At 71.0% G+C, this 57671-nt stretch carries 48 protein-coding genes and 3 pseudogenes (1 of these 51 running past the window's edge); 30 read left to right on the top strand and 21 right to left on the bottom strand.

The genetic code is table 11. The features are described 5' to 3' along the window. Positions 1-310: the 3' end of a DUF899 domain-containing protein gene (locus ACF073_RS30145; RefSeq protein ID WP_392074567.1), read on the top strand. 335 nt of this gene lie to the left of the window's left edge; the window shows 310 of its 645 coding nt (coding positions 336-645); its start codon lies beyond the left edge, outside the window; it ends in the stop codon at positions 308-310. A gap of 274 nt (positions 311-584) precedes the next feature. After that, complete coding sequence (locus ACF073_RS30140; RefSeq protein ID WP_392074566.1) at positions 585-761, top strand: hypothetical protein; 177 nt, start codon at positions 585-587, stop codon at positions 759-761. 71 nt (positions 762-832) lie between these two features. Here ACF073_RS30140 and ACF073_RS30135 read toward each other — a convergent pair whose 3' ends face one another. The 3 genes and pseudogenes from ACF073_RS30135 to ACF073_RS30125 form a co-directional block, all read right to left on the bottom strand. Next, a complete protein-coding gene (locus ACF073_RS30135; protein WP_392074754.1) occupies positions 833-2923 on the bottom strand; it encodes an ABC transporter ATP-binding protein in 2091 nt (696 codons plus the stop codon). Between the two features lie 258 nt (positions 2924-3181). After that, entirely contained in the window at positions 3182-3634 is a 453-nt protein-coding gene (locus ACF073_RS30130; RefSeq protein ID WP_392074753.1) for a hypothetical protein, read from the bottom strand. A gap of 359 nt (positions 3635-3993) precedes the next feature. Next, positions 3994-4653, bottom strand: a pseudogene (locus ACF073_RS30125) (ATP-binding protein); the annotation flags it as partial. 216 nt (positions 4654-4869) lie between these two features. Here ACF073_RS30125 and ACF073_RS30120 point away from each other — a divergent pair. Further along, positions 4870-5730: a helix-turn-helix domain-containing protein gene (locus ACF073_RS30120; protein ID WP_392074565.1), complete on the top strand. Its 861-nt coding sequence runs from the start codon at positions 4870-4872 to the stop codon at positions 5728-5730. Then, positions 5731-5985 carry a DUF397 domain-containing protein gene (locus ACF073_RS30115; RefSeq protein ID WP_392074564.1) on the top strand — a complete coding sequence of 85 codons (255 nt, stop codon included), beginning with the start codon at positions 5731-5733 and terminating at the stop codon, positions 5983-5985. A gap of 265 nt (positions 5986-6250) precedes the next feature. On the opposite strand, the gene ACF073_RS30110 is transcribed toward ACF073_RS30115, so the two are convergent. Further along, complete coding sequence (locus ACF073_RS30110) at positions 6251-7690, bottom strand: PLP-dependent aminotransferase family protein (protein ID WP_392074563.1); 1440 nt, start codon at positions 7688-7690, stop codon at positions 6251-6253. Between the two features lie 47 nt (positions 7691-7737). On the opposite strand from ACF073_RS30110, the gene ACF073_RS30105 reads away from it, so the two are divergent. Next, positions 7738-8328, top strand: coding sequence for a carboxymuconolactone decarboxylase family protein (locus tag ACF073_RS30105; RefSeq protein ID WP_392074562.1), 591 nt, complete (start codon positions 7738-7740; stop codon positions 8326-8328). A 178-nt stretch (positions 8329-8506) separates the two neighbouring features. On the opposite strand, the gene ACF073_RS30100 is transcribed toward ACF073_RS30105, so the two are convergent. The 3 genes from ACF073_RS30100 to ACF073_RS30090 all read right to left on the bottom strand — a co-directional run bounded on the left by ACF073_RS30100 (position 8507) and on the right by ACF073_RS30090 (position 11881). Further along, a complete protein-coding gene (locus ACF073_RS30100) occupies positions 8507-9994 on the bottom strand; it encodes a glutamate synthase subunit beta (protein WP_392074561.1) in 1488 nt (495 codons plus the stop codon). 378 nt (positions 9995-10372) lie between these two features. Then, a complete protein-coding gene (locus ACF073_RS30095) occupies positions 10373-11068 on the bottom strand; it encodes a DUF2293 domain-containing protein (protein WP_392074560.1) in 696 nt (231 codons plus the stop codon). Between the two features lie 126 nt (positions 11069-11194). Continuing rightward, a complete protein-coding gene (locus tag ACF073_RS30090; protein ID WP_392074559.1) occupies positions 11195-11881 on the bottom strand; it encodes an NAD(P)-dependent oxidoreductase in 687 nt (228 codons plus the stop codon). Positions 11882-11979: 98 nt separating this feature from the next. On the opposite strand from ACF073_RS30090, the gene ACF073_RS30085 reads away from it, so the two are divergent. Beyond that, positions 11980-12372: a winged helix-turn-helix transcriptional regulator gene (locus tag ACF073_RS30085; protein ID WP_392074558.1), complete on the top strand. Its 393-nt coding sequence runs from the start codon at positions 11980-11982 to the stop codon at positions 12370-12372. A gap of 155 nt (positions 12373-12527) precedes the next feature. Continuing rightward, entirely contained in the window at positions 12528-13160 is a 633-nt protein-coding gene (locus ACF073_RS30080) for a uridine kinase (protein ID WP_392074557.1), read from the top strand. A 234-nt stretch (positions 13161-13394) separates the two neighbouring features. Here ACF073_RS30080 and corA read toward each other — a convergent pair whose 3' ends face one another. Continuing rightward, positions 13395-14522, bottom strand: a complete 1128-nt coding sequence (gene corA / locus ACF073_RS30075) for a magnesium/cobalt transporter CorA (protein ID WP_392074556.1) — start codon at positions 14520-14522, stop codon at positions 13395-13397. Positions 14523-14698: 176 nt separating this feature from the next. Here corA and ACF073_RS30070 point away from each other — a divergent pair, with 176 nt between their 5' ends. Continuing rightward, entirely contained in the window at positions 14699-15493 is a 795-nt protein-coding gene (locus ACF073_RS30070; RefSeq protein WP_392074555.1) for a methyltransferase, read from the top strand. A gap of 107 nt (positions 15494-15600) precedes the next feature. On the opposite strand, the gene ACF073_RS30065 is transcribed toward ACF073_RS30070, so the two are convergent. Then, on the bottom strand, positions 15601-16584 hold the full coding sequence (locus tag ACF073_RS30065) for a carbohydrate kinase family protein (protein WP_392074554.1): 984 nt from the start codon (positions 16582-16584) through the stop codon (positions 15601-15603). Beyond that, positions 16569-17477 carry a pseudouridine-5'-phosphate glycosidase gene (locus ACF073_RS30060; protein ID WP_392074553.1) on the bottom strand — a complete coding sequence of 303 codons (909 nt, stop codon included), beginning with the start codon at positions 17475-17477 and terminating at the stop codon, positions 16569-16571. The genes ACF073_RS30065 and ACF073_RS30060 overlap by 16 nt, the downstream gene beginning before the upstream one ends. Positions 17478-17576: 99 nt before the next feature. On the opposite strand from ACF073_RS30060, the gene ACF073_RS30055 reads away from it, so the two are divergent. Then, complete coding sequence (locus ACF073_RS30055; protein WP_392074552.1) at positions 17577-18008, top strand: VOC family protein; 432 nt, start codon at positions 17577-17579, stop codon at positions 18006-18008. Positions 18009-18024: 16 nt separating this feature from the next. On the opposite strand, the gene ACF073_RS30050 is transcribed toward ACF073_RS30055, so the two are convergent. After that, positions 18025-18579: a methylated-DNA--[protein]-cysteine S-methyltransferase gene (locus ACF073_RS30050; RefSeq protein ID WP_392074551.1), complete on the bottom strand. Its 555-nt coding sequence runs from the start codon at positions 18577-18579 to the stop codon at positions 18025-18027. A gap of 41 nt (positions 18580-18620) precedes the next feature. After that, positions 18621-19493, bottom strand: a complete 873-nt coding sequence (locus ACF073_RS30045) for a glycerophosphodiester phosphodiesterase (RefSeq protein WP_392074550.1) — start codon at positions 19491-19493, stop codon at positions 18621-18623. A 278-nt stretch (positions 19494-19771) separates the two neighbouring features. On the opposite strand from ACF073_RS30045, the gene ACF073_RS30040 reads away from it, so the two are divergent. From ACF073_RS30040 to ACF073_RS30015, 6 genes are all read left to right on the top strand, one after another. Next, complete coding sequence (locus ACF073_RS30040; protein WP_392074549.1) at positions 19772-20650, top strand: MHYT domain-containing protein; 879 nt, start codon at positions 19772-19774, stop codon at positions 20648-20650. A 40-nt stretch (positions 20651-20690) separates the two neighbouring features. Beyond that, positions 20691-22829, top strand: a complete 2139-nt coding sequence (gene uvrB / locus ACF073_RS30035) for an excinuclease ABC subunit UvrB (protein WP_392074548.1) — start codon at positions 20691-20693, stop codon at positions 22827-22829. 172 nt (positions 22830-23001) lie between these two features. After that, a complete protein-coding gene (locus ACF073_RS30030; protein ID WP_392074547.1) occupies positions 23002-23580 on the top strand; it encodes a TerD family protein in 579 nt (192 codons plus the stop codon). Between the two features lie 115 nt (positions 23581-23695). Continuing rightward, the gene (locus ACF073_RS30025; protein ID WP_392074546.1) at positions 23696-25750 is read left to right on the top strand and encodes a TerD family protein; all 2055 of its coding nucleotides are present in this window, start codon (positions 23696-23698) and stop codon (positions 25748-25750) included. A 224-nt stretch (positions 25751-25974) separates the two neighbouring features. Then, a complete protein-coding gene (locus tag ACF073_RS30020) occupies positions 25975-26976 on the top strand; it encodes a TerC family protein (protein ID WP_392074545.1) in 1002 nt (333 codons plus the stop codon). Positions 26977-27193: 217 nt separating this feature from the next. Next, positions 27194-28294 carry a calcium:proton antiporter gene (locus ACF073_RS30015; RefSeq protein WP_392074544.1) on the top strand — a complete coding sequence of 367 codons (1101 nt, stop codon included), beginning with the start codon at positions 27194-27196 and terminating at the stop codon, positions 28292-28294. A gap of 42 nt (positions 28295-28336) precedes the next feature. Here the strand turns inward: ACF073_RS30015 and ACF073_RS30010 are convergent, their stop codons facing one another. Further along, a complete protein-coding gene (locus tag ACF073_RS30010) occupies positions 28337-29608 on the bottom strand; it encodes an MFS transporter (RefSeq protein ID WP_392074543.1) in 1272 nt (423 codons plus the stop codon). Between the two features lie 211 nt (positions 29609-29819). Here ACF073_RS30010 and aroQ point away from each other — a divergent pair, with 211 nt between their 5' ends. Continuing rightward, positions 29820-30293 carry a type II 3-dehydroquinate dehydratase gene (gene aroQ, locus ACF073_RS30005; RefSeq protein ID WP_392074542.1) on the top strand — a complete coding sequence of 158 codons (474 nt, stop codon included), beginning with the start codon at positions 29820-29822 and terminating at the stop codon, positions 30291-30293. Between the two features lie 14 nt (positions 30294-30307). Here aroQ and ACF073_RS30000 read toward each other — a convergent pair whose 3' ends face one another. The 5 genes from ACF073_RS30000 to ACF073_RS29980 all read right to left on the bottom strand — a co-directional run bounded on the left by ACF073_RS30000 (position 30308) and on the right by ACF073_RS29980 (position 34817). Beyond that, positions 30308-31036, bottom strand: a complete 729-nt coding sequence (locus ACF073_RS30000) for an amino acid ABC transporter ATP-binding protein (protein WP_392074752.1) — start codon at positions 31034-31036, stop codon at positions 30308-30310. Between the two features lie 67 nt (positions 31037-31103). After that, complete coding sequence (locus ACF073_RS29995) at positions 31104-32033, bottom strand: amino acid ABC transporter permease (RefSeq protein ID WP_392074541.1); 930 nt, start codon at positions 32031-32033, stop codon at positions 31104-31106. Further along, on the bottom strand, positions 32030-32914 hold the full coding sequence (locus ACF073_RS29990) for an ABC transporter substrate-binding protein (protein ID WP_392074540.1): 885 nt from the start codon (positions 32912-32914) through the stop codon (positions 32030-32032). The genes ACF073_RS29995 and ACF073_RS29990 overlap by 4 nt, the downstream gene beginning before the upstream one ends. A 490-nt stretch (positions 32915-33404) precedes the next feature. After that, entirely contained in the window at positions 33405-34061 is a 657-nt protein-coding gene (locus tag ACF073_RS29985) for an MBL fold metallo-hydrolase (protein WP_392074539.1), read from the bottom strand. A 69-nt stretch (positions 34062-34130) separates the two neighbouring features. Next, positions 34131-34817, bottom strand: coding sequence for a maleylpyruvate isomerase family mycothiol-dependent enzyme (locus ACF073_RS29980; RefSeq protein ID WP_392074538.1), 687 nt, complete (start codon positions 34815-34817; stop codon positions 34131-34133). A gap of 223 nt (positions 34818-35040) precedes the next feature. Between ACF073_RS29980 and uvrA the strand changes: the two genes are divergently transcribed. Beyond that, on the top strand, positions 35041-38109 hold the full coding sequence (uvrA, locus tag ACF073_RS29975) for an excinuclease ABC subunit UvrA (protein ID WP_392074537.1): 3069 nt from the start codon (positions 35041-35043) through the stop codon (positions 38107-38109). 194 nt (positions 38110-38303) lie between these two features. Here uvrA and ACF073_RS29970 read toward each other — a convergent pair whose 3' ends face one another. Beyond that, positions 38304-39224 (bottom strand): carbohydrate kinase, encoded by a 921-nt coding sequence (locus tag ACF073_RS29970; protein WP_392074536.1) that lies wholly within the window; start codon positions 39222-39224, stop codon positions 38304-38306. Beyond that, the gene (locus ACF073_RS29965; protein ID WP_392074535.1) at positions 39221-40393 is read right to left on the bottom strand and encodes a LacI family DNA-binding transcriptional regulator; all 1173 of its coding nucleotides are present in this window, start codon (positions 40391-40393) and stop codon (positions 39221-39223) included. The genes ACF073_RS29970 and ACF073_RS29965 overlap by 4 nt, the downstream gene beginning before the upstream one ends. 409 nt (positions 40394-40802) lie before the next feature. On the opposite strand from ACF073_RS29965, the gene ACF073_RS29960 reads away from it, so the two are divergent. Further along, positions 40803-41231, top strand: a complete 429-nt coding sequence (locus ACF073_RS29960; protein ID WP_392074534.1) for a Rieske 2Fe-2S domain-containing protein — start codon at positions 40803-40805, stop codon at positions 41229-41231. A 72-nt stretch (positions 41232-41303) separates the two neighbouring features. On the opposite strand, the gene ACF073_RS29955 is transcribed toward ACF073_RS29960, so the two are convergent. Continuing rightward, complete coding sequence (locus ACF073_RS29955) at positions 41304-42251, bottom strand: hypothetical protein (RefSeq protein ID WP_392074533.1); 948 nt, start codon at positions 42249-42251, stop codon at positions 41304-41306. A 668-nt stretch (positions 42252-42919) separates the two neighbouring features. Here ACF073_RS29955 and uvrC point away from each other — a divergent pair. From uvrC to ACF073_RS29895, 12 genes and pseudogenes are all read left to right on the top strand, one after another. Beyond that, entirely contained in the window at positions 42920-45016 is a 2097-nt protein-coding gene (gene uvrC, locus ACF073_RS29950) for an excinuclease ABC subunit UvrC (protein WP_392074532.1), read from the top strand. Then, on the top strand, positions 45013-46035 hold the full coding sequence (rapZ, locus tag ACF073_RS29945) for an RNase adapter RapZ (protein WP_392074531.1): 1023 nt from the start codon (positions 45013-45015) through the stop codon (positions 46033-46035). Before uvrC ends, rapZ begins: the two co-directional genes overlap by 4 nt. Then, positions 46032-47099 carry a uridine diphosphate-N-acetylglucosamine-binding protein YvcK gene (gene yvcK, locus ACF073_RS29940; protein ID WP_392074530.1) on the top strand — a complete coding sequence of 356 codons (1068 nt, stop codon included), beginning with the start codon at positions 46032-46034 and terminating at the stop codon, positions 47097-47099. The genes rapZ and yvcK overlap by 4 nt, the downstream gene beginning before the upstream one ends. Next, positions 47090-48079, top strand: coding sequence for a DNA-binding protein WhiA (gene whiA, locus ACF073_RS29935; protein WP_392074529.1), 990 nt, complete (start codon positions 47090-47092; stop codon positions 48077-48079). The genes yvcK and whiA overlap by 10 nt, the downstream gene beginning before the upstream one ends. Positions 48080-48251: 172 nt before the next feature. Next, entirely contained in the window at positions 48252-51215 is a 2964-nt protein-coding gene (locus tag ACF073_RS29930; protein ID WP_392074528.1) for a M14 family zinc carboxypeptidase, read from the top strand. Positions 51216-51513: 298 nt separating this feature from the next. Further along, a complete protein-coding gene (gene gap, locus ACF073_RS29925) occupies positions 51514-52524 on the top strand; it encodes a type I glyceraldehyde-3-phosphate dehydrogenase (RefSeq protein ID WP_392074527.1) in 1011 nt (336 codons plus the stop codon). A 131-nt stretch (positions 52525-52655) separates the two neighbouring features. Beyond that, complete coding sequence (locus ACF073_RS29920; RefSeq protein WP_392074526.1) at positions 52656-53867, top strand: phosphoglycerate kinase; 1212 nt, start codon at positions 52656-52658, stop codon at positions 53865-53867. A 3-nt stretch (positions 53868-53870) separates the two neighbouring features. Beyond that, positions 53871-54647, top strand: coding sequence for a triose-phosphate isomerase (tpiA, locus tag ACF073_RS29915; RefSeq protein ID WP_392074525.1), 777 nt, complete (start codon positions 53871-53873; stop codon positions 54645-54647). Positions 54648-54755: 108 nt separating this feature from the next. After that, the gene (gene secG / locus ACF073_RS29910) at positions 54756-54992 is read left to right on the top strand and encodes a preprotein translocase subunit SecG (protein ID WP_392074524.1); all 237 of its coding nucleotides are present in this window, start codon (positions 54756-54758) and stop codon (positions 54990-54992) included. Between the two features lie 244 nt (positions 54993-55236). Then, the gene (locus tag ACF073_RS29905; RefSeq protein WP_003957010.1) at positions 55237-55572 is read left to right on the top strand and encodes an RNA polymerase-binding protein RbpA; all 336 of its coding nucleotides are present in this window, start codon (positions 55237-55239) and stop codon (positions 55570-55572) included. Between the two features lie 198 nt (positions 55573-55770). Then, positions 55771-56965: pseudogene (locus ACF073_RS29900) on the top strand (MFS transporter). A gap of 56 nt (positions 56966-57021) precedes the next feature. Continuing rightward, positions 57022-57671, top strand: a pseudogene (locus tag ACF073_RS29895) (glucose-6-phosphate isomerase); the annotation flags it as partial.

Below are 57671 nucleotides of genomic sequence, written 5' to 3'. Positions count from 1 at the left end.
CCGGGCGCCGTTCACCCGGATCCTGCCGTTCAAGGCACGCATGGGCTGGGCGGTGCCCTGGTACTCCTCGTCGGAGAGCGACTTCAACCGCGATTTCGAGGCCACCGTCGACTCGTGCGGGGACCCGGTCGAGCGCCCGGGCCTCAGCTGCTTCCTGCGCGACCGCGACCAGGTCTTCCACACCTACTCGGTGTACGACGACGGGCTGGACGGTCTGGGCACCACCGCCGCCCTGCTGGACCTGACCGCCCTCGGCCGCAGCCCCGTCGGCAGCGACCGGCTCCGCCTCCACGACGAGTACGACTACTGATACGACTACTGAGACGCTTCGGCATCGAGGCGCGCGGGACCTCCAGGACGGCACGACCAGTGACATGAAATGAACGGACTGACGCACGTACGAGCATGGACGCGCTGTGTGCGCATACGGACACGGAAGGTGCGGTTCGTGTCACAAAGTGAACGGATCCTTACGGTCCGCGCCGACCCGGTGCCGGCAATGTCTCAGTCGCGTCACTGAGCGAGCCGTTTCCCCTCTCCAGGGCGTTAACTCACATCAGTACGACGCTTTCTGGAGGTGCGAGATGGTGAACGGGCGAACGGTGCTCGAGCGCTTTCCCGCCGGGGGACCGCGAGGATCCTGGCCCGCCGAGGAGTTCGCGCACGCGCGGCGGCAGGAGGGTCTGCCCGCCGAGGTCGTCATGGATCTCGCGACGGACACGTTCCTGGTGATCGTCCGCGTGGGCACCGCCGTCGAGTGAATCCGCTCCGACGCTGACGTGAGCGCCGGGGCGGGTGGGTCGGGGCGGGTGGGTCGGGCGGGTGGGTCGGCTCAGGCCGGTTTGGGAGCGGGCACCTTCCGCGGCGCCGGCGGTTCCGGCTCCGATTCCGGTGCAAGTCCCGGTCCCTTCGCCGTGAACTGCCGCGCCTGGAGCGTGTACAGCTCGGCGTAGACACCGCCTCTGGCCAGCAGTTCCTCGGGGGTGCCGGACTCCACGAGGCGCCCGTGCTCCAGCACGTGCACCAGGTCGGCATGGCGGACCGAGGCCAGCCGGTGCGTGATGAGGACGACCGTCTGCCCGCCGCGCGCCAGCGCCCGGATCTTCTCGAACACCTCCAGCTCGGCCCGCGCGTCCAGCGCCGCCGTCGGCTCGTCCACGATCAGGATGTTGCCGCGCCGGTAGGCGGCCCGGGCGATGCCGAGCCGCTGCCACTGGCCGCCGGACAGCTCGTGCCCGCCGCTGAAGTTCCGGGCCAGCAGGGTGTCCAGACCGCGCGGCAGATCCGCGACCACCTCCTCGGCCCCCGCCTCCGCGATCGAGGCGGCCAGGCGCTCCTCGGTCATCGGCGCGGCGGAGCGGCCCACGGCCACATTCACCCGGGCGGTGAACGGCCAGCGCTTGAAGTCCTGGGCCACCATCGCGATCCGCTCGGCGAGCAGCCGCCGGTCGGCCCGCGCGGCATCGACGTCGTCCCACAGGATCCGGCCCCGGTCCGGCGTGTACAGCCCCGCGAGCAGCTTGACCAGCGTGGTCTTGCCCGAACCGTTCTCGCCGACGAGTGCGATGATCCGGCCGAGGGGGAGGGCCAGGGTCACGTCGTCGAGGGCGGGGCGGGGAGCGCGGGGGACAGGGGCGTCCGCGGTCCGCATGTCACCCGAGCGGACGTCGCCTGAGTCCGCGTCACCCAGGCGAGTGTCACCCTGGAGTGTGTCGCCCGAGTGGGTGTCATTCGAGTGGGTGTCATGCGGGTACGCCCCGCCCGGGTGCGAGTCGTGCGAGTCGTGCGAGTCGTGCGGGTCGTGCGGATAGCTGAAGGTGACGTTCTCGAAGCGGATCTCCTTCGGGTCCTCCGGCAACGGCTCCCCGCCCACCGGGATGGCCCGCTCGGCCGCCGCGACGTACAGCCGTTGCAGATCCCCCACGAAGAGGGCCTCCTCGTGCAGCTGGTTGATCTCCAGCACCAGCGTGTCCAGACTCGCCGCACCCGTGCGGATCGCGATCACCGCCGTACCGGCCACCGCCAGGGCCATCGCCCCGGCCAGCAGCAGCCCGCCCAGCGTCGCGTACGTGGCGAGTGTCGCGAGTCCCGTCCAGGACGCCGCGATCAGACCGGTCCTGGCGGCCAGCCGGGACAGCCGGGCCTGCTCCGCCTCCGCGGTCTCCGACATGGAACGGAAATGGCGCAGCAGGAACGGGCCCACCCCGTGCACCCTGATCTCGGGCGCGGCGGCCGGCTCGGTGAGCAGGCCGCTGATCAGCTGGCCGGCCCGGGCGTGCTGGACCCAGGTGTGGAAGGACTCGTAGCGGCGCCGGGCGTTGGTCAGCGCGCTCCAGGCGCTGGGCAGGGTCATGGTGATCAGCAGGGGCAGCAGCGCCGGATGCAGCACGGTGAGCACCCCCGCGGCGGCGACCAGCGAGATCATCGCGTTGATCACCCGGGCGCTGTAGCCGATCATGTGCCGGGCGGACCGGGCACCGTACTGAGCCGTGTCCAGCAGCTTGTGGAAGGCGTGGTCCTCGATCGCGGCCAGCTCGACGTCGGCGGCCCGCTCCAGGTACAGCTCGGTCGCCACCCGCTCCACCTTGGGTTCGAGGCGTCCGGTGGCGTAGACGGACGCGGCCCGCAGCAGCGCGGCGACCAGCGTCACGACGGCCATCACGAGCAGGGCGGGGCCGGCCGAGCGCAGCCGCTGTTCGATGTCCGGGCCGGTGAGCAGCTTGCCGAGCGCGTTGTTCACGGCCAGCAGGCTCACCGCCTGTGCCGCGCCCCGGCCCACCTCGGCGGCCAGCACCACCCGCGCGGCCCGCGCGTCGGCCTGCCGGGCCAGCCGCAGACTGGACGCCAGCATGCCGGGAAGCCGGACCATCATCGACCGGAAGCTCAGCGCAAGGAAGGCGTCGGCGTGCCGGTTCCACCCCATGTCGTAGCGCAGCGGCCCGCCGAACAGCAGCCGCTCCGACGCCGACACCAGGGGTTCGGCCGCCTCCCGCCTCTTTCTCACCGTGACCTCCCGGATCCCGACGGAACGGCCACTATCGCGGCCGGGACGGAAACCCGGCAGGGCGCGAGACGACGCACGAGGGGCGCGAAGGGAGCACAGTTTGCGACAGGGGGCTACGCGAGTGGGGGCTACGGCGGACGAGGGGCGCGGGCGGCGCCCCACCCGTACCGGAAGCCGCTACGCCGACACGGCCCGCGACCAGTCCGGAGCCGTCCCCGTCACCCGGCACAGGGCCAGGTACAGCGGGATCGGCGGGGTGTACGGAGCCGTGCCCTCCGGGCGATGGATCAGCCGGGCGGGGCCGGTGACCAGCGCGCCGGCCGCGTAATGCGCCGGTGACGGCCAGGGCAGGGCGTAGTCGGAGTCGGACGGAACGATCCACCACCAGTGCGAACCGTCGGCGTACACGCATCCCACCCGCGGCAGCCGGGGCAGGACCAGCGGACCGAGGCGATCGGGCACGGCCACCGCGTCACAGCCGAGCGGAGCCGTCATGCCGTCCGGAAGCGCCAGCCGGTGGCCCGGATCAGGGACCGGCCGCCGACGCTGCAGACGTACCAGGGTGTTCAGGCCGATGCTGTGCTCCTGGGCCGCGCCGGTGCCGCCGGGCCGTCCGGCGCCGCCACCGATGCCGGTCACGGACGCTCCCCACGAAGATGCCGCTCCGAAGCGCGGTACGGGCGCTGCTCCGGAGCCGGATGCCGACGGTGTTCCGGAGCCGCGGTGTACCTGTGCTGTTCCGGATGTGCGGTGTGCTGGTGCCGCTCCGCATGCGCGCCGTGCCCGTGCTGCTCCGGGAGCGCCGTGCGCCTGGGCTGCTCCGGGAGCGGCGGATGTCCGGATCGCTCCGGGAGCGTCGGATGTCCGGATCGCTCCGGGAGCGCTGAACGTCCGGGCTGCTCCGGGAGGTCCGAACGCCGGGGCTGCTCCGGGAGCGCCGGGTGCCGCGGCTGCCCCGCCGCCCCGTTCGGGAACGGCTCGGGCGGCTCCCCCTGACCGCGCCGCGCCGGTCCCCGCCGGCTCCCCTCGGCCGACTGGTCCTCGCCGGAGTCGTCCGGACGGCCCGGCTTGGGGCGTGCGCCCCAGCCCAGGTCGTTGCACGGCTCGGCGAGGTCCCGGGCGGCGTCCGTCCCGTGCGGCAAGTCGGCCCAGACCAGCAGTCCAGGGCCGTGCTCCTGAGTACCCCAGGCCCGGCACAGCGCGTCGACGAGAAGCAACCCCCTCCCGTGCTCCTCGTCGGGTCGCTGCGGAGACGGGTGGGGCTCGCCAGGAGCACAGCCCTCGTCACGGACGGCTATGCGTACCGTGTCGTCGTGGTCATGCAGTTCGCACACGACCCGGCTGCTCGCGGTGTGCACGATCGCATTGGTGACCAGCTCGGATATGACCAGGGCCGCGTTGTCGCAGGTGTCCGCGCACACCGACCAGCCGGACAGCCGGGCGTGCGCCAGGCGTCTCGCCTGGGCGACGGAACCCGGATGTGCGGCCAGCACGAAGCGGAAGGTGCGCTCGGCAGCGCCCCGGTGGAGGGATGCTCCCTCGCCCACTCTCGAACTCGCTCGAGCGGGGGAACCCCCATCGGCGCCGAGACCGGAACGGTCTGCGGCGGCATCTGTTCCTAAGGGCGCGGACGGAATCACGCCTGCCACTATCTCCCCGCCACGGACACTTGGCAAGAGTCACTCTGAAAAATGCAGAGTGCTGTGTGACTCGGTGAGGGGGCGTGGCACACTGCTCGCAACAGCACCTCGCGCGGCGCCAATTGGAGTCGTCGGAGATCCGAACCGGTCTTCGAATGAATCTTCGAATGGCGCCGCAGGGCTGTCAGGAAACTTTCGGTGAGGCTTGTCGGTGGAGGTGGCAGCGTGAGCGAGCCGCGGTCCGCGCCGACCGTGGGCCAGGTGGTCCTCGGCAGGCGCCTGCTGGACCTGCGGGAACGCGCCGGACTGAAGCGCGAGGAGGCCGCCCGTGTCCTCCGCGTCGCCCCCGCAACCGTCCGCCGCATGGAGATGGCCGAGGTCGCCCTCAAAATCCCCTACCTGCAACTACTGCTGAAGGCCTACGGCGTTCCCGACGACGAGGCCGAGGTCTTCGTCCAGCTGGCCGAGGAGGCGAACAGGCCGGGCTGGTGGCAGCGGTTCCACGACATCCTGCCCGGCTGGTTCTCCATGTACGTCAGCCTGGAGGGTGCCGCCGGCCTGATCCGCTCCTACGAACCGCACTTCGTCCCCGGCCTGCTCCAGACCGAGGACTACGCGCGTGGGGTGCTCAAATCCGGTGCCATCGGCCAGACGAGCCCGGACGACATCGAGCGGCACGTCGCGCTGCGCATGCAACGCCAGGACCTGCTCACCCGTCCCGACGCCCCGCGTTTCTGGGCGGTGATGGACGAGACCGCCCTGCGCCGCACGGTCGGCGGCCCGGAGGTGATGCGCGCGCAGATCGACAAGTTGCTTGAGGCCACGAAGCTGCCCCATGTGACGCTCCAGGTCGCCCCGTTCGCCAACGGGCCGCACCCGGGGACGTACGGGCCCTTCGTGCTGTTCCGATTTGCCATGTCAGAACTGCCGGACATGGTCTACAGCGAGTACCTGACCGGCGCCGTCTACCTGGACGCGCGCACCGAGGTGGCGACCCACCTCGAGGTCATGGACCGCATGGCGGCGCAGGCCGCGACGGCACAACGCACGAAGGAGATCCTCCGGGATCTCCGCAAGGAGCTGTGAATGGATCGCATCAAGCCGCGCGGACGGGTCTACAACGGTATGCCCGCGCGGGAGCTGGGCAGCGAGGGGTGGCACAAGCCCTGGAGCGGCGGCAACGGCGGAAACTGCCTGGAGGCGATGAAGCTGGCCGACGGCCGGATCGCGGTGCGCCAGTCGACCGACCCGGACGGGCCGGCGCTGATCTACACCATGGACGAGATGACCGCCTTCATCGAGGGCGCCAAGGCGGGGGTGGCCGACTTCCTGCTGTCCTGAACGGTCCTGCGGCCCGACTGGCGGCCCCGCGACGGCTTTTGTTTTCTTTTATCTCAACTTCCCCCTTGTGAACATGACTTGTTCTATGGCTTGTCTATGACTTGAGTACCCATCGTGTCCGGTCGTGTCCGGCGCTTACGCAGTGCCGCATGACAGGGCTGAACCCGACCGCCATCGGGCTCGGCACCGTATCCCCACCGAACCGAACCGAACCGAACCGAACCCGTACCGGCCCGTCAAGCAGTTCGGCGTGCCGGTACCCCGCTCACTCCGGCGGCAGCACCCCGCACAGCGCGTCGAGCGCCGCCCCATAGGCGTGCTCGGCCGCCGCCGCATACCCCACCACCAGGCCGTCACCTGCCGCAGTCGGGCTCTGCGGATGCCGGAACGCGGCCAGACCGTCGAGCGCGATGCCCTGCCAGGCCGCGGCCTTCAGGGCCGACCGCTCGGTGCCGGGCGGCAGCCGCAACACGGCGTGCAGCCCGGCCGCGATGCCCGTCACCTCGACATGCGGCGCGTGCACGGCCAGCGCCGCGACGAGCCGGTCACGCCGGCGCCGGTACTGCTGCCGCATACGCCGCACATGACGGTCGTACGATCCACAGCCGACGAAGTCCGCCAGAGCCAGCTGGTCCAGAACGCTCGCCCACGCCTCCCGCTCGCCCTTCGCCGCCAGCACCGGCTCCACATAGCGCCGCGGCAGGACCATCCACCCCAGCCGCAGCGCCGGCGACAGGCTCTTGCTCACCGACCCGATGTGGATCACCTGATCCGGGTCCAGACCCTGCAGCGCTCCGACGGGGCGCCGGTCGTACCGGAACTCGCCGTCGTAGTCGTCCTCCAGCACCACCGCCCCGCGCGCGCGTGCCCAGTCGATCACCGCGGTCCGGCGCTCCGCGTGCAGCGGACCTCCGGTCGGGAACTGGTGCGCCGGTGTCAGCAGCACCGCCCGCTCCCGCCCGAGCGCCGCCACCTGTGCGCCGTGTTCGTCCAGCGGCAGCGGCACGGTGCGCACCCCGGCCGCCGCGAGCAGCTCCCGGTGAAAGCCCAGGCCGTACCCCTCCACGGCGAGCGGACCGCGCAGCACCCCGCCGACAGCCGGCCCCTTCTGCGTGCCCCGGCCGAAAAGCAGCCGCAGCGCGTGCGCGAAGCCCGAGCAGATCACGATGCGGTCCGGCTCGGTACGCACCCCGCGCGCACGAGCCAGGTACTCCGTCAGCGTCTCCCGCAGCTCCCGGCGCCCAGCCGGATCTCCGGGCCCGAACGCCTCGTTCGGCGCCGCCTGCAACGCCCGGCGGTACGAGGCCGCCCAGGCCGCGCGCGGAAAGGCCGACGCGTCCGGCGAACCCTGCCTCAGATCGTGCCGCGGCCCGTGCGCGGACACAGGGGCCCGCACGGGCGTCCGCAGGGCGGGCCGCAGCGGTTCGGCCCGCTCGGCGACCCGGGTCCCCGAGCCCTGCCGGGCGGTCAGCCAACCCTCCGCGACCAGCTCCGCGTAGGCGTCGGCCACCGTGTTGCGGGCCACGCCCAGATCCGCTGCGAGCGACCGGTACGGCGGCAGCCGGGTGCCCGGCGCGAGCCGGCCGCCGCGCACGGCGTCCCGCAGCGCCCTCGTCAGCGCCGCCCGCCGGCTGCCCGGTCCGGACAGCTCCAGATGCAGATCGGCACCGATCCGCTCCGCGGAATTGACCCACGATTCCTCCATGAAAGTGCACCCTACAGCCGGTCTTTCCGACCCATAGATTGATGCACATGACGACGACCAACACCCCCGCTGCCGCCCTCACCACCGCCACTGACACCGCCACCACCGACACCGCTGCCACCACCGACACCACTGCCACCACCGTCATGGACCCCGCCACCGGGATCGCCATCGCCGAGGCCGCCCGTACCCGTCTGGACTTCGCGAAGGCCGCGCCGAAGGTCTTCCGCGCGATCATCGGCTTCGACGCCGCCGCCCGACAGGGCCTCGCCCCGTCCCTGGTCGAACTGATCCAGATCCGCGCCTCCCATCTCAACCACTGCGCCTACTGCCTGCACATGCACACCAACGACGCCCGCAAGGCCGGCGAGAACGAGGACCGGCTCCACATGGTCGCCGTCTGGCGCGAGGCCCGGCACTTCTTCACCCCCAAGGAACAGGCCGCCCTCGCCCTGACGGAGGCGGTGACGCTGGTCGCCGACGGCGGTGTCCCCGACACCGTCTACGCCGAGGCCGCCGCCCACTTCGAGGAGGAGGAACTCGCCCACGTCCTCTCCCTGATCCTCGCGATCAACACGTGGAACCGCGTGGCCCTGGCCACGGGGAAGGTCGCGGGTACGGATGAGCGCACCGGCTGACACCTACACCCCCCTCGCATCGGACCTCGGTCGCGACGCCACGGTGCAGCGCCGGCGACGCCACGGCCGCGCCACGAGGCCGCCACGGCCGCGCCACGAGGCCGCCACGGCCGCGCCACGGTGCTGCCGCGACGGCGCGGTGGACCCGCTCAGGCCGCCTCCGGCCGCCTCAGGCCGCTCAGACCACCATCGGCCGGTCGCTGGGCACGATCGGCGCTGGGAGCTGGGAACTTCCCGTCAGATAGTGGTCGACGGCCGCCGCGACCGCCCGCCCCTCCGCTATCGCCCACACGATGAGCGACTGCCCGCGCGCCGCGTCCCCGGCGGCGAACACCCCGGGGACGTTGGTCGCGAAGCCCTCGTCCCGGGAGATCGTGCCGCGCGGCTGCAGCGCCAGCCCCAGCTGCTCGATCAGTCCGTCCTCCTGGTCGGGCCCGGAGAAGCCGAGTGCGAGCAGCACCAGATCGGCGGGGAGCGTCCGCCCGGTGTCCGGCACCGGAGCCCGCCGCTCGTCGACCTCCACGAGATGCAGTGACCGTACAGACCCCCTCTCGTCCCCGATGAAGTGGAGCGTGGACGCCGCGAAGAGCCGCGCGTCCGCGTCCGCCGCCGGTGCCGTACGCAGATCCCGCGCCTCCTCGTGCGCGGCCGACAGCCGGTAGATCTTCGGGTACGTAGGCCACGGCTCGGCGTCTTCGTCGCGCTCCGTACCCGGCAGCGCGTAGATGTCCAGCTGGGACACGGACGCGGCCCCCTCGCGCACCGCGGTCCCCAGGCAGTCCGCCCCGGTGTCCCCGCCGCCGACGATCACCACATGCTTGCCCGCGGCCGACAGCGGCGATACCTCCAGATCCCCCTCGCACACCCGATTGGACAGCGGCAGATACTCCATCGCCTGGTGTATCCCGTTCAACGCCCGGCCCGGCACCGGAAGTTCCCGCCACGCCGTGGCACCCGTCGCGATCACCACCGCGTCGTACCGGGTCCGCAGCTCGTCCGCCGCGACATCCCGGCCGACCGTCGTCGACGTACGGAACTTCGTCCCCTCGGCCCGCATCTGCTCGATACGGCGCTCCAGGTGCCGCTTCTCCATCTTGAACTCGGGGATGCCGTAACGCATCAGCCCCCCGATCCGGTCGTCCTTCTCGTACACCGCGACCGTGTGCCCGGCCCGGGTCAGCTGCTGTGCAGCGGCGAGCCCGGTCGGCCCGGAGCCGACGACGGCGACCGTCTTCCCGGAGAGCCGCTCGGGCGGGCAGGGCGGGGTGAAGCCTTCCTCCCACGCCCGGTCGGCGATCGCGCACTCGACGTTCTTGATGGTGACGGCCGGCTGGTTGATCGCCAGCACACACCCCGCCTCGCACGGCGCCGGGCACAACCGGCCGGTGAACTCGGGAAAGTTGTTGGTGGCGTGCAGCCGGTCGCTCGCGGCCCGCCAGTCCTCCCGCGACACCAGGTCGTTCCACTCGGGGATGAGATTGCCCAGCGGGCAGGCCTGATGGCAGAACGGGATACCGCAGTCCATACAGCGATCGGCCTGCTTGCTGATGATGGGCAGCAGCGCACCCGGGACGTACACCTCGTCCCAGTCCCGCACCCGCTGCTCGACGGGCCGCCGCGGCCACTCCTGGCGCGGCGTGTGCATGAACCCCTTGGGATCGGCCATGGCGTCTCCTCGCGTACGGGCACCGGAGGCACCGGGTGTACGAAGGGCTGTGCGTATTCGGGCGGCACTCTTTCGGCCACGATACGTCTCCGCCGACAGGCGCGCAGAGTGGCGGACAGCGCTTTCTGCAAGGTATTCCCCAAGGCGCGGCCGGCCCGCGCCCTGCCACCCGCACCGCGGCCACACTGATCGCGTTCATCGGCCGCGACCCCCTGCGCGGACGGCAACGCCGCGAGCCCCCGGATCACGAAGGCCGAGAACCCGTAGAAGACACCGGCCACCAGCCCGGTCCCAGGGATCCCCACCACGACCAGCACGAAGAACGGCCCGTCGATCATCTCCACCCCCCCCGATTCCGTAGATGTCGCCTCCGGGCCCTCAGCCCGTGTCCTCTCCGGCCCCTTGCCACGCCCGCAGCACGCTCTCCACGGCCGGTGCGATCCTGCGCCGGGCCTCATACCGCGACACCCCGCTCATCAGCAGCTCGTCGTAGGGCGTGTCCACATGCCGTACGCCCGCCACGACCGCCGAGATCACCGCGCCCTCGGTCAGCGCCCGCCCGGCCGCGCTGCGCCCGACCCGTCCGCTGCCCCGCACCGACGCATGGGCGGCGATCGCCCGGGACCGTTCGGCCGGGCAACCGGGAAACAGCCGGAGAATCTCGGCCGCGAACGCCGCCGCGAACCGCTCGTCCTCCGCCGCCCTGCGCTGCGCGTCCCGCGTCCGACGCCGGCGCCGTGCCTCCGCGTCCGCCAGACAGCGGGCCTCGGCCCTGGCCAGCGCGGGCTCCTCCACGAGCACGCCCTGGCGCTCGTAGCGGCTCTTGCGCCGGTTGAACCGCACCACCACCACCGAGAGCGTGCTCTCTTCCCGCGCCCTGCGGGTCAGGGCCGTGTCGCCGCGCGGCAGAAACACCAGGTGCCCGAGGTCGGCACAGTCCAGGCACCGCGGTGCGCCGTCCTCCAGCACCAGCATCGACAGCGGACCGCGCCGGCAGCCGGCACACCGCTTGCGCTTCAGCGGCTGGACCACGACAAGCCGACCGGGGGAGTGGGGAGTCGAGGGAAGCGCCATACACGGTACTTTCCCCGTCACCGCCCACGCCTCCCATCCCCGCCCTCACCGCTCCCGGCGCTCCGGCGCCACGTCCTTGTACTCCTTCCACCCCTCGTCTTTTCCTGTCGTTCGCCGCGACCGTCCTTATCGCTCAAGGAAGTTGAACACCGACACCCGCGTACGATGCCGCACCGGTTTCTCGATCTCGTCCACCGTCGCCACCGCGAGATCCGCGTACGACAGCCATGGCTCGCGGCTGCCGGCGGGCAGCTGCTCCCCACCGACGCGGTACCGCCCCGTCCGGGCGCCGCCGTGGTCCAAGTGGCCGGCGGGCGTGAGCATCGCCCAGTCGACGGGACCGCCCCCGCGTTCGCGCAGCCGGTTCAGCCCGGCGGTGTGCGCCAACGCGAACGGCCGGATCTCCCGCGGGAACGCGAGCGGGTCGTCCATCACCGGCCGCCCGTCCGCACCGAGCAGATTCGCCCCCAGGCCCACCGCCACGAGCCGTCCCACTCCGGCCGCGGCGAGCCCGTCGAGCAGTGCGTCGGCCGCCTTCACGAAGAACCGGGGATCCAGCGTGTCGAAGCCCTGCTCCGGCCCGCTGAACGGCGAGACCGCGTGCACGGCCCCGACGTGCCCGGCGGCGGTCGCCGTCACCGACCCGGCATCGGTGACGTCACCCCGCACGACCGTGACACACTCCGCCCGAAGATCCGGATACCGAGCCGGATCCCGCACCACGGCCGTCACCGCGTACCCGCGCGCGCGTGCCTCGGCCGTCACCGCCCGCCCCGCCCGGCCCCCCGCACCGAAGACCACGATTGCACCCATCCCCAACCTCCAAGCCCTGCGCTGCTGTTCGCGTCGGATCGGGACGTTAGGTGCCGGGCCCCCGGTTACCGCAACGGAACCGGCGCTACCCTCGACGGATGACCGAAGCGACGGACCGCGACCGGGCCGCACCTCTCGATCCCGACATGTTCCACCCCCTCTGTCCGTCCTCCGTGATGCCCTTCCGGGTCGGTGACAAGTGGTCCGGCATGGTGATCCGCTGCCTCCAGGACGGCCCGCGCCGCTTCGGTGAACTCCGCGTCCCGCTCAAGGCCGTCACACCCAAGGTGCTCAGCGAAACCCTGCGCGCGATGGAGCGCGACGGCCTGGTGACCCGCACCGCGTACGAAGAGAACCCGCCCCGGGTCGACTACGCCCTCACCCCGCTGGGCCGCACCCTGATCCCCCTTCTCGACGCGGCCCGCGCCTGGAGCGAAACCCACCTCCCCGCCCTGCTCGCGGCCCGCCACGCCGCCGGCCCCCGCGCCTGACCACTCCATCGATGCCGACCGGAACGATCGGGCCCGCCGACGTTCCTGCCTGGCACGACCGACCCGCGCCGGCCTTGACGCCGGCCCTCCGCGTCACCGTGTCTTCGCGCCGGCCCGGGCGCCGCTCTCCCGGACCACCCGGCATCATGGGCCCTGTGCGACTCGAAGCGATCACCTGGGACCGGTTGGCCGAGCGGCTCGCCGACCGGCTGGCCGGTGCGGCACCGGCCGACGGCGGGGCCTGGCAGCGCGCCGGCTTCGACGGGGCTCCGGCCGCCCGCCCGGGAGACCTCGCCGCGCGCGTCGGCGAGGCACTGAGGGTGCGTGGCCGCCCCTCGCTCGTGATCGGCACCGAGGGCTTCCTGCGCCCCGCCTCGCTGCGGCTGGAACACGGGCGGCGGGACGCCGAGTCGTACTACGGCGGATGGTTCGACACGGGCGCCCTGTGGCGCGAGGTCTTCGGGCCGCTCGACCCCGGAGGCAGCGGGCGTGTCCTGCCCGATCTGTGGGATCCGGCCACGGACCGGGCAACCCGCAGCTCCTACGCCCAACTCCCGCCCGGCGGGATCCTGTTGCTCCACGGCCCCCTCCTGCTGCGTCACTGGTTTCCCTTCGACCTGACCGTGCACCTCCTCCTCTCCCCGGGCGCCCTGCGCCGCCGTACCCCCGAGGCCGATCACTGGACCCTCCCCGCCTTCGAACGCTACGAGGCCGAGACCGACCCGGCCGGGACGGCGGACGTGCTGGTGCGCGCCGACGACCCGCGCCACCCCGCCTGGAACGGCTGAGCCGACACAGCGCCCGGACAGCTGGCCCGTCCCGCCCGCCGTTCAGGACGGCGACGTCTGCGTGATCATCGACTGACGGACTGACGGACTGACGGACTGACGGACTGACGGACTGACGGACTGACGGACTGGCGGACTGGCGGACTGGCGGACTGGCGGACTGGCGGGACGGGGGGACTGGCAGCGGTGCTGTTTGTCCGGAGCCCTTCCAGCCGTCCCGCGGCTCCGCCGCTCTCAGAGCCAGCCGTTGCGCCGAAAGCCCCGGTACAGGACCAGACACGCTCCCGCCATCACGGCCATGATCAGCGGATATCCGAACCGCCAGTGCAGCTCCGGCATGTGCTCGAAGTTCATGCCGTACACCCCGCACACCATCGTCGGCACGGCGATCACCGCGGCCCAGGCCGTGATCTTCCGCATGTCCGAGTTCTGTGCGACGGTCACCTGCGCGAGATGTGCCTGCAGGATGGAGTTGAGCAGTTCGTCGAACGCGGCGATCTGGTCCTTCGCCCGGATCAGATGGTCGAGCACATCCCGGAAATAGGCCTGTATCTCCGGGGCGATGACCCGTATCGGCCGGGTGGCCAGATCCTCCACCGGACGGCCCAACGGCACCACTGCCCGCTTCAGTTCCAGCAGTTCACGCTTCATCTGGTAGATGCGGCCCGGATCGAGGCGCGCGCCGTCCTCCGAGAAGACGTCCGTCTCGACCTGGTCGATGTCGGCCTGCACCGCGTCCGTGACGTTCAGATAGTCGTCGACCACATGGTCGGCGATCGCGTGCAACACCGCGGCCGGCCCCTTGGAGAGCTGGTACGGATGTGCCTCCAGATCCTCGCGCAGCGGGCCCAGCGAGCCGTGCCGGCCATGCCGCACCGTGACCACGAAGTCCTCGCCGACGAACACCATGATCTCGCCGGTGTCCACCACCTCGCTGGTCGCCGTCAGCTGCTCGTGCTCCACGTAGCAGACGGTCTTGAACACCGCGAAGAGTGTGTCCCCGTAGTGCTCCAGCTTCGGCCGCTGATGCGCCTCGACCGCGTCCTCCACCGCCAGCGGATGCAGGTCGAACAGCTCGGCGATGCCCGCGAACTCCCGGTCCGTCGGCTCGTGCAGCCCGAGCCAGACGAAGCCCTCGCCGGTCTTGCGCACCATCCGTACGGCATCCACCAGGTCGGTACACGCGGGCACCCGCACACCGTCCTGGTACATCACGCAGTTCACCACCGACGAGCCCAGCGGTGACCTGGCGGGGTGGCTCAGGTCCACGCGAGGCCGGCGCCGTGCGAGCCGCGCCACTTTGCGCAGGCCGCCGACCCTGCCCAGCCCCGTGACCTTTCGCAGATTCCCTGCCATGGACATCTGGATCTCCTCGTGTGGATCTCCGTGCAACGCTTCCGTGCCTTTGCCCGGCAAGTCTGCCAGCCTCGGGCAAAGCGCGGGCAAGCCTGTGGGAACGGGGAGTTCCGCTTGGTTCCCGCCTGTGGAGGAAGGAGTGGGCGAACCGGACAAGTCGGGCGACTGGAATGATCGGGAGCATGACGCAATCCGACGGGTACCTCCTGGACAACCGGCAGAACGAGGCGGGTGAACGTTTCGACGCCTTCGCCTCCCTCTTCGACCCCACGACCTTCCGGCACCTCGAAGGTCTCGGTGTCGGACCGGGCTGGCGCTGCTGGGAAGCAGGGGCCGGCGGCACCTCCGTGGTCTCCTGGCTCGCCGGGAAGGTGGGGCCGGCCGGGCAGGTCGTCGCCACCGACATCGACGCCTCGCGTCTAACCCCCGCGGCCCGCCCGCCGGTGGAGGTCCGCGTCCACGACGTGGGCGCCGAGGAGCCGCCGGGGGAGGGCTTCGACCTGGTCCACGCCCGGCTGGTCCTCGTCCATGTGCCCGACCGCGAACGGGCCTTGCGTTCCATGATCAAGTCTCTGCGGCCGGGTGGACGGCTGCTGGTCGAGGACGCGGACCCCGCCCTTCAGCCCCTGACCTGTCCCGACGAGCACGGCCCCGAGGAGCGGCTCACCAACCGGCTGCGCCAAGGCTTCCGCAGACTGCTCGCCGAGCGCGGCGCCGACCTCTCCTACGGCCGCAAGCTCCCGCGGCTGCTCCGGGAGGCCGGACTGCATGGTGTGGAGGCCCACGCGTACTTCCCCATGGCCTCACCCGCCTGTACCGCTCTGGAGGCCGCGACGGTCCGTCAGATCCGTGACCGGCTCGTCTCCGCCGGCCTGGCCACCGATGCGGAGATCGACGAGCACCTGGCACATGTGGAGGCCGGTTCCATGGACCTGGCCACCGCACCGATGATCTCGGCGTGGGGTCGCAAGGAGTAGCCGAGACGACGTCGGGAGCCCGAAGGCGCCGGATCCTTTCCGTCGGCGTCGGCCGGCTGCCGGAGCCCAGCTGAGCGCCGGCAACCGGCTTACCGCGTTCCGCGCGCCTAGTCCGGCTTTCGGTGTTCGCCCTGATGCCCGTCGTTCCGGTCGCCCTGACTCCCCTCGCCCCGGTGCGGTGGTCTGGCGCCGACCCGGCCCACCGCCTCCGCGCCCGCCCGGCAGCCTCGTGCCGCCGCCTCCTCCGGGGCCGCGCCCGCGAGCAGGGCGGCGAGGAAGCCGCCGGTGAAGGCGTCACCCGCGCCCGTGGTGTCGCGGGGTGCCGCCGGCACGGCCGGTACGCGGACCGGCGCGGCGCCGGTACGGGCCACCAGCGCCCCCTCCGCACCCGCCTTGGCCACCACCAGCGGCACGTGCCGGCTCAGCTTGGCCGCCGCGTCCGCCGGATCCGCCAGCCCGGTCAGCAGACATGCCTCGTCCCGGCTGGGCAGCAGCACATCCACGCCCTCCGCGAACGCCAGGAATCGGCTCACCCCCAGCTCCACCAGGAAACCGGCGGACGCGGGATCCAGGCTGACCGGCACACCACGCGCGCGTGCCGCCGCGAGCGCCGTCCCGGCTAGTGCGCGGCTCGACTCCGTGAACAACAGATAGCCCGACAGATGCAGCCGGCCCACCCCGTCGAGCAGAGCGTCCGACCAGTCCGCGGGGCCGAGCCGCAATGACGCGCCGCTTTCCGTCAGAAACGTCCGCTCGCCCGCCGCGCCCGTGTCGACGAGACAGATCACCGTTCCGGTGGCCGCCTCCCGGTCCAGCACAAGCCTGGGCCGCACCCCGGCCGCGACCAGCTCCCGCTCGTGCCACGCGGCGGCGTCCGCGCCGACCCGCCCCAGCAGCCGTACGTCCGAGCAGCCCGTGTGAGCGGCCCAGCAGGCCACATTGGCCCCCGCCCCGCCGGGCAGCGTCCGGATCACGGCAGCCGTGTCGGTGCCGGCCGCGAGCGGCCCCCGGTGCCGGGCGACCACATCCGTGACCACGTCCCCGACGACCAGCAGTGCTCCGTTCCGGCCGGCGGTCACCCCCTGGTCCACGCCGTGGCGATCCGCGCCGCCAGCCGTACGTTTCCGCGCACCGCCGCCAGGTTGGCGCTCAGCGAGGCACCGTCGGTGTGCCGGACCAGGTAGTCCAGCAGGAACGGGGTCACCGCCTGCCCGGTGACCCCCTGATCCGCGCAGGCGCGCAGCGCGTCGGCGAGTACGCGCGCGTGCAGCTCGGGATCGAGTTGGTCCGCCTGTGCCACGGGCTGGGCGACGATCAGCGCCGACTCCGGCGCGTCCAGCGCCTCCTGGGCGCGCATGACGGCGGCGATCTGGTCCGGAGTGTCCAGCGTCCAGTCGACCGGATGCCCCGAGTCCGCCAGGTAGAAGCCCGGGAAGCGGTCCGTGCCGTACCCCGCGACGGCCACGCCCAGCGTCTCCAGCCGCTGCAGCGTCGCCGGCACGTCCAGGATCGACTTCACGCCCGCGCACACCACCGTGATCCGGGTGCGTGCCAGCAGCCCCAGGTCGGCGGACTCGTCCTGCGTCACCGTCCACTCCCGGTGCACCCCGCCCAGGCCGCCGGTGGCGAACACCCGGACCCCGGCCAGCGCGGCCAGCTGCGCCGTCGCCGATACCGTGGTCGCTCCGCTCGCCCCCGCCGCCACGGCGAGCGGCAGGTCACGGTGGCCCAGCTTGCGGATGCCGTCCTCGTTCGCGACCCGCTCCAGCTGCTCCTTGTCCAGACCCACCCGCGGCCGGCCGTCGAGCACGGCGACGGTCGCCGGCACGGCGCCCTCCCGCCGCACCACTTCCTCCAGCTCCAGCGCCACCTGCAGATTGCGCGGCCGGGGCAGGCCGTGCGCGATGATCGTGGACTCCAGGGCCACCACCGGCCGCCGCGCGTCGATCGCCTCGCGGACTTCCTCCGACACCACCAGCACCATGTGCCCGTCTCCTGTCCGTCGGTCCTTTCTCATCTCTGGCGGGCGCCGGCCATGGATAAACGCTTGTGGCCTGTGGGCCGGGCCACCAGCCTGGGTCGTATGAGGAACAACACCATGCGCCTCGACCACGTCGTCCTGTGGGTGGCCGACCCCGTCGCCGCGGCCGCCTTCTACGAGACGGCCGTCGGCCTGGAGCCGCTCGGAGTCGCCGAGTTCACGGAGGGGACGGTGTCCTTCCCCTCCGTGCGCGTCAACGAGGAGACCATCCTCGACCTCGCCCCGTACACCTTCGTCGAACGGATGAGGATGCTGCCCGGCTCCGCCGACAGCGCCGGCCACCCCGTCAACCACGTCTGCCTGTCCCTGCCGGCCGACGCCTTCGACGCCCTGCGCGCCCGCCTGGACGAACACGGCGTCCCCGTGTCGGGCATCGACCACGGCCTGTCCGGTGCCCGCGGCGACGCCACCCGCAGCTTCTACTTCCGCGACCCCGACGGCAACGTCTTCGAAGCCCGGCACTACGCCGACTAGCCGCGCTTGGAACCGGTCAGAACAGCGGCTCGGGCAGCACACCCTCCAGGGCGAGCAGCTTCCGCTTGGTCTCCAGGCCGCCACCGAAACCGCCGATGCCGCCACCGCTCTCCACCACCCGGTGGCACGGCACCACCACCGGAAGCGGATTGGCGCCCATCGCCGCACCGACCGCCTGTGCCCCTCCGGGTTGTCCGACTCGCCCCGCCAGGTCGCCGTACCCCACCACGGCGCCGTACGGCACACCGGAGGCCAGCTCCCGCAGGACCTGCCGGTTGAACCCGGAGATCAGCGACCAGTCCAGCGGCAGGTCGAAGTCGTGCCGCTCGCCAGCGAAGTACGCCCGCACCTGACGTATCGCCTCCGCCAGCAGCGGCGACCGCGGATCCTCCACGGGCTGGCCGCCCAGCCGGGCTGCCAGCCGCTCCAGAGCCCGGTCGCGCACCGCGTCCGAGGCGTGGAAGACGACGTTGACCAGGCCGTCGCTGGTCGCCGCCAGCATCAGCGGGCCGATGTCCGTGCCGATCACGGCCCACTCGACGCGCTGCCCATCCTGCCCATGGCTGTCCATGCGCCCACGGTACGACCCGCCACTGACAACGCCCGCCCGGCTCAGTGCGCACCCAGTGCCGCCCGCACCACGTCGGGCTTGTTGGTGATGATCCCGTCGACTCCGTAACCGGCGACCCTGCGGGTGGTGGCCGCGTCGTCCACCGTCCAGGTGAACACCTCAAGCGGTCGGCCGTGCGGCCCGTCGAGGGCGTGCGCCGCGCCGGTGTAATCCCTGGTCAGCGATGCGTGCGAGGGATTGACCAGATCCGTGAAGCGAGCGAACCCGGGCAGTTGCGCCACGGTGGGCGTACCGAGGTAGGCGGTGGTGATCGCGGGCTTCAGCTCGTGGACGGTCCGCACGCTGTCGGCACTGAAGCTCTGCACGACCAGCCGCCCCCGATGCCCCTCGTCCAGCCACCCCTCGTCGCCGAGCAGCTTCAGCGTCTGCTGCTCGATGCCGGGATACAGCTCCGGGTTCTTGACCTCCAGGAGCAGGTTCTCGTGGTTGTGATCGACCCGGCGCATGTACTGCTGGAGCGTCGGCACGCGCGCGCCCGCGTAGGCGGGGGAGAACCAGCTGCCCGCGTCCAGCCGGGCGATCTCGGCGGCGGTGAAGTCGCGTACCTTCCACGGAGCCCGGTCCGGAAAGACGTCCTCGACGTTCGTGGTGCGCTGCAGGCTGTCGTCGTGCAGGACGACCAGCTCGCCGTCCTTGGTGCGCTGGACGTCGTTCTCGACCCAGGAGAAGCCCAGCGCGGCGGCCTTGTCGATGGAGGCCAGCGTGTTCTCGGGCGCGTAGGCGGATGCGCCCCGGTGGGCGATCACCGTGGGCACGCCGTCCTCTCTGGCCCGGGCATCGGAGATGGGGCTCAGCAGAACCGTCACCGTCCCCAGGGCCGCGGCGACCGCGGTGGCGACTACGCGCGCGTACATGCGTACTCCTCGCGACGAGCGAATACCGACAGCTCCAGACTGACAGCAGAGGGTCAACGACACTCGGGCGCACGATGGCCACAGATTGAATGGCGGCACCCAAGGCCGCTCACCGGTGCCGCACAACTGAGGCAAGGCCGTGTTTCTTTGCCGGAAAATCGTTCGACCATTCCGGTGGGGGTCATACTCTCTGCGACAACCCTGACCGCCCGCGCGGTCCTGGGACGGGGGCATATTCAAGTATTCCGGGACGCAAGAGGGCGGAAGGGCAGCCGCGCATGCAAGGCACGGTCGACGGATTCAGTTACGGGGCCGTCACCCCGTTGGCGGCCTATCTGATGGCCTGCCTCGGCGGCGCCCTCGGCCTGCGCTGCACCTCACGGTCTCTGCTGGTCACGCACTCCCGGCGACCTGCCTGGCTGGCCCTCGGCGCGGCGGCGATCGGCTCCGGCATATGGACCATGCACTTCGTCGCCATGATGGGCTTCACCATCGAGGAGACGACGATCCACTACGACCAGCCGATGACCTACGCGAGTCTCGGGGTCGCCGTCGTCATGGTCGGCGTCGGCATCTTCATCGTCGGCTACCGCGGTGCCACCGGGACCCCGCTCTTCACCGGCGGCACGATCACCGGCCTCGGTATCGCCTCCATGCACTACCTCGGCATGGCGGGCGTCCGCTTCCACGGCCGGTTCACCTACGACACGCTCACCGTCGCCGCCTCCGTCGTCATAGCGGTCGTCGCCGCCATCACCGCGCTGTGGGCGGCCGGGCAGGTGCGAGGCTTCCTGTGGAGCATGGGCGCGAGCCTCGTCATGGGGCTCGCGGTCAGCGGCATGCACTACACCGGGATGGCCGCCCTCGGCGTCCACCTCGACGGCGTCTCCCACACCGGCGGGACCGGGCCCGGAGCGTCCCTGCTCACGCCCATGCTGATCGGTCCGCTCGCCTTCCTGCTCCTCGCGGGCGCCGTCGTGATCTTCGACCCGCTGATGGTCGCGGGCCGCCCCGACTGGACACCCGTCGAGCGCAAGCCGGGCGTACCGGCCACCGCCGTCGCCTCCCACGCGGACCGCCGCCCCGCCCCCCACCAGGGGATTCGCGCGGCCCGTCGGCCTGAGCACCACCGTTCCCGCACCCCGCAGAATCGCTGATCCGGGCCCGTTGTCAGTGCGGGGTCGTACGGTGGATGACATGCGGCCCGTTTCCCACATCGAACGCACGGTGGCGCCCTTCGAGGTCGTCAGTCCCTACCAGCCCAGCGGCGACCAGCCGACGGCCATCGCCGACCTGGCCAAGCGCATCGAGGCCGGTGAGAAGGATGTCGTCCTCCTGGGCGCGACCGGCACCGGCAAGTCCGCCACCACCGCGTGGATGATCGAGAAACTCCAGCGCCCGACGCTCGTGATGGCGCCGAACAAAACCCTGGCCGCCCAGCTGGCCAACGAGTTCCGCGAGCTGTTGCCGAACAACGCGGTCGAGTACTTCGTCTCGTACTACGACTACTACCAGCCCGAGGCCTACGTCCCGCAGTCGGACACCTACATCGAGAAGGACTCCTCGATCAACGAGGAGGTCGAACGGCTGCGCCACTCGGCCACCAACTCGCTGCTCACCCGCCGCGACGTCATCGTCGTCGCCTCGGTGTCCTGCATCTACGGCCTCGGCACCCCCCAGGAGTACGTGGACCGCATGGTCCCGCTCAGAGTCGGTGACGAGATCGACCGGGACGAGCTGCTGCGCCGCTTCGTCGACATCCAGTACACGCGTAACGACATGGCCTTCACCCGTGGCACCTTCCGGGTCCGCGGCGACACCATCGAGATCTTCCCGGTCTACGAGGAGCTGGCCGTCCGCATCGAGATGTTCGGCGACGAGATCGAGGCGCTGTCGACGCTCCATCCGATCACCGGCGAGATCATCAGCGACGACCAGCAGCTGTACGTCTTCCCCGCCTCCCACTACGTCGCCGGCCCCGAGCGCATGGAGCGGGCCGTCAACGACATCGAGAAGGAGCTGGGGGAGCGCCTGGCGGAGCTGGAGAAGCAGGGCAAGCTCCTGGAGGCCCAGCGCCTGCGCATGCGCACCACGTACGACATCGAGATGCTCCGCCAGATCGGCACCTGCTCCGGCGTGGAGAACTACTCGATGCACTTCGACGGCCGTCTGCCCGGCTCCCCGCCCAACACTCTGCTGGACTACTTCCCGGACGACTTCCTGCTCGTCATCGACGAGTCGCACGTCACGGTCCCGCAGATCGGCGCGATGTACGAAGGCGACGCCTCCCGCAAGCGCACTCTCGTCGACCACGGTTTCCGTCTGCCTTCCGCCCTGGACAACCGCCCCCTGAAGTGGGAGGAGTTCCAGGAGCGCATCGGGCAGACCGTCTACCTGTCGGCCACCCCTGGCACCTATGAGCTGTCGCGCGGGGACGGCGTCGTCGAGCAGATCATCCGCCCGACCGGCCTGATCGACCCGGAGGTCGTGGTCAAGCCCACCGAGGGCCAGATCGACGACCTGGTGCACGAGATCCGCAAGCGGACCGAGAAGGACGAGCGCGTCCTGGTGACCACGCTGACCAAGAAGATGGCCGAGGACCTCACCGACTACTTCCTGGAAATGGGCATCCAGGTGCGCTATCTGCACAGCGATGTCGACACCCTGCGCCGCGTCGAGCTGCTGCGCGAGCTGCGCGCCGGCGAGTACGACGTCCTGGTCGGCATCAACCTCCTCCGGGAGGGACTGGACCTGCCCGAGGTGTCCCTGGTGGCGATCCTCGACGCCGACAAGGAGGGCTTCCTCCGCTCGGGCACCTCGCTGATCCAGACCATCGGCCGTGCGGCGCGCAACGTCTCCGGCCAGGTCCATATGTACGCGGACAAGATCACCCCGGCGATGGAGAAGGCCATCGAGGAGACCAATCGCCGCCGGGAGAAGCAGGTCGCCTACAACAAGGCGAACGGTATCGACCCGCAGCCCCTGCGGAAGAAGATCAACGACATCGTCGCGCGGATCGCCCGCGAAGAGGTCGACACCGAACAGCTCCTCGGCTCCGGGTTCCGCAAGTCGAAGGACGGCAAGGCCGCGAAGGCCCCTGTCCCGTCGCTCGGCGGCAAGGCGGGCAAGGGCGCGAAGGCCGGCAAGGCGGCCAAGGGCGCGACGGTGCCCACGGATCGTCCGGCGGCCGAACTGGCGGGGCAGATCGAGGAGATGACCGAGCGCATGCGCGCCGCCGCCGCTGAGCTGCAGTTCGAGATCGCGGCCCGGCTGCGCGACGAGGTCTCCGAGATGAAGAAGGAACTGCGCCAGATGCGGGAGGCCGGCCTCGCCTGAGCCGCCGCCGCGTCGCCGACCTCGGCATATGCGCCAAGTGTTGCAACACCGACACAAAGCGCGAGCCGGGGTCGGCACTGTCAGTGGCCCTGCGTAGGGTTCTGGACAACCGCGCAGTGCACAGCACACAGCTCGGCGCGGCAACAGGGGATTGTCGAGAGGGGATTCAGCCGTGTCCGTCAACTTGTCCAAGGGTCAGGCCATCAGTCTGGAGAAGAAGGACGGTGCCACCCTGACCGCGGTCCGTATGGGCCTCGGCTGGCAGGCGGCGAAGCGGCGCGGCCTGTTCGGCTCGCGCACCCGCGAGATCGACCTGGACGCCTCGGCGGTGCTCTTCGCCGGCGGCAACCCCGAGGACGTCGTCTTCTTCCGTCACCTCGTGAGCGACGACGGTTCCGTGCGCCACACCGGTGACAACCTCGTCGGCGGCGTCGGCCAGGGCGGGGACGACGAGGCGATCCTGGTGGACCTGCAGCGCGTCCCGGTCCACATCGACCAGATCGTCTTCACGGTGAACTCCTTCACCGGCCAGACCTTCCACGAGGTCCAGAACGCGTTCTGCCGGCTCGTGGACGAGACCACGGGCCAGGAGCTTGCCCGCTACACCCTGGCCGGCGGCGGCGAGTACACGGCGCAGATCATGGCCAAGGTGCACCGGGCGGGCTCCGGCTGGACGATGACCGCCATCGGCGCCCCGGCCAACGGCCGCACCTTCCAGGACCTGATGCCGGCGATTCTGCCGCACCTCTAGAAGGCGGTCTTCCCGCACCTCTGGCAGGCGCGCTTGCCGCGCCGCCGGAACCGGCCGGACCGACGGCTCGCCGGGCGCGCTACGCACGAAGAACGACACAGGGGGGCCGACGGCGATGGCGGCTGAGCTCGTACGGGGGCAGAACCTCCCGCTGACCCAGGTCCGGCTGGAGATCCGGATCTCGGCCGGAGTGCCGGTCCTCGCCGGAGCCACGCTCGGCGACGAGCACGGCACGGTGCACGGCCGCGAGTGGGTGAGCCACCCCGGCGCCCCCTCCCTCCCCGGCGTGGAGGCGCCCCGGCAGGCCGCCGCCGAGCACCGCCTGACCGTCGACCTGACCGCCGTGCCCGAAGCCGTGCACCGTGTCAGCGTGTATCTCGCCCTGCCCACCGGTTCGTCGGGCCCGCTCCGCTTCGGTGCCGCCCCGGCCCCGCACACCGCGGTGAACGGCCCTGACGGCACCGAACTCGCCGGCTTCACCCTCACCGGCCTGGACGCCGAGGCGGCCGTGATCGCCCTGGAGTTGTACCGCAGGCAAGGCGCCTGGAAGGTACGCGCACTGGGCCAGGGCCATGCGGGCGGTCTGGCCGTTCTCTTCGCCGATCAAGGGCTGCACGACGCGGAGGACCTCGCGACAGCCATCGACCAGGCGGCAACGCTCCGCCCGTCCCGCGCGATACCCGCACCGTCGACCGACTCCGCATCGCTGACCGGCTCCGCACGGTCGACCGACTCCGCACCGTCGACCGACCCCGCCCCGCGCACCGCGTCCGCACCCCAGCCCTGCTCCGCTCCGCAGACGCCTCCTCCGTCTCAGACCTCGCCCGCTTCTCCCTTTCAGACCTCGCCCTCTCCTCAAGATGCGGCTGCCTCCGGTCCGGAGGATCCGGCACGCCCGTTGGATTCGCCAAGCTCTGACGGCCACGACGGTGCCGATCCCCGGCGCCCCGGCGGGCCGGTCGACTACACGCACCGCCGCCGGTCCCACAGCGCTCCGCCACCATCCGCGCCGCAAGCCCCCTCGGCCGCCGACGGGCAGCCCGCTCCGCCCGTAGCCGGAGACGCCGTGGGCTGGTCGATGCAGGAGCGGCTGTACAACCAGGTCTGGGGCATGTTCGAGGACCTGGCCCGCACCACCGCGGCCTACCGCCGTGCCGTCGAATTCGCCGACTCCCGCATGGAGCAGGAGCTGGACCGGGCCCTCGCCGACCCTCGTGAGCGGCTCGGCACGAGGGGCGACGCCGCCCGCGAGGCGGCCCAGGCCCGCCGGACCCAGCTGGCGGCCCAGGCGCGCGCGGCCTTCGAGCGCGACCTCGCCCAGCTCACGGCCGAGGCCGAGGTGGTCGAGCCCGCGCTCCCGCCCGCATATGCCCGTTGGGACAACCCCGCCTGGCACGCCTACCGCGTCCCCGCCGAGCCGCCCATGGCCCTGCGGCTGGGCGATCTCCACCTCCCCGAAAGCGCCCCGCTGAGCATCCCCCTTCTGGTGAAACTGCCGCTGGAACGGGGCCTCTGGATCGACAGCGGCCCGACCGCGACTGCCGACGACTGGGCACCGGACTCGGCCCAGCTGCGCCGACTGGCCATGGACGCGGCGGTCGCTCTCGCGGCACGGCTCCTCGCCGTCCATCCGCCCGGGGCGTTCGCGGTGCAGGTCGCCGACCCGGCCGGGGCCGGCACCCAGGCGCTGCTGCCGCTCACCCGGGCGGGTGTGCTCGCGGCGCCGCCCGCCGCCGGGGCGGCCGGGGTCTCGCACATCCTGGAGAGGCTCACCCAGCGGGTCGATCTGGTGCAGATGGCGGTGCGCGGCGGCGCGGCGGAGTCGCTGCCGGCCGATGTCGACACCGCGCGGCAGCTCCTGATCGTGAACGACTTCCCGCACGGGTTCGACGACCGGTCGGTGACCCGGCTCCGCTATCTCGCCGACGAGGGTCCGGCCGTAGGCGTGCACCTCCTGCTGGTCGCCGACCGCGAGGACGCGGCGGCCTACGGTCCCTTGCTCGATCCGCTGTGGCGTTCGCTGCTGCGACTCACCCCGTTGCCCGACGACCACCTTGCCGATCCGTGGGTCGGCCACGCCTGGACGTTCGAACCCTCCCTCGTCCCGAGCGGCAGCCAGGTCCTGCAACAGGTGCTCACTGCGGTGGCCACAGCTCGTACCAAGCGATAGTAAAGCAGCTCTGACCTGGTAATTTGGGATTTTCTTTACTTGTCACTTTACCTTACTTTGGCGATTGAGGTACTGTCTTCCGTACGGAGGGGAGTACTCCCTGACTGCGGCGCACCCGTCAGTACGGACCGTTTCGGGTTCCGGGGCGTCGGCCCATCGCGGGTGGAAGAGACCTCCGGCAGCGACAACGCTGATGTTTGCCGTTACGTAATGCCGGAGGTGCAGTGGAAGTCTCAATGACCCTTTGGGTCCTCACCATCGTGGGTCTCGCGGCCCTGATCGCGGTCGACTTCTTCATCGGTCGCAAGCCGCATGAGGTGTCGATCAAGGAAGCGGGTATCTGGACGGTCGTCTGGATCACCCTGGCCGGCCTCTTCGGCCTCGGGCTCCTCGTCTTCGGCGGCGGACAGCCGGCCGGCGAGTTCTTCGCGGGCTTCATCACCGAGAAGTCGCTGAGCGTCGACAACCTCTTCGTCTTCGTCCTGATCATGGCGAAGTTCGCGGTGCCCACCCAGTACCAGCAGCGCGTCCTGCTCGTCGGTGTCCTCATAGCCCTGGTCCTGCGGGCCGTCTTCATCGCCGCCGGTGCCGCGATCCTCGCCAGCTTCTCCTGGGTGTTCTACCTCTTCGGCGCCTTCCTGATCTGGACCGCCTGGAAGCTCATCCAGGAGGCCCGCGCGGACCAGGACGACGAGGAGTACGAGGAGAACAAGCTCCTGAAGGCCGTGGAGCGCAAGTTCGGCGTGGCCGACCGGTACCACGGCACCAAGCTGTGGATCCAGGAGAACGGCAAGCGCGTCATGACCCCGATGCTGGTCGTGATGCTGGCCATCGGCACCACGGACGTGCTGTTCGCCCTGGACTCGATCCCCGCGATCTTCGGACTGACCCAGGACCCGTACATCGTCTTCACCGCCAACGCCTTCGCCCTGATGGGTCTGCGCCAGCTGTACTTCCTCATCGGCGGACTGCTCAGAAAGCTGGTCCACCTCTCGTACGGTCTGTCGATCATTCTCGGCTTCATCGGCGTCAAGCTGGTGCTGCACGCCCTGCACGAGTCCGGTGTCCACGTGCCCGAGATCAGCATCCCGGTCTCGCTCGGCGTGATCTGCGCCGTCCTCGCCGTCACCACGGTCACGAGCCTGCTGGCCTCCAGGAAGCAGGCGGCCGTCGAGGCGGCGCACGCCGGCGGCGAAGGCGGCCGGAAGGACAACGCCGATGTCTGACCGCGCCGTCGTGGAGACCCACGAACCCGCATAGCCCGTCAGCCGGGGCTCGACAGCCCCCCATGGAGGACTCGTCGGGGGCTCGGCAGCCCTCGGCGGGGTCTCGTCGCGAAGCGGAGGCCCGGTCCCACCGGCACCGGGCCCCGCACCGGAAAGGATGAGAGGTATCCGAAAAGAACAGAATGCGAATCCTGTAGGCCTCTGCGACCATCGCCGCATGATCACTCGGCTCCGGTCGCTCACCCGTCAATGGACGATCCTCGTGCCGGTGCTCGCGGTCGTCCTCCTGGTCTTCACCTGGGGCCGGGACCTGCCCGGCCCCGTCGTGGGCCTGGTGACCGTCGTTCTCGCGGGCGCCGTCCTCGCGGCGGTGCACCACGCCGAGGTGATCGCCCACCGAGTCGGCGAGCCCTTCGGTTCCCTGGTGCTCGCCATCGCCGTCACGATCATCGAGGTGGCCCTGATCGTCACCCTCATGGCCGACGGCGGCGACAAGAGTTCCACCCTGGCCAGAGACACCGTCTTCGCCGCCGTGATGATCACCTGCAACGGCATCGTCGGGATCTGCCTGCTCGTCGCCTCCCTGCGACACGGCACCGCGGTCTTCAACCCGGAGGGCACCGGCGCGGCACTGGCGACCGTGGCGACTCTGGCAACGCTCAGCCTGGTGCTGCCGACTTTCACCACCAGCAAGCCCGGACCCGAGTTCTCCTCCGTACAGCTGACCTTCGCCGCGGTCTCCTCACTGATCCTCTACGGGCTTTTCGTGGCCACCCAGACGGTGCGCCACCGCGACTACTTCCTGCCCATCACCAGACAGGGTGACGTCATCACCGCCGACACCCACGCCGAACCCCCGTCCGCGCGCACCGCATGGACCAGCCTCGGCCTGCTCGGCCTGGCGCTGGTGGGCGTGGTCGGCCTGGCCAAGGGTGTGTCGCCCACCATCGAGTCGGGTGTGTCGGCGGCGGGCCTGCCGCACGCGGTGGTGGGTGTGATCATCGCTCTGCTGGTCCTGCTGCCCGAGACCATCGCCGCACTGCGTTCCGCCCGCCGAGACCGGGTGCAGACCAGCCTCAACCTCGCGCTCGGGTCCGCGATGGCCAGCATCGGCCTGACCATCCCGGCCGTGGCCCTCGCCTCCATCTGGCTGGCCGGGCCGCTCGTCCTCGGCCTCGGCTCCACCCACATGCTGCTGCTCGCGCTGACCGTGGTGGTCAGCTCCCTGACAGTGGTACCGGGCCGGGCCACGCCCTTGCAGGGCGGCGTCCACCTGGTGCTGTTCGCGGCCTACCTGGAACTGGCGATCAACCCGTAGCCGGCGGCCCGCGGAACGCCCGGTACGCCTCCGCGCGTCCGGTCAGCCCGTGACCGGCTCCGCCGCCGCGGCGGGCACGGGCCGCGTCTCCGGTAGCAGCGCGAAACACACCAGGCTGATCAGCGCGATCCCGGTCAGATACGCTCCCACGCCCCACGGGACCCGCCCGCCATGCTCGGCGAGCGTCGTGGCCACGATCGGGGTGAGGGCGCCGCCGAGGACCCCGCCCAGGTTGTAGCCCACGGCGGCGCCGGTGCAGCGCACCCGGGGCTCGTACAGTTCCGGCAGATAGGCGGCGATCACCGAGAACATGGTGACGAAGGCGAGCAGGGCGCCCAGGATGGCGAGGAACATCAGCAGCGGTTCACCGGTCGCCAGCAGTGCGACCATCGGGAACATCCACAGGGTGCAGGCGACGCACCCCGTCAGGCACATCGGCCGGCGCCCGACCCGGTCCCCGAGGAACGCCACCAGCGGTGTCAGCGCGCCCTGCACGACCACCGCGCCCATGATGCAGACCAGCATGACCGTACGGCTCACGCCGAGCCGTTCTGTCGCATACGCCAGCGACCAGGTCGTCACCGCGTAGAACACCGCGTATCCGACGGCGAGCGCGCCGGCCGTCAGCAGTACCAGCCGTGCGTGGTGCCGTACGACCTCGACGAGGGGCACGCGCGCGTGGTCGTCGATCTCCAGGAACCTGGGGCTCTCCGTGAGGGACGAGCGCAGCCACAGGCCGGCGAGTGCCAGCACGCCGGCCGCCCAGAACGGCACCCGCCAGCCCCACCGCGCGAACTCCGCGTCGGACAGCGTCACGGACAGCACGAGCATCATCCCGTTGGCCAGGATGAAGCCGAAGGCCGGGCCCACCTGCGGGAAGCTCGACCACAGGGCGCGTCGCCCGGCGGGAGCGTGTTCGGCGGTCAGCAGCACCGCCCCGCCCCACTCCCCGCCGACCCCCAGCCCCTGGAGGAAGCGCAGGACGAGGAGCAGCACAGGTGCTGCGACGCCGATGGACTGGTACGACGGCACACAGCCGACCGCGACGGTGGAGGCACCGGTGAGCAGCAGCGAGCCGACGAGCACCGGCCGCCGTCCGCGCCGGTCCCCGATGTGCCCGAACAGCATCGAGCCCAGCGGCCGGGCCACGAACCCCACCCCGAACGTCCCGAACGCCGCCAGCGTCCCGGCGACCGGCGAGAACGCCGGGAAGAACAGCGGCCCCAGAACCAGAGCCGCCGCGGTGCCGTAGACGAAGAAGTCGTAGAACTCGATCGCTGTCCCGGCGAGTGAGGCGGCGGCGAGCCGCGGCATGGACGGCGTGCTTACAGTCTGTACATCGTGCATGTCGGGTCAACTACCCACAGTGATCGGTAGTTACGGGGGCGTGCGGAGGTGATCACGGGACCGGAGTGCACGCCCGTGGCGACCGGCGCGCACGGCCCGCTGCCGGTCCCGGCCGGCGTGATAGACCGGGGGCGAGCAGCGGTCGTCCACGCGCCGCCCCGAACGGAACGGAGGAACCGTGTCCCGCACCCTGGCCAACGCCCCGATCATGATCCTCAACGGGCCCAACCTGAACCTGCTCGGCCAGCGCCAGCCCGAGATCTACGGCAAGGACACACTGGCCGACGTGGAGGCGCTGTGCGCCAAGGCGGCAGCCGTGCACGGGGGGACGGTGGACTTCCGGCAGTCCAACCACGAGGGTGAGCTGGTGGACTGGATCCACGAGGCGCGGCTGAACCACTGCGGGATCGTGATCAACCCCGGCGCCTACTCGCACACGTCGGTTGCGATTCTGGACGCGCTCAACACCTGCGACGGCCTGCCCGTGCTGGAGGTGCACATCTCCAACATCCACCGGCGTGAGGCGTTCCGGCACCACTCGTACGTGTCGCTGCGCGCCGACGGCGTGATCGCCGGCTGCGGCGTGCAGGGCTACGTGTTCGGGGTGGAGCGGGTCGCGGCCCTGGCCGGGGCGGCGCAGGCGGACGCGTAGTCCCTCGCGCGGGACTACAGCCGGCCCGCCTCCACGATCCGGCGCAAGAAACGCCGGGTGCGCTCCTGCCGCGGGTCACCGAAGACCTGCTCGGCGGTGCCGCGCTCCAGCACCACCCCGCCGTCCAGGAAGCACACCTGGTCGGCGACGTCGCGCGCGAAACCCATCTCGTGCGTCGCCAGCACCATGGTCATTCCCTCGTCCTTCAGGCCGCGGACGACCTCCAGCACCTCGCCGACCAGTTCGGGGTCGAGCGCGGCCGTGATCTCGTCCAGCAGCAGCAGCCGGGGCCGTACCGCCAGCGCCCGTACGATCGCCACGCGCTGCTGCTGACCGCCGCTGAGCCGGTCCGGGTACGCGTCCGCCTTGTCGGCCAGTCCGAGGCGCTCCAGCAGCTGCCCGGCCCGCTCCTCGGCCTCCGCGCGGGAGACGCCGTGCACCCGGCGCGGCGCCAGGGTGATGTTGTCGAGCACGGTCATGTGCGGGAAGAGGTTGTACGCCTGGAAGACGACGCCGATCCGGCGCCGGACGGCGTCCTGGTCCACGCGTGGATCGGTGATCTCCTCGCCGTCCAGCCAGATCGCGCCGTCGTCGATCTCCTCCAGGAGATTGGCGCAGCGCAGCAGCGTGGACTTGCCCGAGCCGGAGGCGCCGATCAGCGCGGTCACGGTGTGCGGCGCCAGCTCCAGGTCGACGTCCCGCAGGACGACCGACCCGCCGAAGGTCTTGCGCACGGACTCCATCCGCAGGACGGGTCCGTCGCCCGCGGGCGTGCTCTCGGACGTGCTCACAGAGATCCTCCCCAGCCCCTCACAGGGACCCGCCCTGGGCCCGCTGCCGGTCCATCCGTGCCGTCACCCAGTCGGTGAACCGGGTCATCGGGATGGTCAGCGCCACGAACACCAGCCCCGCGACGATGTACGGCGTGTAGTTCAGACTGCGGCCCACGATGATGTCGGCCGCGCGTACGGCGTCCACCGCGCCTCCGATGGACACCAGACCGGTGTCCTTCTGCAGCGACACCAGGTCGTTGAGCAGCGGCGGCACCTGGCGGCGCACCGCCTGCGGCAGGACGACGTACCGCAGGGCCTGCCGGTTGGTGAGGCCCAGCGAGCGTGCCGCCGCGCGCTGCGAGGGGTGGACGGACTCGATGCCGGCCCGGAACACCTCGGCCACGTACGCCGAGTACGTCAGCGTCAGCGCCGTGCCGCCGAGCAGTACCGGATCGACCGTCACCCCCTGCAGCCGCAGCGCCGGCACGCCCAGGACCACGATCATCAGGTTGATGATCAGCGGCAGGCCGCGGAAGAAGTCGGTGTACGCCGCCGCCAGCACCCGCAGCGGGAAGAAGACCGGCCCGCGCAGGGTCCGCGCGACGGCGATCAGCATGCCGAGGACCAGGACGGCCGCACCACAGACCAGCAGCAGACGGATGTTCAGCCACAGCCCTTCGAGGACCTTCGGGAACGCCTCGCGCGCGTAGTGCGCGCTGAAGAACGTCTCCTTGGTGCGCGGCCAGCCCGGTGCGCCGACGACGACGAGGTAGAGCACAGCCGCCGTGGCGAGGGTCGACAGGGCGGCGACGGCCGTGGCGCGGCGGGCCCGCGCGCGCTTGAAGCGTTCGCGCGCCAGCCGCCGCTCGGAGGGCACGTAGCCGTCGCCCGGGACACCGGGGCCGCCGGTCCCGGCATTCGGGTCCTCCGCCCCCTCCGGGGCCGAGTCGCCCTTGGTGAGGGTCACTTGAGCACCGGGGCGTCGACGGCGTCCGAGAGCCACTGCTTCTCGATCCGGGCCAGCGTGCCGTCCTTGCGCAGGGCGTCGACGGCACCGGTCACGCAGGGGGTCAGCGCGCTGCCCTTGTCCAGTACGAGCCCGAACTGCTCGGGCGTGCCGCCCTGGTTCTCGAACTGGCCGACGATCTTCGCGTTCGTCACCTCGGCCGCGGTGATGTAGAAGGCGGTCGGCAGGTCGGTGACGACGGCGTCGACCTGACCGTTCTTCAGCGCGGACTTGGCCTGGTCGTTCTTGGCGTAGACGGCCGGGTCCTGGGAGGGCTTCACGACGTCGGTGATGTAGTCGAGGCTCGTGGTGCCCACCTGGGCGCCCAGCTTCAGCTTCTTCAGATCCGCGATGCTCGTTGCCCCAGCGGCCTTGCCGCCCTTCAGCGCGATGACCGCCTGGCGCACGTCGTAGTAGCCGGAGGAGAAGTCCACGGCCTTCTTGCGCTCGGCACTGATCGACACCTGGTTGATGTCGAAGTCGAAGGTCTTCGCCCCCGGCGCGAACGCCTTGTTGAACGGCACGCTCTGCCAGACGACCGCGCTCTTCTCGTACCCCAGCTGCTTGGCCACGGCATAGGCGACCGCCGACTCGAAGCCCTTGCCGTCGGCGGGCTTGCCGTCCTTGAACCAGGGCTCGTACGCCGGTTCGTCCGTCGCGATCGTCAGCTTCCCGGACGTCTCGGTGGCGAGTCGGCCCTTGGCGCAGCTCTTCGCGGCCGACCCGGAGGGGCCGGTCGAGGCCTTCTCCTCTGGCTGCGGAGCGCAGCCGACAGCGGTGGCGAGCAGGGCTACGGTGGCGGCGGTGACCGCGCGGCGCAGGGCGCGAGGGGCAGGGTGCATGGCGGGAGAGTGGCAGTGAACGCCGCGTCTGTCCAGGTCACAGCGGTCGCTGTCCGCATGCTGGGAACGGGTGTTGCGGCCGTGTGAACACGGTCGTTCGCAGGCCACGCGCGCGTGCCCGCAGCCTGGGCCGCCGGCCGAGGGCGGGGTTGGAGACCGGCGGCCCCTACCGCGCAGGAGCCGTCATCCTGTGCGGGGCTCCTACCAGTTGACTGCGGGCGCCCGTTCTCCGGGAGTGCGCACGGGGGCTCGATGCGTGCGAAGGATTCACACGGGGCGCGCACGAAGGTGGTACGGGCCGGGCGGGCGTTGTGGTGCGCGCCCGGCGCGTGCGCAACGCGCGTGCGAGGAGCGCACGTACGACGCGTGCTCCGGCGCACGATGCTTGCTCAGCGCCGGTGTGCTTGCCGCGAGGCGCGGTAGTCCGAACGGCACTCCCCGGCGTGCGTACGAGGCCGTACGCACGCTCCCCGAGCCCCCGGGAGTCCGCTCACCACCCGCGCGCGTGCCACTCCGGCAGATGCGGCCGTTCGGCGCCCAGCGTGGTGTCGTCGCCGTGTCCCGGGTAGACCCACGTCTCGTCCGGCAGCACGTCGAAGATCTTCGTCTCCACGTCGTGGATCAGGCTGGCGAACGCCTTCGGGTCCTTGCGCGTGTTGCCGACGCCGCCCGGGAACAGGCAGTCGCCGGTGAAGACGTGCGGGTGGCCGTGCGGGTCGTCGTAGACCAGCGCGATCGACCCGGGCGTGTGCCCGACCAGATGGCGCGCGGTGAGCTCCACCTGGCCCACCCTGATGACATCGCCGTCGTCGACGAGGACGTCGGTGGGCACCGGGATGTCGGCGGCGTCGTCGCGGCCGGCGTACGTACGCGCGCCCGTGGCCGCGACGACCTCGCCGAGCGCCTGCCAGTGGTCGCCGTGCTGATGTGTGGTGACGACGGACGCGATGCCGTCGTCACCGATCATGGCGACGAGCGTCTCCGCCTCGCTCGCGGCGTCGATCAGGAGCTGCTCGTCGGTGGCCCGGCAGCGCAGCAGATAGGCGTTGTTGTCCATCGGGCCGACCGCGATCTTGGTGATCATCAGGTCTTTCAGCTCGTGGACATCCGCAGGCCCGCCGACCTTGACCTCTCCGGAGTACGTCATGACGGCCAGCCTATCGCCGGGGAGCCCTGGTGTACGGCCGCAGCGGCGAGCCCGCGGACGGTCGCCGTCCTACAGCGGAGGCAGTTTCGGCAGTGCCCCGCCGCGCACCTCCAGCGCCGCCCCGTCCCGGCGTCCGGCGAGCCAGCCCAGCAGGTCCGCCGGTCGCCCGGTGACCGTGACCTCGGGCTCTTCGGCCGCCCGTCCGGTGCTCCACGCGCGCGTGCCGTCGGTGAGACGGGTCGCCGGGACGTCGGGGTGCCCGGAGAACCGGTCCGCGAGGAAGGCGGTCTCCCGCTCCACGAACTCCGCCGGGAGATCCTCCAGCTCGTACCCGGCCCCGAGATCGACGTGGTGCAGCTCGACCTCCGCCCACCGGCGGAACGGCACCCGGGACGCGGAGTCGGTGACCCCGTTGCGCAGCTCCACCGTGCGCGTCCAGTCCGCAGGCGCGTCCCCGGCCGCCTGGAAGCCGGCCGCGCTCTCCCGGACGTCGGCGACCTGGGCCTCCAGGGGCCGTGGGGCGTCGCGGTCGATGTCGGAGTCGCGTACCTCGGCGCTCGCGTACATGGGACGGCCCTGGAGGACGTTCACGAGCGCGTCCGCGTTCCGGGCGAGGTGAGCGAGGACGTGCCCGCGGCTCCAGCCCGGAAGCCGTGACGGCTCGGCCAGCGAAGCGTTGTCCATTTTGGCGACCGCGGTGAGGAGCCGATCGGTCGCTTCACGTACACAGGCCAGGTCATGAGCGTGATCCATCATGGCGCCGACCCTAGTCCCGTCACACCTTCGGGTGAAGGCGATGGACCGCGTCCGCAAATCGAATGCACGTGCTATATCGTCGGGAGCGGAGTCGGGCATGCTGGAGAGCCGGGGGTTGTTATGCAACCGGGCAATCCGACCGGCGTTGTCAGTGGCTCCCCCTAGTCTGAAGAAGCACAGGGGCCTGCCTCTGTGACTTCTCTCAAGAAAGGTGCGGACCGGCGTGGCCGACCGTCTCATCGTCCGTGGCGCGCGCGAGCACAACCTCAAAAATGTCTCGCTCGACCTGCCTCGTGACTCGCTCATCGTCTTCACGGGCCTGTCCGGGTCGGGCAAGTCCTCCCTGGCCTTCGACACGATCTTCGCCGAGGGGCAGCGCCGTTACGTGGAGTCGCTCTCCTCGTACGCGCGGCAGTTCCTCGGCCAGATGGACAAGCCCGACGTCGACTTCATCGAGGGCCTTTCCCCGGCCGTCTCGATCGACCAGAAGTCGACCTCGCGCAACCCCCGCTCGACGGTCGGCACGATCACCGAGGTCTACGACTACCTGCGTCTGCTCTTCGCGCGGATCGGCAAGCCGCACTGCCCCCAGTGCGGCCGCCCGATCTCGCGCCAGTCGCCCCAGGCCATCGTGGACAGGGTGCTGGAGCTGCCGGAGGGAAGCCGCTTCCAGGTGCTGTCCCCGCTGGTGCGCGAGCGCAAGGGTGAGTTCGTCGATCTCTTCGCGGACCTCCAGACCAAGGGCTACTCCCGCGCGCGAGTGGACGGCGAGACCATCCAGCTGTCCGAGCCGCCCACGCTGAAGAAGCAGGAGAAGCACACCATCGAGGTGGTCATCGACCGCCTCACGGTGAAGGACTCCGCCAAGCGCCGGCTCACCGACTCCGTGGAGACCGCCCTCGGCCTGTCCGGCGGCATGGTCGTGCTCGACTTCGTGGATCTCCCCGAGGACGACCCCGAGCGCGAGCGCATGTACTCGGAGCACCTGTACTGCCCGTACGACGACCTGTCCTTCGAGGAGCTGGAGCCCCGTTCCTTCTCCTTCAACTCTCCCTTCGGCGCCTGCCCCGAGTGCACCGGCATCGGCACGCGCATGGAGGTCGACCCGGAACTGATCGTCCCGGACGAGGACAAGTCCCTGGACGAGGGCGCCATCCACCCCTGGTCGCACGGGCACACTAAGGACTACTTCGGCCGGCTCATCGGTGCCCTCGCGGACGCCCTCGGCTTCCGTACGGACATCCCCTTCGCGGGCCTGCCGCAGCGGGCCAGGAAGGCCCTGCTCCAGGGCCACAAGACCCAGATCGAGGTGCGCTACCGCAACCGGTACGGCCGCGAGCGCGTCTACACCACCCCCTTCGAGGGCGCGGTGCCCTTCGTCAAGCGCCGGCACAGCGAGGCCGAGAGCGACGCCAGCCGCGAGCGCTTCGAGGGCTACATGCGCGAGGTGCCCTGCCCCTCCTGCGAGGGCACGCGCCTGAAGCCGATCGTCCTCGCGGTCACGATCATGGAGAAGTCGATCGCCGAGGTCGCCGCGATGTCGATCAGCGACTGCGCGGACTTCCTGGGCGAACTGAAGCTGAACGACCGCGACAAGAAGATCGCCGAGCGGGTCCTGAAGGAGGTCAACGAGCGGCTGCGCTTCCTGGTCGACGTCGGCCTCGACTACCTCTCGCTGAACCGCGCGGCCGGCACCCTCTCCGGCGGAGAGGCCCAGCGCATCCGCCTGGCCACCCAGATCGGCTCCGGCCTCGTCGGCGTCCTGTACGTCCTGGACGAGCCGTCCATCGGTCTGCACCAGCGGGACAACCACCGTCTGATCGAGACCCTGATCCGCCTGCGCGACATGGGCAACACGCTCATCGTCGTCGAGCACGACGAGGACACCATCAAGGTCGCCGACTGGGTCGTCGACATCGGCCCCGGTGCCGGCGAGCACGGCGGCAAGGTCGTGCACAGCGGCTCCCTGAAGGAGCTGCTGGCCAACACCGAGTCGCAGACCGGCGCGTACCTCTCGGGCCGACGGGCGATCCCGCTGCCGGACATCCGGCGCCCCCGGGACCCGTCCCGCCAGCTCACCGTGCACGGCGCCCGCGAGAACAACCTGCAGGACATCGACGTGTCCTTCCCGCTGGGTGTGTTCACGGCCGTCACAGGCGTCTCCGGCTCCGGCAAGTCGACCCTGGTCAACGACATCCTGTACACGCACCTGGCCCGCGAGCTGAACGGCGCGCGGAACGTCCCCGGACGCCACACGCGCGTGGACGGCGACGACCTGGTGGACAAGGTCGTGCACGTCGACCAGTCGCCGATCGGCCGCACCCCGCGGTCCAACCCGGCGACGTACACCGGTGTCTTCGACCACATCCGCAAGCTGTTCGCCGAGACCACCGAGGCGAAGGTCCGGGGCTACCTGCCCGGCCGCTTCTCCTTCAACGTCAAGGGCGGTCGCTGCGAGAACTGCGCGGGCGACGGCACGATCAAGATCGAGATGAACTTCCTCCCGGACGTCTACGTCCCGTGCGAGGTCTGCCACGGCGCCCGGTACAACCGGGAGACCCTGGAGGTCCACTACAAGGGCAAGTCCATCGCCGAGGTGCTGAACATGCCGATCGAGGAGGCCATGCACTTCTTCGAGGCGGTCCCGGCGATCTCCAGGCACCTGAAGACGCTGAACGACGTCGGCCTCGGCTATGTCCGTCTCGGTCAGTCCGCCACCACCCTCTCCGGTGGCGAGGCGCAGCGCGTCAAGCTCGCCAGCGAACTGCAGAAGCGATCCACCGGACGTACGGTCTACGTCCTGGACGAGCCGACCACCGGTCTGCACTTCGAGGACATCAGCAAGCTGCTCAAGGTCCTCGGCGGACTGGTCGACAAGGGCAACTCGGTCATCGTCATCGAGCACAACCTCGACGTGATCAAGACCGCCGACTGGATCGTGGACATGGGTCCGGAGGGCGGCGCCGGCGGTGGCCTGGTGGTCGCCGAGGGCACGCCGGAGGAGGTCGCCGGGGTTTCGACGAGCCACACGGGCAAGTTCCTGCGGGAGATCCTCGGCGCCGACCGCGTCAGCGACGCCGAGCCGGTGAAGGCACGGCGCGGCACCACGGCGCGGAAGACGGCCGCGGCGAAGTCGCCGACGAAGAAGACGGTGACGGCCAAGGCCAACAACACCGCGACCAAGAAGGCCGCCACGGCCACCAAGAAGACGGCCGCGGCCGCGAAGAAGGCCGCCGCAGCCACGAAGAAGGCGACGCCCGCGAAGAAGACCACGCGGGCCCGCACGGCCTGAGACAGCCCCCGGAGGGCGGCACGGCACGCCCTCCGGCCCGTCTGACATCGCAGCAAGAATTCGGCGCCCCGCGGGAACTCCCCGCGGGGCGCCGCTCGTTCCATCATCAGCCGGCCCGGTCCAGCGGTCCGCCAGGTCCCCGCACACCGCAGGCCCGGCAGTACCTTGTCAACAGCACAGGGAAGACAGACCACTCAGAGCGCGGACGGGTCATCCAGCTCCGCCGCGTAGGGCGGCTCGGCCCCCGCCCGGGAGCAGGTGATCGCCGCCGCCCGTGCCGCGAAGAGCAGCAGCCGTGTCCAGCCCTCTGTCCCGAGGGCGGCGAGCGCTTCCGCGGACAGCGCGTCCCGGGCGGCCAGTCCGTGCAGCAGGGCCGCGTTCACCGTGTCACCGGCGCCGATGGTGTCCACGACGTCGACCTTCTCACCGGGCACGGAATGCTCTCCGCCGTCCCGGGTGAACACGGTCAGACCGTCGCCGCCCCGCGTGATCACCACGGCCGCCGGCCCCGCGGCCAGCCACTCGCGCGGGCTGCCGCCGAGCCAGGCCGCGTCCTCCGTGGACAGCTTCAGCAGCGTCACCGAGGGCAGCCAGCTCTTGAAACGCGCCCGGTAGGCATCCGCGTCCGGAATCAGTCCCGCCCGGATGTTGGGGTCGAGCGCGGTGAACAGCCCCTGCCCGGCAGCGGTGCGCATCAGCTCCTCGTAGGCGCTCGCTCCTGGTTCCAGGACGAGCGAGCAGGTGCCGAAGGACACCGCGCGCGTACCGGAGGGGAGCGCGGCGGGTGCGCTGAACAGTCGGTCGGCGGTGCCGTCCACATAGAAGGAGTAGGCGGCCGAGCCGGCGGCGTCGATCGTGGCCACGGCGAGGGTCGTCGGCTCGGGCCCCCGCTGTACGCCCGAGACGTCGACCCCGGCGCCGCGCAGCCCGTCGAGCAGGGCCTCGCCGAAGGCGTCGCCCGACGTCCGGGAGCAGAACGCGGTGCGGGAGCCGAGCCGGCCGAGGGCCACGGCGGTGTTGTACGGGCCGCCGCCGAGCGCCGGCTTCAGGCCGGCCAGGGCACCGGTGCCCTGCGGTACCAGGTCGATCAGTGCCTCACCGGCGACGACGATCACGAGTCGGTTCCCTTCTCGGACAGCGTGGATGATGCGGTGTGCCCGGCCGCTCCGGCGCGGCCCGGTTCCTCCGGGCAGCCGCACGACGTGCGATGGACGAAAGCGCAGGGCAGTCGGACCGTCCGGGCCGGGCGCCCGGGCTCGGCCAGCCGGTCCAGGAGTACCTGGACGGCCCGGGCGCCCATGTCCCGGCTGGGCTGGGCGATGGCGGTCAGGCGGGGCGAGAACAGGTCGGCCCAGTCGAAGTCGTCGAAGCAGCACAGGGCGATGTCGTCCGGCACGGACCGGCCGTGCCGGCGCAGCGCGCGCAGGGTGCCGATGGTCATCGCGTTGTTGGCGGTGACGAGTGCCGTGGGCGGATCGGGCAGGCCCAGCAGGGCAGCCGTGGCCTGCTCGGCACCCGCGGACTCGGAGTTGCCGGACACGAGGAGACGTTCGTCGAATCCCAGGCCGGCGGCTGCGAGGCCCTCCCGGTAGCCGGCCACGCGCTCACCGGTGGTGCTGAGGCCGGGCAGACCGGCGATCAGGCCGATCCGGCGGTGTCCCAGCCCCGCGAGGTGGGTGACGAGCAGGGCCGTCGGCGCGGTGCTGTCGGCACAGACCTGGTCGAAGCAGGGCGCGCTCGGGGGAGCGGCGACGGCGGCACGCGTGGCCCCGTGGGCCGGTCGTGCCGGCGATCCCCCCGCACGGTCGTCCGGCGTGAGGCCCTCCGCCAGGTGCGCGTCGATGAGCCGGTCCAGGAACACGGTGGGTACCGCGTGGCGACGCAGATAGCCGACGAGGTCGCGGGGGTCGGCGGACGGGGCGACGATCATGCCGTCCACCCGGCGCTCATGGAGGAGCCGCACGACCTTGTGCTCGTGCCGGGGGTCGTCGTGCGGATCGGCGATGAGCAGGCTGTAGCCGGCTTCCAGGGCTGCGGCCTCGACGCCCTGGAGGATCTCCGTGAAGTAGGGGTTGCTGATGGCCGACACCGCGAGGCCGATGGAGCGGGTGCGTGCGGTCACCAGGGAGCGGGCCAGCGTGTTGGGGGTGTAGCCGAGGGCGTCGACGGCGTCGAGCACGGCCTGGCGTGTGCGGGGGAGCACGGGGCGGGTGCCATTGAGTACGTGGGAGACGGTCGCCACGGAGACTCCGGCGCTCCGCGCGACATCCGCCATGGTGGCCATCGCGCTCCCTTCCCTGAGTCGAGCAGCCGACGAGCGGTGACGACCGGCGAGCCGATGAACGGAGACCGGCCGCATTCACCGCCGGTCCGGCCGATCAGGCCAACCGTTCCGCCCGGCCGACCGGAACTCCTCGGACGTCTTCCGGCGGACGGACGCTATCGCATACCCCACCTACGCGTAAACGCTTACGTAAGCGTTTACGGACGCCCCGCCGACCCCTCCAGCCCTCCAAGCCCGCAACCGAGCGCCTCGAAGCCCCTCCAAGCCGCACCGAGCCCTTCCACGCCCCTCCACGCTCCCGAGCGTCTCGGCCGGATGCCGCCCGGACTCCTCCCCCGCCCCGCGGCGAGACGGGTCTCTCTGCCCCGGTATCGTCGCCGTGCACACCCCTTGACCAGTGGAGACCCAGATGCCCGCGCGCTCCTCCGCGACCCGCCGTACCGTCCTTCGAGGGGCCGCCGCGGCCCCGGTCGCCGGGCTCGGCCTGGCCGCGTGCTCAGCCCCGGGCGGAAGCGGGTCGGCCGCGGCTGCCCCGACCGCACCCGTCGACCTCGGTGCCGAGAACGAGGTCGAGAAGGGCGGGGCCACGCTCTACCGGGATCACAACGTGGTGGTCAGCCGTGACCGGAACGGCACGCTGAAGGCGTACAGCACGATCTGTACGCACGCCGGGTGCCCCATCAACAAGCTGCAGGGGACGACCCTGATCTGCCCCTGCCACGGCAGTGAGTTCGACGCCGTGACAGGCAAGGTGGTCCAGTCGCCGGCCACCGTGCCCCTGACCGAGCTGGCGGTGAAGGCCGCGAACGGCAGGATCGTCGCCGGTCCGGCGGACTGACCGGACGGCAGACCGACCGGAACAGCCGCAGGGCCCGGGCCGCGGCCCGGCGAGCGCGGGGTGAGAGGGCGCTCACTCCCAGTCCCAGGCGATACCCACGATGCCCGGCCGGATCCGCGGCTCGACCACGTGGGTGCAGTGGTGCGGGCCGGTCACGGACAACTCCTGCCGGCCGCTGCGCGGAGCAGCCGCCGAGTGCTGGGCGAAGCGGTGGCAGCGCATGGGCAGGGCGTCCGTGTCGAAGCGCACCTGGAGCGCGTACTGGCCGCCGGGGTAGCCGAACCGGTGGAGATATTCGCGGGACGTCCCGGCGGTGCCGTCCTCGATGCCGTACCGGAAGAGGAAGGTGTCGCCCGAGCGCAGCCGGGTGCCGAAGAGCAGCTCGGCCACCAGGACGCCGGTCTCCTGGTCCCAGCGGAGGCGTCCGGTGCGGCAGTTCTCCAGGGCACGCACGGTGATACGGCTGGGGTCGCAGCCCAGGTCCCCGTGGTGGACGGCGACGAAGCGGTCGACGCCGTCGCGATGGGCCCGCACGATGTGGTGGGCCTCGCGGCTCACCAGCTCCCGCCGGGCGCCGATCCGCACGCATTCATGGTGGCCCAGGGTCTGCAGCCCGCCGTCCAGGGACCAGCCGAGGTCGGCGGTGAGCCGGTCGAGGACGCCCGATGCCTCGACCAGGGAGCGGTAGGAGCGGGCCGCGGCGCGGCCGGCCTGCGTGGGCTCGGCGGACTCGGCGAGCAGCCGGATCAGTGACTCGTCCGGCAGCTGGAGGATCTCCTCCAGCGCCCGCACGGCCCGCAGCGACTCCGGGCGCTGCGGGCGGCGAGCGCCCTGTTGCCAGTAACTCAGGCTGGTGACGCCCACCTTGACCCCGTGGCGTGACAGATGGTGCTGCACGCGCTGGAGCGGCAGTCCACGTGCGGCGATCGCGGCGCGCAGCGCCACATGGAAGGGGCCGCCCCGCAGGGCCGTGTCCAGTTCCGCGGTGGGAACGTCCGCGTGCTCTGTGGCATGCCGCATGCCGAGGGGCCTTTCTGTGAGGTGTCACTACGGCTGGTCAGACCGCTCGTGCGGGTGTGCGGGGCCACCCCGTGGACGCCGCGGGCGCCCGTGACAGGGCACGCCGCGCCCGTGCGCATCCGCGCACGGCCCCGAGTTCCCCCGCATTGAAGCGTGTTGACCAGAACCCGACAACACCTCGGACCCGGCCGTTCCGGACGACTGGCCGGACCTCGTCGTTCCGCGGGCGGCGGACGGGGCCGGCAGGGACCGCGGCGGCCCCGGCCCCGGACCTCGCCGGGGAAGGGAGGCGGCGGGCGAAGCGTCCCCGGCACGGCGCGGCAGGCGGCCGTCATCGCCGGGATACGTCCGCCGGGCACACCGAGACCCCCGGACGGCCGCCCCCCGTACCACCGAGGAGAAGTAAGAACATGAGTAAGATCCTGATCCGTGGTGCGAGGGGACCGGGCGTGCGACCGGCCCGTTCCGTCCGTGCTGGAACGCCTCCCGCCGGGCGCACCGACGCCCCTGAACGGTCGCCCGGAGGCGGAGCCGGCCGGCGGCCGGGCGAGGGCTGAGCGGCCGGCGGGGCGCACGGCACGCGGTCGGCCCACGGCGGCCTCCGTACAGGAGCGGGCGTTGTCCACAGGCCCGACGCGGTGTCGGTGCTCGCCAGTAGGGTGTGAGACATGGCCGACCCCTCCAGCTACCGCCCCAGGCCGGGAGACATCCCGGACACTCCGGGGGTGTACAGGTTCCGTGACGAGCACCGCCGGGTGATCTACGTCGGAAAGGCGAAGAGCCTGCGCCAGCGCCTGGCGAACTACTTCCAGGACCTGGCGAACCTGCACCCGCGCACCCGGACGATGGTGACCACCGCCGCGTCCGTGGAGTGGACCGTCGTGTCCACGGAGGTCGAGGCGCTGCAGCTGGAGTACTCCTGGATCAAGGAGTACGACCCCCGGTTCAACGTCAAGTACCGCGACGACAAGAGCTACCCCTACCTCGCGGTCACGATGAACGAGCAGTTTCCGCGGGTCCAGGTGATGCGCGGTCACAAGAAGAAGGGCGTGCGCTACTTCGGGCCGTACGGGCACGCGTGGGCCATCCGGGACACCGTCGACCTGCTGCTGCGGGTGTTCCCGGTACGCACCTGCTCGGCCGGCGTCTTCAAGAACGCCGCCCGCACCGGCCGCCCCTGCCTGCTCGGCTACATCGGCAAGTGCTCCGCGCCCTGTGTCGGCCGGATCACCCCCGAGGACCACCGGGATCTGGCCGAGGAGTTCTGCGACTTCATGGCCGGCCGGACCGGCACCTACCTCCGCCGCCTGGAGAAGCAGATGATGGAGGCGGCGGAGGAGATGGAGTACGAGCGGGCGGCCCGCCTGCGCGACGACATCGAGGCCCTGAAGAAGGCCATGGAGAAGAACGCGGTCGTCCTCGCCGACGCGACCGACGCCGACCTCATCGCCGTCGCCGAGGACGAACTGGAGGCGGCTGTGCAGATCTTCCATGTGCGCGGCGGCCGGGTCCGCGGCCAGCGCGGCTGGGTGACGGACAAGGTCGAGGAGGTCACCACGGGTGCCCTGGTCGAGCACGCCCTGCAGCAGCTGTACGGGGAGGAGAGCGGGGACGCGGTCCCCAAGGAGGTGCTGGTCCCGGCCCTGCCCGAACCGGTCGAGCCGGCCCAGGACTGGCTGACCGGCCGCCGCGGGTCGAACGTGTCGCTGCGCATCCCGCAGCGCGGCGACAAGAAGGCGCTCATGGAGACCGTGCAGCGCAACGCCCAGCAGGCCCTCGCGCTGCACAAGACCAAGCGAGCCTCCGACCTGACCACGCGCTCGCGTGCGCTGGAGGAGATCGCCGAGGCCCTCGACCTGGACAGCGCCCCGCTGCGGATCGAGTGCTACGACATCTCGCATCTCCAGGGCGACGACGTGGTGGCCTCCATGGTCGTCTTCGAGGACGGGCTGCAGCGCAAGGGCGAGTACCGCCGCTTCCAGATCAAGGGCTTCGCCGGCCAGGACGACGTCCGCTCCATGCACGAGGTGATCACTCGCCGCTTCAAGCGCTACCTCGCCGAGAAGGAGCGGACGGGGGAGTGGTCCGACGGCTCCGGTGCCGAGGACGCCCTCGGCGACGGCGACGGCGCGCTGACCGGGACGGACGTGATCACCGACGCCCTCAAGGACGACGACGGCCGCCCCAGGAAGTTCGCCTACCCGCCCCAGCTGGTCGTGGTCGACGGCGGTCAGCCGCAGGTCGCGGCCGCCCGCCGGGCCCTGGACGAGCTGGGCATCGACGACATCGCCGTCTGCGGCCTCGCCAAGCGCCTGGAGGAGGTCTGGGTGCCCGGCGACGACGACCCGGTGGTCCTGCCCCGCAGCAGCGAGGGCCTCTACCTGCTCCAGCGCGTCCGTGACGAGGCCCACCGCTTCGCGATCACCTATCAGCGCGCCAAGCGCGCCAAGCGCTTCCGCTCCGGCCCGCTGGACGAGGTCCCCGGCCTCGGCGAGACCCGCAAACAGGCGCTCATCAAGCATTTCGGCTCGGTGAAGAAGCTGCGGTCCGCCACAATCGAACAGATCCAGGAGGTGCCAGGGATAGGCCGGAAGACGGCCGAGACCATCGCCGTGGCCCTCGCCCGGGCGGTCCCGGCCGCACCCGCCGTGAACACGGCGACCGGAGAGATCATTGAGGACGAGGAACCCGTCACGACGGGGGGTTCCTCGGGGGAGCCCGTGACCGCGGGCACCTTGGACGAACGACGGGGGCAGGAGACATGAGCGAGCACGAGGCACAGCCCACGACACCGCGAGATCAGACGCACAGCGACACGGGCGACGATGCGGTCCGCCAGGACGCGGACACCGCCCAGGACACGGGCCAGGACGACGGAGCACAGGTGAGTACGGGCAGCGAGACAGCCGGGGCCGCGGAGGTGGCCATCCCCGAGCTGGTGATCATCTCCGGCATGTCCGGAGCCGGCCGGTCCACGGCCGCGAAGTGTCTGGAGGACCTCGGCTGGTTCGTCGTGGACAACCTGCCGCCCGCCCTCATCCCCACCATGGTCGAGCTGGGCGCCCGCTCCCAGGGCAACGTGGCGCGGATCGCGGTCGTCGTGGACGTGCGCGGCCGGCGCTTCTTCGACAACCTGCGCGATTCCCTCGCCGATCTGGACACCCGGGGCGTCACCCGGCGGATCGTCTTCCTCGAGTCCTCCGACGAGGCCCTGGTCCGCCGCTTCGAGTCGGTGCGCCGCCCGCACCCGCTCCAGGGCGACGGACGCATCGTGGACGGCATCGCCGCCGAGCGGGAGCTGCTGCGCGAGCTGCGTGGCGACGCCGACCTGGTGATCGACACCTCCAGCCTCAACGTGCACGAGCTGCGCGCCAAGATGGACGCCCAGTTCGCCGGCGACGAGGAGCCCGAGCTGCGGGCCACCGTGATGTCCTTCGGCTTCAAGTACGGCCTGCCGGTCGACGCCGACCTCGTCGCGGACATGCGGTTCCTGCCCAACCCGCACTGGGTCCCGGAGCTGCGCCCCTACACCGGCCTCAACGACGAGGTGTCCGCGTACGTCTTCAACCAGCCGGGCGCCAAGGAGTTCCTCGACCGGTACGCCGAGCTGCTGCGGCTGATCGCGACCGGGTACCGGCGTGAGGGCAAGCGGTATGTGACCATCGCCATCGGCTGTACCGGCGGCAAGCACCGCTCGGTCGCGATGTCGGAGAAGCTCGCCGCGCGCCTCGCGGCCGAGGGTGTGGAGACGGTGGTCGTACACCGGGACATGGGACGGGAATGACGGAACGTACACCGCGGCTGAGCAGGCTGCGCCGGATGGTGCCGGACGCGCGCGCCGGCCGTCCGGCCGAGGTCCGCGGGGGCAGGCCCCGCCGGCGTGGCGCCCAGCCCAAGGTGGTCGCGCTCGGCGGCGGCATGGGCCTGTCCGCGTCGCTCGCCGCGCTGCGCCGGATCACCGGCGATCTCACCGCCGTCGTCACCGTGGCCGACGACGGCGGCTCCAGCGGCCGGCTCCGGGACGAGCTGGGCGTGCTGCCGCCCGGCGACCTGCGCAAGGCGCTGGCCGCGCTGTGCGGCGACGACGAGTGGGGCCAGACCTGGGCCCGTGTCATCCAGCACCGCTTCCAGTCCAAGGGCGATCTGCACGAGCACGCGGTCGGCAACGTGCTCATCGTCGCCCTGTGGGAGCAGCTCGGCGACCATGTGCAGGCCCTGGACCTGGTCGGCAAACTGCTGGGCGCACACGGCCGCGTGCTGCCCATGTCCGCCGTGCCGCTGGAGCTGCAGGCCCTGGTCAAGGGGCATGATCCGGAGCGCCCGGACGAGGTGGACACGGTGCGCGGGCAGGCGACCGTCGCCCTGACACCCGGTGAGGTGCAGTCGGTGCATCTCGTGCCCAACGACCCGCCCGCCGTCCCCGAGGCGGTGGCGGCGGTCCTGGACGCGGACTGGGTGGTGCTCGGCCCCGGCTCCTGGTTCTCCTCGGTGATTCCGCATCTGCTCGTCCCCGAACTGCTGGACGCGCTGACCCAGACCAAGGCCCGCCGGGTGCTCTCCTTGAACCTCGAGCCGCAACCGGGAGAAACCGAGGGCTTCTCCCCGCAGCGTCATTTGGAGGTTTTGGGGCGACACGCCCCTAAACTCGCCCTGGACGTGGTGCTGGCCGACGACGCAGCCGTGCCCGACCGCGACTCGCTCACCGAGGCCGCGAAGCGGCTGGGAGCCGCGGTCGAGCTGGCGCCCGTGGCCCGGACCGACGGATCACCCCGGCACGATCCGGAGCTGTTGGCCGCCGCGTACGACCGTATTTTTCGGATGCATGGAAGGATCGGCCCATGGCGATGACGGCAGCGGTGAAGGACGAGATCTCCCGGCTCCCCGTCACCCGGACCTGCTGCAGGAAGGCGGAGGTCTCCGCCATTCTGCGGTTCGCCGGCGGCCTCCACCTGGTGAGCGGGCGCATTGTGATCGAGGCGGAGCTGGACACCGCGATGGCGGCACGCCGGCTCAAGCGGGACATTCTGGAGATCTTCGGCCACAGCTCCGAGCTGATCGTGATGGCACCCGGCGGTCTGCGCCGCGGGTCGCGGTATGTCGTGCGGGTCGTCGCGGGCGGCGACCAGCTGGCCCGGCAGACGGGTCTCGTGGACGGCCGGGGCCGTCCGATCCGCGGCCTGCCCCCGCAGGTGGTCTCCGGTGCCACCTGTGACGCGGAGGCGGCCTGGCGCGGTGCCTTCCTGGCGCACGGCTCGCTGACCGAGCCCGGCCGCTCCTCCTCCCTGGAGGTGACCTGCCCGGGTCCGGAGGCGGCACTCGCGCTGGTCGGCGCGGCCCGCAGACTGTCGATCGCCGCGAAGGCCCGCGAGGTGCGCGGGGTGGACCGGGTGGTCGTCCGCGACGGTGACGCGATCGGCGCCCTGCTCACCCGGCTCGGTGCGCACGAGTCCGTGCTGGCCTGGGAGGAGCGCCGGATGCGCCGCGAGGTGCGCGCCACGGCCAACCGGCTGGCCAACTTCGACGACGCCAATCTGCGCCGCTCGGCCCGTGCCGCGGTGGCCGCCGGTGCTCGCGTCCAGCGCGCCCTGGAGATCCTGGGCGAGGAGGTGCCCGAGCACCTCGCCGCGGCCGGCCGGCTGCGGATGGAGCACAAGCAGGCCTCCCTGGAGGAGCTGGGCGCGCTCGCCGACCCGCCGCTGACGAAGGACGCGGTCGCCGGCCGTATCCGCCGTCTGCTGGCGATGGCCGACAAGCGGGCCTCCGACCTGGGCATCCCGGGTACGGAGGCGAACCTCTCCGAGGACCTGGCCGACAACCTGGCCGGCTGACCTTCCCGGTCAACTCTCCGGTGCCGACGGCAACTTGGTCCCGTCGGCACCGGACTTCCGCAGCCGTACCACGCGTGTTTGCCTGGCTGTGAGGCGCCCTTGACTCGATCATCGAGTGACATGAGCCTGGCAGCCTGTTCGCCGCTGTGGCGGACCACCTCCAGGGGGGTTCATGAGACACAGAGCGAGATCGATCCTCGCTGTCGGCGCGCTTCTGATCGGCGGAGCGAGCCTCGCACCCACAGCCCAGGCACATGTCGCGACTCCGGCGAGGTCGTCCGCGGGCGACGGCTCCGAGGTCAAGGTCTACCGTGCCGAGGTCACCCCGAAGCAGATTCCCCTGCTCCTCAAGGCCGGCCAGGACGGCCATGAGCTCGGCGAGCAGGAGACCGCGCGCGGCAGGAACCAGGTCGAGGTCTACCTCACCGACCAGCAGGCGGCGCAGCTGCGCAAGCAGGGCGTCCCTCTTGCCGAGCGCACCCTCACGGCCAAGGCGGAGGCCCGGGTGGAGGACGCCGGCCAGGGCGTGTTCCGCCCGTACAGCGGAAGCGGCGGCCTCCAGGAGGAGATCCTCCGTACCGCCCGGGCCAACCCCGGCGTCACCAAGGTCGAGTCGATCGGCAAGACCCTCGACGGCCAGGACATCCTTGCGCTCAAGCTGACCAGGAACGCGAAGACGTCGAAGGACGGCTCCAAGCCGTCCGTGCTGTACATGTCCAACCAGCACGCGCGCGAATGGATCACGCCGGAGATGACCCGGCGGCTGCTGCACTACTACCTGGACCACTACAAGACCGACCGGCGCGTCAAGAAGATCGTCGACTCGACCGAGCTGTGGTTCGTGCTCTCGGCCAACCCCGACGGCTACGACTACACGTTCCGGAATGCCGGCACCCGCCTGTGGCGCAAGAACCTGCGGGACGTCAACGGCGACGGCGTCATCAGCACGGGCGACGGCGTCGACCTCAACCGGAACTTCCCCTACAAGTGGGGCTACGACGACGAGGGTTCGTCCCCCAATCCCACCAGCGAGACCTACCGCGGCGCGAGCCCCGCCTCCGAGCCCGAGACGAAGGCCCTGGCCGACTTCGAGCGGCGCGTCGGCTTCGCCTACGGCATCAACTACCACTCGGCGGCCGAACTCCTCCTCTACGGCGTCGGCTGGCAGGTGGCCACGCCGACTCCCGACGACGTCCTCTACAAGGCGCTGGCCGGCACGCCCGACAACCCGGCGATCCCCGGCTACCGCTCGCAGGTCTCCTCGGAGCTGTACACCACCAACGGCGAGGCGGACGGGCATGCGTCGAACGTCAACGGGATGGCGATGTTCACCCCGGAGATGTCGACCTGCGAGACCGCGTCGGACCTCGACCCGGACGACGCCTGGAAGAGCCAGGACTGCCGGTCGGTCTTCAGCTTCCCCGATGACGAGAAGCTGATCCAGCAGGAGTTCGCCAAGAACGTCCCGTTCGCGCTCTCCGTCGCCGAGACCGCGGCGCACCCCGACAAGCCGGTCTCCTCGGTCGGCCTGGGCGCCGCCGATTTCACCCCGGCCGCGTTCGGCACGTCGTACTCCCGGGGCGCTGACCAGGAGGTCTCGGTCGTCGTCCGCAAGGCGATCCGGGACAAGGAGCTGAAGTACCGGGTCAACGGCGGCCGTACGCTCGACCAGGCGCTGAAGCACTGGAAGGGCGGCCGGACCTACGGCGGCGAGGACGACCTCTACTTCGACGAGTACCGGGCCGCGGTGCAGGACGGCGAGCCGGGCGACAAGGTCGAGGTGTGGTTCACCGGCGAGACCAGGAGCGGGAAGAAGGTCTCCAGCAGCCACTTCACCTACACCGTCGCCGAGCGGCCGGCGGCGGACACCCTCGTGGTCGCCGAGGAGGGCACGGCCGCCGCACAGGCACGGGCGTACGCGGACGCGGTGAAGGCGGCCGGGCACCGGGCCCTCGTCTGGGACACGGCCGCCCAGGGCGCCCCCGACGCGCTCGGTGTGCTCGGGCACTTCCGCACGGTCGTCCACTACTCCGGCGCGAACGGCCCCGGCAACGCCACCCAGCTCCAGCTGCGCTCCTACCTCAACGAGGGCGGACGGCTGATCGAGGCCGGCGAGCTGGCCGGCGGCAGCGTCGACCTCGGCGACGGCACCCTGTCGGACGACTTCAGCCAGTACTACCTCGGCGCCTACAGCCGTACGTCGACCAAGGGGGCCACCGGATTCACCGGCTCCGGCGCGCTCGCCGGCTTCACCGGCGCCCTCGGCGACGCGCCCGCCAACCCGCTCGACAAGGCGGGTACCTACGGCACCACCTCCGACGAGCTGCCGGCCGCCACGTATCCGCAGTTCAAGAGCGCGGGCGCGGGAGCGTTCGCCGGGACCGTCAACCCCTACGGGCCGTACGCGGGCACCTCGATGGCCGCCGCCGTGCACACCGACGACGCCTACAAGCGCCTCACCCGCACCATCGACCTCACCGGTATCGCCGCGGCCGACAAGCCGGAGCTGAGCACCCGGCTGCTGTGGGACACCGAGCCCGGCTACGACCACGCGGTGGTCGAGGCGCACACCGTGGGCGCCGACGACTGGACGACCCTGCCGGAGGCCGGGGGAGCCACGCGGACGGCCGTGCCGGCCGAGTGCGGGGCCGGGTTCCTGATCGGCGAGCACCCCTGGCTGAAGCACTACCTGACGCTGTCGGGCAACGCCTGCACCGCGACCGGCACCACCGGTTCCTGGAACAGCCTCACCGGCAGCTCCGCCGGCTGGCAGCAGGTGCGCTTCGACCTGAGCGCGTATGCCGGGAAGTCCGTCGAGGTCTCGATCAGCTATGTCACCGACCCCGGAAGCGGCGGGCACGGCGTACTCGCCGACGACGCCTCGCTGGTGGCCGGCGGCGCGGCGCGGGAGACCGAGGGCTTCGAGTCGTCACTCGGCGCCTGGAAGGCGGCCGGTCCGCCCGCGGGCAGCCCGGCGGTACTGAAGGACTGGACGCGCACCGGGACCCTGTTCCAGACCTATGGAGCGGTCACCACGGACGACACCGTGCTGCTCGGCTTCGGCCTCGAACAGGTGCCCTCGGCGGCCGACCGGGCGGCCCTGTTGAGGAAGGCGTTCACCGCGCTCGACAGGTGAGCGCGGCCCCCTCTCAACGGTGCGCGAAGGGGCCGCTGATCAAGTGAGCCGACCCGCTCACGAACGAGTGAATTCAGCGTTAAAAGTGCCCGGCATTCGATGACAAATACGGATGAATCCACCGCCGATCCGGGGCGGTCCGTACCCCTACTGACTGGTACGGAACGCCTGCCCGTGTATGGGGCATCTCGATGTCACCTCGGGGGCCTCGGAGAGGTAGGGTCGGTGGTGGTCGGGGACATCCCAAACAGAGCTCGCCGGCACCGCATGGCCGGCGTACCAACGAGGAGATCGGTTCGTGACGATCCGCGTAGGCATCAACGGCTTCGGCCGCATCGGGCGTAACTACTTCCGCGCGCTGCTGGAGCAGGGTGCAGACATCGAGATTGTGGCTGTCAACGACCTCGGTGACACCGCGACCACCGCACACCTGCTCAAGTACGACACGATCCTGGGTCGCCTCAAGCAGGAGGTCACCCACACCGCCGACACCATCACCGTCGACGGCCACACCATCAAGGTGCTGTCCGAGCGCAACCCGGCCGACATCCCGTGGGGCGAGCTGGGCGTCGACATCGTCATCGAGTCGACCGGCATCTTCACCAAGCGCGAGGACGCGGCCAAGCACCTCGCCGGCGGCGCCAAGAAGGTCCTCATCTCGGCTCCGGCCAAGGACGAGGACATCACCATCGTGATGGGCGTCAACCAGGACAAGTACGACCCGGCGAAGGACCACGTCATCTCCAACGCCTCCTGCACCACCAACTGTGTGGCGCCGATGGCGAAGGTCCTGGACGAGAACTTCGGCATCGTCCGCGGCCTGATGACGACGGTGCACGCGTACACCAACGACCAGCGCATCCTGGACTTCCCGCACAAGGACCTGCGCCGCGCCCGGGCCGCCGCCGAGAACATCATCCCGACCACCACCGGTGCCGCGAAGGCCACCGCGCTGGTGCTCCCGCAGCTCAAGGGCAAGCTGGACGGCATCGCCATGCGCGTCCCGGTTCCCACCGGCTCCGCCACCGACCTCGTCGTGCAGCTCCAGCGCGAGGTCACCAAGGACGAGGTCAACGCCGCGTTCAAGAAGGCCTCCGAGGACGGCGACCTCAAGGGCTACCTGACCTACACCGAGGACGAGATCGTCTCCTCGGACATCGTCGGCGACCCGGCCTCCTGCACCTTCGACTCCTCCCTGACCATGGTCCAGGAGGGCAACTCGGTGAAGATCCTCGGCTGGTACGACAACGAGTGGGGCTACTCCAACCGCCTCGTGGACCTCACGGTCTTCGTCGGCGGCCAGCTCTGATCGTCGAAGCACGATCTTGAAGTGAGGCAGGGCCCGGGCAGCGCAGGGACGCGCTGCCCGGGCCCTGCCTCGCGTGCAGAACAGCGATGACTACGATCACGGAGCACCATCAGCCCTCGGGAGCCCCATTCATGAAGACGATCGACGAACTCATCCAGGACGGTGTCGAAGGCAAGCGGGTCTTCGTCCGCGCCGACCTCAACGTCCCGCTGGACGGCACCACCATCACCGACGATGGTCGTATCCGTGCTGTTGCCCCGACCATCGCCAAGCTCGCCGATGCGGGTGCCAAGGTGATCGTCGCCTCCCACCTGGGCCGTCCCAAGGGCGCCCCGGACCCGCAGTTCTCCCTCGCCCCGGTCGCGGAGCGGCTCGGCGAGATCCTGGGCAAGAACGTCTCGTTCGCCACCGACACGATCGGTGACAGCGCGAAGGCCACCGTCGCCGATCTGGCGAACGGCGAGGTCACGCTGCTGGAGAACCTCCGGTTCAACGCGGGTGAGACGAGCAAGGACGACGCGGAGCGCGGCGCGTTCGCCGACGCCCTCGCCGCTTTGGCAGACGTCTACGTGGGCGACGGCTTCGGTGCCGTGCACCGCAAGCACGCCTCGGTCTTCGACCTCCCGGCGCGCCTTCCGCACGCCGCGGGCGACCTCATCGCCACCGAGGTCGGCGTCCTGAAGAAGCTCACCGAGGACGTCAAGCGCCCCTACGTCGTCGCGCTCGGCGGCGCCAAGGTCTCCGACAAGCTCGCCGTCATCGACCAGCTGCTCGGCAAGGCCGACCGTCTGCTCATCGGCGGCGGCATGGCGTACACCTTCCTCAAGGCCAAGGGCCACGAGGTCGGCATCTCCCTCCTGCAGGAGGACCAGATCCCGGTCGTCAAGGAGTACATGGAGCGCGCCGAGAAGAACGGCGTGGAGCTGGTGCTCCCCGTCGACGTCCTCGTCTCGCCGGAGTTCCCGGACCTGAAGACCAAGGCCCCGGCCCACCCCACCGTCGTCGCCGCGGACGCCATCCCGGCCGACCAGGAGGGTCTGGACATCGGCCCCGAGACCCGCGAGCTCTACGCCTCGAAGCTCGCCGACGCCGAGACCGTCTTCTGGAACGGTCCCATGGGCGTCTTCGAACACCCCGACTACGCGAACGGCACCAAGGCCGTCGCGCAGGCCCTGCTGGACTCGCCGGGCTTCACTGTCGTGGGCGGCGGTGACTCCGCCGCGGCCGTGCGTCTGCTCGGCTTCGACGAGAACGCCTTCGGCCACATCTCGACCGGTGGCGGCGCCTCCCTCGAATACCTCGAGGGCAAGACGCTCCCCGGCCTCGCCGCACTGGAGGACTGACCCTTGAGCACCCGCACGCCGCTGATGGCGGGCAACTGGAAGATGAACCTCAACCACCTCGAGGCCATCGCGCACGTCCAGAAGCTCGCCTTCGCCCTGTCCGACAAGGACTACGACGCCGTCGAGGTCGCGGTCCTGCCGCCCTTCACCGACCTGCGCTCCGTGCAGACCCTGGTCGACGGCGACAAGCTCAAGATCAAGTACGGCGCCCAGGACGTCTCGGCGCATGACTCCGGCGCCTACACCGGCGAGATCTCGGGCCCGATGCTGGCCAAGCTGAAGTGCACGTACGTGGCGATCGGCCACTCCGAGCGCCGGCAGTACCACCACGAGACCGACGAGATCGTCAACGCCAAGGTGAAGGCCGCCTACAAGCACGGTCTCACCCCGATCCTGTGCGTCGGCGAGGAGCTGGACGTCCGCGAGGCGGGCAACCACGTCTCCCACACCCTCGCCCAGGTCGAGGGCGGTCTGAAGGACCTGCCCGCCGAGCAGGCCGAGACGATCGTGATCGCCTACGAGCCCGTGTGGGCCATCGGCACCGGCAAGGTCTGCGGCGCCGACGACGCCCAGGAGGTCTGCGCCGCCATCCGTGGCAAGATCGCCGAGCTGTACTCCCAGGACGTCGCCGACAAGGTCCGCATCCAGTACGGCGGCTCCGTGAAGTCCGGCAACGTCGCCGAGATCATGGCGAAGTCCGACATCGACGGCGCCCTGGTCGGCGGTGCCTCGCTGGACGCCGACGAGTTCGTCAAGATCGTGCGCTTCCGCGATCAGTGACCGACGCCGTGAGTAGGCGGTAGCGGCGATACGTCGTACTCTTGCGGGGGCGCAGCCGACGCGCTGTGCCCCCGTCGTCCATCCGAATCCGAGGAAGTTGGTCCAGCCGTGGTTTTGGGGTTCTCGATCGCCCTGATCGTCTTCAGCCTGCTGCTGATGCTGCTGGTGCTGATGCACAAGGGGAAGGGCGGCGGCCTCTCCGACATGTTCGGTGGCGGCATGCAGTCCTCCGTCGGCGGTTCTTCGGTCGCCGAGCGCAACCTCGACCGGATCACGATCGTGATCGGCCTGCTGTGGTTCGCGTCCATCATCGTGCTCGGCATCGTGATGAAGACCAACAGCTGACACAGAGCTGACGCGCGAAGAGCGAAACCGGGCGTACAACCCGCATATTCCGCATATTCCCCACGTAAAGCCCCATGTTCGGTACGTGCTCCTGAGCGCGGCCTATCATGGGGCTTGCGTCTGGGTGTGGGGGCCGGTAACTCCAATCACTGGACGCGCGTTGGGCCTTACGTAGACTGAGGCGCTCGCAGCGAAACGAAACGCCGACTCGCTTCGCGGCACCATTACGCAGGGAGTTACGACCGTGGCAAGTGGCAACGCGATCCGAGGAAGCCGGGTCGGGGCGGGGCCGATGGGCGAGGCCGAGCGCGGCGAGTCCGCGCCGCGTCTGCGCATCTCCTTCTGGTGCTCCAACGGGCATGAGACGCAGCCGAGCTTCGCCAGCGACGCGCAGGTTCCCGATACCTGGGACTGCCCGCGCTGCGGCTTCCCTGCCGGCCAGGACCGGGACAACCCGCCGGACCCGCCGCGCACCGAGCCGTACAAGACGCACCTGGCGTACGTCCGGGAGCGGCGCAGCGACGCGGACGGCGAGGCGATCCTCGCCGAGGCGCTCGCCAAACTGCGGGGCGAGATCTAGAGATGTCACCGGCCGGGCGCCCGCGGGCGCCCGGCCGGAGCTCTTCCGCACCGCCGCGGACAGCCCGTTGTCAGTGGTGCCCTTTACGGTTTGTGCATCGACGAATCGTGAGGGGGACGCGTGGCGACGGTCGAGGCGGTGAGCGTGGGTGCAGCACCCGCGTGGCGCGGGGGGTTCGGGCGGCTGTGGACGGCCGCGGTGATCTCCCGCTTCGGAGACGCGTTGCGTACGGCCGCGCTGCCCCTGCTGGCCGTGCGGCTCACCGACGAGCCGCTCGCCGTCGCCCTCCGTCACCGCATGCGGCTATGTGCCGTGGCTGCTGTTCGGGCTGTTCGGCGGGGCCGTGGCCGACCGGGTGGACCAGCGGCGCGCGATGTGGGCCGTGGACACGGTACGGGGCCTGCTCGTCGCCGGGTTCGCCCTCGTCGTGGGCCTGGGACACTCCTCGATCCCGCTGCTGCTCGCCCTCGCCTTCGCGCTCACCACCCTTCAGACGCTCTTCGACAACGCCTCCACGGCCCTGCTGCCCTCCCTGGTGAAGCGGGAGGCCCTGGGCAGTGCGAACGCCCGGCTGATGACCGGTCAGCAACTGGCGGGCGGGCTGCTCGCGGGCCCCTTCGTGCCGCTGCTGCTGACGGCCGGCGCGTTCATGCCGTTCGCGGCCGACGCCGGGACCTATCTGGTGGCCGCCGCGCTGGTGGCGTCCCTGCGGACCCGGCCGCCCGAGCGGGAGCCGCGCCCGGCCGGCGGCACGCTGCGCGCGGAGATCGGCGAGGGCCTGCGCGTCCTGTGGCGCGACCGGGCGCTGCGCGCGGTCTGTACGGCCACGCTGCTGTGCAACATCGGTATGGGCGCCCTGATCGCCACGCTGGTCCTGCACGTCACCCGATGGCTCGACGCGGGCAACGCCGGATACGTGGCCGCGATGACGGCCTACTCGGCCGGCAGCCTCGCCGGGGGCTTCGTCGCCCAGCGGATCGCGCGCCGCACCGGAAGAGTGGGGGCCCTGCTGCTCGGCGGCGCGGTCCAGACCGGATCGCTGCTGCTCATGGGCTGCGTACGGCAGTTGGCCGCCCTAGTCGCCGGCATGCTGCTGCTCGGCGCGATGAACATGGTCTGGAACGTCAACCAGGTCACGCTGATGCAGCAGCGCGCCCCCGAGTCCATGCTGGGCCGCGTCGCCTCCGCCTTCCGTACCGCGTCGACGTCCGGTGCCCCGCTCGGTGCCCTCCTGGGCGGCGCCACGGCACGGCTCTGCGGCCTCAACGCGCCCGCCCTGCTGGCCGCCGCCCTCTTCGCCCTCGCGGTCACCTCGTTGATACCGGCGCGCAAGCCCGACGTATCCGGTGTTGCCCACGAGGACAGCGTCACGACCGCTCCTCCCGCATCCTGATCAATTAGGTTGGGAACGGCAGCGGGACAGGTACCGAAAGAAGGCTGAAGTCGGAAATGAACGCAGACGGCCGTACCAGGCTCAACCAGACGCCCGAATGGACCGCTCTCGCCCGGCACAAGGAGGAGCTGGCTGACACCCGTCTGAGGGATCTGTTCACCGCCGACCCCGCACGCGGCACCGGGTACACGCTCCAGGTCGGCGACCTGTACATCGACTACAGCAAGCACCTGATCACCGATGGGACGCTGCGCCTGCTGCGCGAGCTGGCCGCGGCGACGGACGTCTTCGGCCTGCGGGACGCGATGTTCCGCGGTGAGAAGATCAACGTCACCGAGGACCGGGCCGTGCTGCACACCGCGCTGCGCGCGGCGCGGGACACGGTGGTCGAGGTCGACGGCGAGAACGTCGTGCCCAAGGTGCACGCCGTGCTCGACAAGATGGCCGGTTTCGCCGAGCGGGTCCGCTCGGGCGAGTGGACCGGCCACACCGGCAAGCGGATCCGCAACGTCGTCAACATCGGTATCGGCGGCTCCGACCTCGGCCCCGCGATGGCCTACGAGGTGCTGCGCAGCTTCACCGACCGCGACCTCACGGTCCGCTTCGTCTCCAACGTGGACGGCGCCGACCTGCATGAGGCGACCCGGGACCTGGATCCGGCGGAGACCCTGTTCATCGTCGCGTCCAAGACCTTCACCACGATCGA

This window comes from Streptomyces sp. NPDC015171, assembly GCF_043079545.1.
In the GTDB taxonomy this organism is placed as follows: domain Bacteria; phylum Actinomycetota; class Actinomycetes; order Streptomycetales; family Streptomycetaceae; genus Streptomyces.
Note: the sequence above shows the minus strand (reverse complement) of the source record. Positions and strands in the feature narration are given on the sequence as shown.

Bases quoted from the DNA above. Each gene is read 5' to 3' on its own strand.
- yvcK (WP_392074530.1), top strand. From the start codon at position 46,032: ATGACGGAACGTACACCGCGGCTGAGCAGGCTGCGCCGGATGGTGCCG.
- ACF073_RS29960 (WP_392074534.1), top strand. From the start codon at position 40,803: ATGCCCGCGCGCTCCTCCGCGACCCGCCGTACCGTCCTTCGAGGGGCC.
- ACF073_RS30090 (WP_392074559.1), bottom strand. From the start codon at position 11,881: ATGGGTGCAATCGTGGTCTTCGGTGCGGGGGGCCGGGCGGGGCGGGCG.
- uvrC (WP_392074532.1), top strand. From the start codon at position 42,920: ATGGCCGACCCCTCCAGCTACCGCCCCAGGCCGGGAGACATCCCGGAC.
- uvrB (WP_392074548.1), top strand. From the start codon at position 20,691: ATGCGGCCCGTTTCCCACATCGAACGCACGGTGGCGCCCTTCGAGGTC.
- whiA (WP_392074529.1), top strand. From the start codon at position 47,090: ATGGCGATGACGGCAGCGGTGAAGGACGAGATCTCCCGGCTCCCCGTC.
- ACF073_RS29920 (WP_392074526.1), top strand. From the start codon at position 52,656: ATGAAGACGATCGACGAACTCATCCAGGACGGTGTCGAAGGCAAGCGG.
- ACF073_RS30095 (WP_392074560.1), bottom strand. From the start codon at position 11,068: ATGGCGCTTCCCTCGACTCCCCACTCCCCCGGTCGGCTTGTCGTGGTC.
- rapZ (WP_392074531.1), top strand. From the start codon at position 45,013: ATGAGCGAGCACGAGGCACAGCCCACGACACCGCGAGATCAGACGCAC.
- corA (WP_392074556.1), bottom strand. From the start codon at position 14,522: ATGTCCATGGCAGGGAATCTGCGAAAGGTCACGGGGCTGGGCAGGGTC.
- ACF073_RS29930 (WP_392074528.1), top strand. From the start codon at position 48,252: ATGAGACACAGAGCGAGATCGATCCTCGCTGTCGGCGCGCTTCTGATC.
- ACF073_RS30000 (WP_392074752.1), bottom strand. From the start codon at position 31,036: ATGGAGTCCGTGCGCAAGACCTTCGGCGGGTCGGTCGTCCTGCGGGAC.
- ACF073_RS29980 (WP_392074538.1), bottom strand. From the start codon at position 34,817: ATGATGGATCACGCTCATGACCTGGCCTGTGTACGTGAAGCGACCGAT.
- ACF073_RS30115 (WP_392074564.1), top strand. From the start codon at position 5,731: ATGGATCGCATCAAGCCGCGCGGACGGGTCTACAACGGTATGCCCGCG.
- ACF073_RS29955 (WP_392074533.1), bottom strand. From the start codon at position 42,251: ATGCGGCATGCCACAGAGCACGCGGACGTTCCCACCGCGGAACTGGAC.
- ACF073_RS30100 (WP_392074561.1), bottom strand. From the start codon at position 9,994: ATGGCCGATCCCAAGGGGTTCATGCACACGCCGCGCCAGGAGTGGCCG.
- ACF073_RS30040 (WP_392074549.1), top strand. From the start codon at position 19,772: ATGCAAGGCACGGTCGACGGATTCAGTTACGGGGCCGTCACCCCGTTG.
- ACF073_RS30085 (WP_392074558.1), top strand. From the start codon at position 11,980: ATGACCGAAGCGACGGACCGCGACCGGGCCGCACCTCTCGATCCCGAC.
- ACF073_RS30025 (WP_392074546.1), top strand. From the start codon at position 23,696: ATGGCGGCTGAGCTCGTACGGGGGCAGAACCTCCCGCTGACCCAGGTC.
- ACF073_RS30110 (WP_392074563.1), bottom strand. From the start codon at position 7,690: ATGGAGGAATCGTGGGTCAATTCCGCGGAGCGGATCGGTGCCGATCTG.
- ACF073_RS30010 (WP_392074543.1), bottom strand. From the start codon at position 29,608: ATGCCGCGGCTCGCCGCCGCCTCACTCGCCGGGACAGCGATCGAGTTC.
- ACF073_RS30105 (WP_392074562.1), top strand. From the start codon at position 7,738: ATGACGACGACCAACACCCCCGCTGCCGCCCTCACCACCGCCACTGAC.
- ACF073_RS30055 (WP_392074552.1), top strand. From the start codon at position 17,577: ATGAGGAACAACACCATGCGCCTCGACCACGTCGTCCTGTGGGTGGCC.
- ACF073_RS30015 (WP_392074544.1), top strand. From the start codon at position 27,194: ATGATCACTCGGCTCCGGTCGCTCACCCGTCAATGGACGATCCTCGTG.
- ACF073_RS30060 (WP_392074553.1), bottom strand. From the start codon at position 17,477: ATGGTGCTGGTGGTGTCGGAGGAAGTCCGCGAGGCGATCGACGCGCGG.
- ACF073_RS30050 (WP_392074551.1), bottom strand. From the start codon at position 18,579: ATGGACAGCCATGGGCAGGATGGGCAGCGCGTCGAGTGGGCCGTGATC.
- ACF073_RS29990 (WP_392074540.1), bottom strand. From the start codon at position 32,914: ATGCACCCTGCCCCTCGCGCCCTGCGCCGCGCGGTCACCGCCGCCACC.
- ACF073_RS30140 (WP_392074566.1), top strand. From the start codon at position 585: ATGGTGAACGGGCGAACGGTGCTCGAGCGCTTTCCCGCCGGGGGACCG.
- ACF073_RS30070 (WP_392074555.1), top strand. From the start codon at position 14,699: ATGACGCAATCCGACGGGTACCTCCTGGACAACCGGCAGAACGAGGCG.
- ACF073_RS30045 (WP_392074550.1), bottom strand. From the start codon at position 19,493: ATGTACGCGCGCGTAGTCGCCACCGCGGTCGCCGCGGCCCTGGGGACG.
- ACF073_RS29985 (WP_392074539.1), bottom strand. From the start codon at position 34,061: ATGACGTACTCCGGAGAGGTCAAGGTCGGCGGGCCTGCGGATGTCCAC.
- ACF073_RS29965 (WP_392074535.1), bottom strand. From the start codon at position 40,393: ATGGCCACCATGGCGGATGTCGCGCGGAGCGCCGGAGTCTCCGTGGCG.
- ACF073_RS30135 (WP_392074754.1), bottom strand. From the start codon at position 2,923: ATGGGGTGGAACCGGCACGCCGACGCCTTCCTTGCGCTGAGCTTCCGG.